Source organism: Nocardioides sp. GY 10113 (genome assembly GCF_004919105.1).
Classification (GTDB): Bacteria; Actinomycetota; Actinomycetes; order Propionibacteriales; family Nocardioidaceae; genus Nocardioides.
Genome location: NZ_STGK01000016.1, coordinates 56923 through 105784 on the forward strand (window position 1 = coordinate 56923; position 48862 = coordinate 105784).

Consider the following 48862-nt stretch of genomic DNA (forward strand, 5'->3'; position numbering starts at 1 on the left):
CATGCAGCGCATCGCCTACCAGGGAGAGCCCGGCGCCAACTCCCACCTCGTCTGCAAGCAGGCCTACCCGGACGCCGAGCCGGTCCCCTGCGCGTCGTTCGAGGCGGCGTTCGCAGCGGTGACCAACGGCGAGGCCGATCTGGCGATGATCCCGATCGACAACTCGATCGCCGGACGGGTGGCCGACATCCACCACTTCCTGCCCGACTCGGGCCTGCACATCATCGGCGAGCACTTCCTGCGCATCCAGTTCATGCTGATGGCCACCCCGGGCGCGACGACCGAGACCATCCGGACCGTGCACAGCCACGTGCACGCACTCGGCCAGTGCCGCAAGGTGATCAGCGACCTGGGCCTGACCCCGCAGATCTCCGGCGACACCGCGGGCGCCGCGCGGGAGGTGGCCGAGGCCAAGGACGTCACCCAGGCCGCGATCGCTCCCTCGCTGGCCGCGGAGATCTACGGCCTGGAGATCCTGCGCGAGGACGTCGAGGACGAGGACCACAACACCACCCGGTTCGTGGTGCTCTCCCGCGACTTCGTCGTGCCGCCGGCCGACGGAGGCCCCATCGTCACGACGTTCGTCTTCAACGTCCGCAACATCCCCGCAGCGCTCTACAAGGCGCTCGGCGGGTTCGCGACCAACGGCATCAACATGACCAAGCTGGAGAGCTACATGGTGGGCGGCCAGTTCGCCGCGACCCAGTTCCTGGCCGAGGTCGACGGCCACCCCGACGACCCGCCGCTGGCGCGGGCACTGGAGGAGCTCGCCTTCTTCACCGACGAGGTGAAGGTGCTCGGCGTCTACCCCGCCGACCCGTTCCGGGGCTGAGCGGGCCGATCGGGGGCACGCGGCGCACCCCTTCCGCCCGGCCGCCGCCCGGCCCGCATAGGGTCGACACATGGCGTACGACGTGGGAGTGGACAGCGAGGTCGGGCGACTGCGGACGGTGATGCTGCACCGGCCGGGCGCGGAGCTCAAGCGGCTCACCCCGCGCAACAACGACCGCCTGCTGTTCGACGGGATTCCGTGGGTGGCGCACGCGCAGGAGGAGCACGACGCCTTCGCGCAGGCGCTGCGCGACCGTGACGTCGAGGTGCTCTACCTGACCGACCTGCTCACCGAGACGCTCGCCGACCCCGAGGCGCGGCGGGTGGCGATCGAGGGCACCCTGACCGGCCGCGACGGGCTCGACCTGGGCGACGCGCTCCGCGGCCACCTGCGCGGATTCCTCGACGACGCCACCCCCGAGGAGCTGACCGGCCACCTGACCGCCGGGATCCGCAACGACGAGGTCCGGTCCACGGTGCCCGGGTCGCTGGTGACCACGATGATGCCGGCCGACTGGTTCGCGATCGACCCGCTGCCGAACCTGCTCTTCACCCGGGACTCCTCGATCTGGCTGGCCGACCGGGTCGCGGTGACCTCGCTGGCGATGCCGGCGCGCAAGCGCGAGACGCAGCTGACCGACCTGATCTACCGGTTCCACCCCCGGTTCGCCGGCGAGACGCGCGTCCACGGCCACGGCCTGGAGCACGTCGAGGGCGGCGACGTGCTGCTCCTGGCCCCCGGCGTGGTCGCGGTGGGGGTGGGCGAGCGGACCACGCCCGCCGGCGCGGAGCGGCTGGCCCGCCACCTGTTCGAGGACGGCCTGGCGCAGAGCGTGCTGGTGGTCCCGATCGCCCAGGAACGGGCCACGATGCACCTGGACACCGTGTGCACGATGGTCGACACCGACAAGATCCTGATGTACCCCAACGTGGCGGACACGCTGACGGCGTACACCCTGACGGCCGACGAGCCCGCCGACGACGGCACGGTGCGGCTGCGGATCTCCGAGGCCGAGCCGTTCCTGCGCGCCGCGGCGACGGCGATGCGGATCGACGCCCTGCACCACCTCGACACCGGTCTGGACCCGGTCACCGCGGAGCGCGAGCAGTGGGACGACGGCAACAACACCCTCGCCCTGGCCCCTCGCCTGGCGGTCGCCTACGAGCGCAACGACGGCACCAACGCACGCCTCGAGGCGGCGGGGATCGAGGTGGTCCGGATCGCCGGCTCCGAGCTCGGCTCCGGCCGCGGCGGCCCGCGCTGCATGAGCTGCCCGATCCTGCGGGACTCGCTGGCCTGATCCGGCTCGTCCCCCGGGCGTGACCCGGACCCCCGGACGTCCGTTGAACAGGGTGTCATCGTCGACGCGCGTCCGCGCCGACGGGCGGATCGGACCCCGGAGGGACCCATGACCACGTTCTTCGAGCACTTCACGCCGAAGGAGATCGCGCGGATCAGCGGCGCAGGTCGGCGGGTGAAGCTCCCGCAGGGCTGGTCGCCGATCTGGGAGGACACCCCGGCCGACAAGGCCTACATCATCCTCGACGGCACCGCCTCGGTGCGCCGCGACGGCGCCGAGATCGCCCAGCTCGGCCCCGGCGACATCGTCGGCGAGGCCGCGATCGTCGGCAACAAGCTGCGCAACGCCAGCGTGGTCGCGCTGACCCCGCTGGAGACGATCCACCTCACCGACGAGACGCTGCGCGAGCTCGACGCCGACTGGCCGTCGTTCCACGACGCGCTGGTCGCCGTGGCGCAGTCGCGCGCCTGATCCGCGACCGGGGCGCGGCGCGAGCGCAGCCGGTGGTTGAGGTGCGAGCGGAGCGAGCCTCGAAACCACCGCTCCCCTGACGGGGTGCGGTGCCCTGGCTTCGAGGCTCCTCGCTACGCTCGTCGCGCCTCGACCAGCCCCAGGTCAGCGGATGGTGACCTGGCGGTTCGCCAGGCCGCTGCGCGCGGAGCGCTCCTCCTGGGTCAGCTCGGCGTCGTCGGCGAGCGCCGCGTCCAGCTTCTCCTTGAACGCCACGGCGGCCTCCTCGAGCGGCTCCGGGCCGGTGCCGACGGGCAGGTCCCAGACGGGGGCCAGCAGTCCGTGGGCGCGGAACATGCCGACCAGGCGCGCGTCCGGGACGATCACGTCGTCGCCCTTCACGTGCAACCGCGCCAGGGCGGTGAGCAGGGCGTCCTCGGGCTCCGGCATCACCCAGCGCAGGTGCTCCTTGGCACCCATCCGGGTCCAGTACGCCGCCGTGACACCGGTCAGGCGAGCGGTCGGCGCGGCGGCGCCGTCGGCCTGCTCCAGGGCGGCGGCCAGCTCGCTGGACTCGTCCATGTCCTCGACCCAGAACTCGAAGCCCTCGCGCACCGAGACCTCCAACGGGCCGTCGACGACGACGTCCTGCAGGCGCGGGCCCGGCGCCGGCGCCTCGGTCAGGCCGATCACGCCCGGCTCGGCGTCCAGCGCCTTGAGCAGCACCGCGGCCAGGTCGCGGGCCGGGTCGCCGAAGCCGTGCTGGACCTGCAGGCCCAGCCAGATCTCGCCGCTGTCGCGGACCATCGCCGGCGCCGCCATCGGCAGCAGCGTGCAGAGCTTGACGGTGCGGCCGCCGTACTCCTCGGTCAGGGTGAGGGGCGCCGTCGCCGCCGGCACCAGCTCGCGCAGCGCGACGATGTCGCACTCCGACGCGAACCCCTCGAACGGTCGCTTGACGAAGACCTGGCCGCCGCCGGGGGCGCCATGACAGGCCTTGTACCGCTTGCCCGAGCCGCACGGGCACGGCTGGCGCGGCCCGACCTCACCCGGAGCGGTGGCGGTCGACCCGGAGGCGGACCGAGAGGACGATCCGGAGGACTTGGAGCGGGAACGCTTGGCCATGGACGCCAACCTACTTCCCGGCCCGGTCCCGCCGGTCGAGCAGGTCGAGCATGTGGCCCGGGCGGTCGGTGATCACGGCCTTCGCCCCGGCGTCCAGGCACAGCTGCAGGTCCGCCTCCGAGTTCACCACCCACACGTGCAGCTCGCGGCCGGTACGCCGCATGCTCGCCACCACCTTGGGGTGCTCCTGGAGCAGGTTGATCCCGGGGCCCAGCTGCCAGTCGGGGCCCACCAGCCGGCGCAGCATCGGCCAGTAGTTCGGCTTGTCGACCAGCTGCACGAGCTGCACCTCGGGCGCCAGCCGCTCCACGCGCTGCAGCGCGGTGAAGGAGAAGCTCATCACCCGCACCGGCGCCCCCGCCCGGGTCCAGCCGAAGTCGCTCAGCACCTCGACCAGGCGTCGCTCGACGAGTCCGCCGTACCGGGTCGGGTGCTTGGTCTCGATCGCCACCTCGACCGGCCGGTCGTAGTCGGCGACCGTCTCCAGCAGCCGGCGCAGCGTGAGCACGCTGTCCATCGAGTGGTCGCGCTCGGGCGCCTCGTCGTCGAGCTCGGCCCACGGGTTCTTCCACGCGGCGAAGTCGAGCTCGGAGAGGTCGGCCAGCTCCATCGTCGAGACGATCCCCCGACCGCCGCCGGTCCGGCGCAGCGTCCGGTCGTGCACGCAGACCAGGTGGCCGTCGGCGGTGAGCCGAACGTCGCACTCGAGTGCTTCGGCCCCGGCGTCCAGGGCGGCGACATAGGCCCCGAGGGTGTGCTCGGCCAACTCGTGACTGGCGCCCCGATGGGCGACGACCTGGGGCCGCATGGCCCGATTGTGTCAGCCCGGGACCCGGGCCACGGCATCGCGGTGGCGGTCCGGACACCCCGGCCCCCGGGGTCGGACCAGGGGTGACTCAGGGCGGGCCCGGATGGGCCGTGGGGGTGCGACCGGGCACGCTGGTGACATGAGCAACCCGTACTCCACCCCCGATCCCGACGACGCCCCGGCCGAGGCCCCCCACACCGAGGCCCCCCACGCCGAGGCCCCGACCAACCAGGCCCCGCCGACCCACCAGGCGCCCCCGCCGCCGTACACCCCGCCCTACACCCCGCCGAGCTACGGGGAGGCCCCTGCCGGCGGCGGGCCGAAGCGACTGACCCGCAGCAGCAGCGACAAGATGATCGCCGGCGTCTGCGGGGGCGCGGCCGCCTACCTCGACATCGATGCCACGCTGGTCCGGCTGCTGATGGTCGCCGCGGCGGTCTTCACCGGCGGCGCGGCGATCCTGGTCTACCTCGCCGGCTGGATCCTGATGCCGCAGGACTGAGCGGCCATCGTCCCGGGCCGCCTACCCTGGGCCCGTGACCGACCCGGCCGACGACCCGGCCGACGACCCGGCCGACGACCCGCGCACGGACGCCGTGGTCGCCGCCCTGCGCGCCGCCGGTTGTGTGTTCGCCGAGGAGGAGGCCGCGCACCTGCGCGAGGCCGCCGCCGGCGACCCCGACCGGCTCGCGACGCTGCTGGCCCGACGCGCCGCGGGCGAGCCCCTCGAGCACCTGGTCGGGTGGGTGGACTTCGACGGCCACCGACTGACGCTCGACCCGGGGGTCTTCATCCCCCGCAGCCGCTCGGTGTGGCTGGTCGAGCTGGCGGCGGCGGCGCTGCCGTCCTCGGGTGGGACGCTGGTCGACGTGGGCTGCGGGAGCGGCGCGTTGGCCGTGGCCGTGGCCGCACGCCGGCCGTCCACCCGCTTGTACGCCGTCGACAGCGACCCCATCGCCGTGGCCTGCGCCCGCCGGAACCTCTCCCGGCTGAGCACCCCCTCGGCCGTCCACCTGGGCGACCTCCTCACCCCGCTGCCAGCGACGCTGCGCGGCGCCGTGGACGTGGTGGTGGCCAACATGCCGTACGTGCCGACCACGGCGCGGTCGCTGATGCCTGCCGAGTCGCGCGACCACGAGCCGCGTGGCGCCACCGACGGGGGCGCCGACGGGCTCGACCTGATCCGGCGGGTGGCCGCAGCGGCCCCGGCCTGGCTACGGCCCGGTGGTGCGCTGCTGGTGGAGACCGGTGCGCCGCACACGGGACAGGCGGGGGCGGCGGCCGCGGCGCTCCGCGATGCGGGACTCACGGCCACCGTCCACCATCAGCCCGACCGGGGCGCGACGGCGGTGCGCGGCCTCCGCTGACCGGCACTCTGTCCCAGTGCCGGTCAGGGGCAACCTCCGAGGCCGACGGTCCATCCCCACAGCTGGACCCGAGCGACCTCCCCGGCCGGCGACCATCGTCCCACCCGGCACAGCGGTCCAGACGGTTGTTCCGGACCGGCCGCATGAGTGGAACAACCGTCGGGGGTCTGGGCGATGATGGCGGTGTGCCTCGCCCACCGTTGGAGATCGATGACCGGACCCCGCTCGACGGGGCCCAGATCGACCTCCCGGCCCGCATCGGCTGGCTGCTGCGCAGCTGGCGGACCCACCGCGGGATCAGCCTGCGCGAGCTCCAGACGCGGCTCGCGGACCTGGGCACGTCCACCTCGGTCACCGCCCTGTCGCGGGTCGAGGTCAGCGGCGAGCGCAACAGCACCCTGATCGAGGGGTACGAGCGCGGGCTCGGCCTGCCGCACGGCGCGCTGCGCGCACCGATCGACGTGCTGTGTCGGACCTACGACTACCGGCCCGCCGATGTCGCGCCACTGATCCCGTCGACCTCGCTGGAGACCTTCTCGACGATCTGCGGCGCCGTCGACGGTCCCGGCGCCCGGCCCACCGGTCGCGACTGGATGCGGTTCGCCGAGGCGCACACCGACGGCGTCTTCGGGCTGCCGCGCCGCGAGATGGAACCGGTCGTCGCCCGGCTGGCCCAGGAGCTGGGTCGGTCGGTCGGCACCGGCTACCAGCAGCGGTACGACGCCCTGGCGCGGCTCCGCTGCGGCCGCTACGGCGACGTGGTCTTCGACGTCGTCGCCGCCGCGATCGCCGTACCGGGTGCCCAGCGACTGCCGGACCTGATGAGCGCCGTGTGCGAGCGGCCCTCGACACAGGTGCTCGACTGGTGCGCCGGCCTCCTGGACGACCCCTGCCACCTGATCGCCCGTGCGGCGTGCCTGGGTCTGCAGAACCTGCGGTTCGTCGGCGGCCTCGACGCCGAGGAGTGGGCCGACGTGGCGCCCCGGGTCGCCGCCGCCGCCGACCTGATCGACACCGACCCCTCACGTGGCGTGACCCTCAGCAGCATGCTCGCGGCGTCCCACCCCGCGTTGCGGGCGGCGGTGCCGCCGACGGTCAGGGCCTCGCTGCCGGACCCGCCGCGGCCACCGCGGTGGACCAGGAACCGCCTGAACGTCCACTACAGCGCGGCCGCCGCCCTGGCCGCCGAGGTCGCGGACTCCCTGCCCGGCGAGACCATGCTGACCCGGCTGGTGTTCGAGGCGCTGTACGACTTCCGGGCGGCCCACGCGGTCACCTCGAGCTACCTGATCGCGGCATCGCCGTTCGCCCCGGCGTTCGTCGCGGCGCTCGGCCGGATGGCCGCCGCGGACCTCGACCCGCTCACCCGGAGCCGACTGCGGGACACCTTCGGCAACCTGATGTACCCCACCGACGACCTGGACAGCCAGCCCCTGCTCGCCTCGGAGGACCCGCACCTCGTCGACGTGGGCCTGCGCATCGACGCGCTGGCGGGTCGCGCCCCGGCCACGCCGGAGCTGCGCGCGCTGCTGGCCGAGCGGATCACCGAGGAGAACGCGCTGCTGGCCGCCGGGATGGCCGAGCACCCGCTGCTCGCCGAGCTGGCCGCGGACCCCGGGGCCGACCCCCGGATCCGCGAGGCGGCCGGGTGGTGGCGCGCGACCGGTGGGCGGATCGTGGATCCCGCCGCCTGAGCAGCGCGGCGCGAGGCCTCCGGCACACTCCCCCGACTCCCGATCAGGCCATCCGCGGGAACCTCCGCGGCGGGCCTGGGTCATCATGTGCGCATGCCTCGCCCCCCGCTGGAGATCGATGACCGGACCCCGCTCGACGGGTCCCGGATCGACCTCCCCGCCCGCATCGGCTGGCTGCTGCGCGTGTGGCGGATCCATCGTGGACTCAGCCTCCGCGAGCTCCAGGCCCGGATGGCCGACCTGGGCACCTCCACCTCGGTCACCGCGCTCTCGCGGGTCGAGGTCAGCGGCGAGCGCAACAGCACCCTGATCGAGGGCTACGAGCGCGGGCTGGGCCTGCCCTACGGCGCGCTGCGGGCGCCGATCGACATCCTGTGCCGGACCTACGAGTACCGGCCCGTCGACGTCGCGCCGCTGCCGGCGCCGACGTCGCTGGACGCCTTCTCGACGGTCTGTGCCGCCGTACTCGACCCCGACGCGCGCCCGACCGGGTCGGACTGGATGCGGTTCGCCGAGGCGCACACCGACGGCACGTTCGGGCTGCCCCACCAGCAGATGGCGCCCGTCGTCGAACGGCTCGCCTCCGAGCTGGCGCGCGCGGGTGGCGTCAGCTACCAGCAGCGGTACGACGCGCTGGCCAGGCTGCGCTGCGGTCGGTACGCCGACGTGGTGTTCGAGGTCGCCTCCGCCAGCGTCGACCGGCCCGGCGCGCAGCGACTCGCCGGCGTGGTCTGTGCCGTGTGCGAGCGCCCCTCGGTCGAGGTGCTGGACTGGGCCGCCGAGCGGCTCGACTCCCCCTGCTACCTGATCGCCCGCGCCGCCTGCCTCGGCCTGCAGAACCTGCGCTACGTCGGCGGGATCGACGAGCGGCAGTGGGCCGCGGTCGCGCCTCGGTTCGTGGCCGCCGCCGGCCTGGCGGCGGCGGACCCGCAGCGCGGCGCCGTGCTGAGCAGCACCCTCGCTGCGTCCCACCCGGCGCTGCGCGGCGCCGTACCGCCGGAGGTGCGACAGCTCCTGCCGCAGCCCAGCCGGCCGCCGCACTGGACCCGCACCCGCCTCAACGCCCACTACACCGCCGCCGGCGAGCTCGCTGCCGAGGTCGCCGCCGGCCGACCGGGCGAGACCCTGCTGACCAGGCTGCTCTTCGAGGCGCTCTACGACTTCCGGGCCGCCCACGCGGCCACCTCGAGCTTCCTCATCGCCGCCTCGCCGTTCGCGTCCGCGACGGTCGACGCGGCGGCACGGCTGGCGGGCACCGAGGTCGACGACCTCACCAGGTCACGCCTGCGCGACCTGTTCGGCAACCTGATGTCGTCGACCGACGGACCCGCGGTCCAGGCGCTGCTCGCCTCGACGGATCCGCACCGGGTCGGCTTCGGGCTGCGGGTCGTCGCCATGGCCGGCCAGGCACCGTCCGGGCCCCGCGTGCGGGAGCTCCTCGACTCCGACGTCACCCGCGAGGACGCGATGCTCGCGGCCGGGCTCGCCCAGCACCCGGTCCTCCGCGAGCTGGCCGAGGACCCCGACGTCGCCGCGGAGGTCCGCGAGGCGGCCGACTGGTGGCTCCGCACCGGCGGGCGGATCGTGGACCCGGCCGCCTGACCCGGGCCAGGTGAGACCGGACCCGGTCGACGGTGGTTGCGCTCCCCGAGCCGCGGCCGCGACGATGGGCGTCCGGTGACGAATCGCACGGTTCGGAGGTTGTGCTCCGCTGACCTCCTCGATGGAGGGCGGCGTGAGTGGCGAGGAGCTGACGGACCGGCGGCCCATGCTCGACGCCCCCCGGGCGGCGGGCGCGGTGGCCTGCGTGCTGGCGCTGGTCGCCTACGTACGGTGGTTCGGGATGCCGAAGCAGTCGGTCGAGGTGGTCGGCTGGCTCTGGATGGCCACCATCGCCTGGGACGTACGGCGGCCGCTGCGCGATCACCTGGCCTTCCTGCGTGACTGGTGGCCGCCGTTCGCGGTGCTGGTCGTCTACCTCTACAGCCGCGGGCTCTCGGACGACCTGGGGCTCTTCGACGTGCACGTCACCGAGCCGATCGACGCCGACCGCTGGCTCTTCGGCGGCGTCCTGCCGACCGAGTACCTCCAGGCCCACCTGTGCGGGGTGCCGTGCGAGCGGTCGTCACCCCCGGCCTGGTACGACGTGGCGCTGACCACCGTCTACAACACCCACTTCTTCGCCGCGCTCGTGGTCGCGGGGTACCTGTGGAAGCGCGACCGCCCCGAGTGGATCCGCTACATGCGCCGCTACCTCTCGGTGATCACGGTCGGTGTGACGATCTACGTGCTCTACCCGATGGCGCCGCCGTGGATGGCCTCCCGCGACGGCTACCTGACCGACGACATCGCCCGGATCACCGGGCGCGGCTGGTTCGACCTGAGCACCGGAGGCGGGGGCGCGCACCAGCGGGTGTCGGCGGTCGGCAACCAGGTGGCGGCGATGCCGTCCCTGCACGCCGCGCTGTCGATCCTCGTCGCCTGGTACGTCGTCACCCGCCTCACCGGCGGCTGGCGCTGGCTGCTGCTGCTCTACCCGGTCGCGATGTCCTTCATGCTGGTCTACTACGCCGAGCACTACGTGGTCGACGTGATCGCCGGAGCGCTGCTGGTGGCGCTGGTGATGGCGTTCTGGGCGGCGTGGGAGGCTCGACGCGGCGCGCCGGAAGCCGTGGGGTCGGGGTCACCGGTCCACCGGTGACCCGGTGTCACGCCTGGGACCGCAGGTAGCGGCCGAAGTGCGGCACCGTGAACGCGATCCGTCCCCGTTCGCCGGAGTAGATCAGGCCCTTCTTGAGCAGGTTGTCCCTGGCCGGGGAGAGCGACTGGGGCTTCTTGCCCAGCACCACCGCGACGTCGGAGGTGGCCACCGAGCCCACCGGGTCGTCGGCCTCCTCGCCGGCGGCATCGGCCATCGCCCGCAGGTAGTCCCGCTCGCCGGGGGTCGCGCGCTCGTACCGGGAGCCGAAGAAGCCGACCGCCAGCTCGCGCTCGGCCTCGGGCGCGGCGACCGCGACGTCGTCGGCGGTGATCGGCGAGCGCGGGGCCAGGTCCCACACCGTCTTGCCGTAGGCTTGGATGAAGTACGGGTAGCCGCCGGTCGCCTCGTACATCGCCGCCAGCGCGTCCTGGGTGAAGCAGGCGTCCTCGTCCTCGGCCGGTGCGCTCAGCGCGCGGTCGGCCGCCTCCCGGGAGAGCCGGTCGATCCGCTGGTAGGAGAAGAGGCGCTCGGAGTAGGACTTGCTGGCGCTCAGCACGGCCGGGAGGTGCGGCAGGCCGGCGCCGACCACGATCACCGGCAGCCCGTTCTGGCTCAGCTCGTGGCAGGCGGCGCAGAGCGCTGAGATGTCGTCGGGGCCGAGGTCCTGCATCTCGTCGATGAAGACCGCGACGCCCTTGCCGACGTCCGCGGCCAGGCCGCCGACGTCGGTGAGCAGCTCGACCAGGTCGATCTCGATGTCGCCGGAGTCGGCGCGGCCGCGTACCGCGGCGACGTCGATGCCGGGGCTCCACCGGTCCTTGAGCCTGGCGTCGGCCCCGGCCTCGCGGTGCACGAAGGAGCGGATCACGCCGAGCACGTGGTCGGCCTCGTCGGCCTCCGGGTGGCCGAGCTCGCGCACCGCCTGGTGCAGGGCCGAGGAGAGCGGACGACGCAGCGACTGGTCGGGGCGGGCCTCCAGCTTGCCCGTCCCCCAGCCCTTGCGGACCGCGGCCGAGCGCAGCGCGTTGAGCAGCACCGTCTTGCCGACGCCGCGCAGCCCGGTCAGCACCAGGCTCCGCTCGGGGCGGCCGCGGGCGACCCGCTCCAGCACCACGTCGAAGGCGGCGAGCTGCTCGTCACGGCCCGCCAGCTCGGGCGGCCGCTGGCCGGCGCCCGGCGCGTAAGGGTTCCGGATCGGGTCCACGATCGGACGGTATCGAGATGTCTAGGAGATTCCTTAGAGATCGATAGCGTGTCGCATCGACCGATCGAGAGGCGCGATCCCGCGCCCTGCGTCCCACCCGTTGCCTAGGCTGGCCGGGTGCCCGAGCTACCCGAGGTGGAGGCGCTGGCCCAGGACCTGTCCGGCCGGCTCTCCGGCCGTGCGATCACCAAGGTCCACGTCCCCCAGTTCAGCGCGCTGAAGACCTACGACCCGCCACTCTCGGCGCTCGAGGGCGCGCTCGTGGACGGCGTACGGCGGCACGGGAAGTTCCTCGACATCGAGGCCGGCGGCCTGCACCTCGTCCTCCACCTGGCGCGGGCGGGCTGGGTGCGATGGAAGGACGAGGTGCCGGCGCTGCCGCCGAAGCCGAGCACCAAGTCGACGCTCGCCGTGCGGGTGGTGCTCTCCCCGGGTCCGGACGACGCGGGCGACGCGACGCCGGGGCTCGACGTCACCGAGGCGGGCACCAAGAAGTCGTTGGCCTGCTACCTGGTCCGCGACCCGCACGACGTGCCGGGGATCGCCTCGCTCGGCCCCGACCCGCTGGCCGAGACGTTCACCCGCGAGGCGCTGGCCGAGATCCTCACCGCCGAGGGACGCAAGCAGCTCAAGGGCGTCCTGCGCCACCAGGGCACCATCGCCGGGATCGGCAACGCCTACTCCGACGAGATCCTGCACGCGGCGCGGATGAGCCCGTTCAAGCCGGCCGACGGGCTCTCCGACGACGAGCTGAGCACTCTCTACGAGGCGGTCCGGAGCACGCTGGGCGACGCCGTCGAGCGCTCCCGCGGGCTGGCCGCCAGCGAGCTGAAGGCCGAGAAGAAGTCGCACCTCGCGGTCCACGGGCGGACCGGGCAGCAGTGCCCGGTCTGCGGCGACGTGGTCCGCGAGGTGTCCTTCGCCGACTCCAGCCTGCAGTACTGCGCGACCTGTCAGACGGGCGGCAAGCCGCTCGCGGACCGGCGGATGAGCAGGCTGCTCAAGTAGCTCACCAGCCGGCGTGCTCGGCGAGCGAGACGACCAGGCCGCCGAGCATGAACGCGACGAGCACGGCGACCAGGGCGCCGGTGGAGAAGGCGGGGATCCAGCGCCGCCAGCCCTCGGACGCGGCGTCCGCGCCGTGGTAGCCGTGCGTCAGCGCATGCCCCTTGCCCCGGCCGAGCAGGTAGAGGTTGACCGGGTACGCCGCCACGAACGCCACCGCCAGCGCGAGCGCCATGCTCAGCCAGAAGACGGCGTTGACCAGGCCGGCGTCCATCGCGCCGGGGATCACCGCCATCACCGCGTTGTCGACCAGCTCCATCGTCGCGATGGACAGCGTGTCGGCAGCCAGCACCACGCTGAGCGCGGCCGCGACGCCCAGGCCGGCCTTGAGCAGCGGCAGGGTGGAGAGCGTGTAGCCGAACAGGAACGCGAGCCCCACCGAGAGCGCGATCGTCCAGCCGTTCGCGAGGCCGACCGCCGTGCCGATCGTCAGGCCCATGATCTCGCCGATGGCGCACCCGGTGAGGCAGTGCAGGGTGGCGGAGGCCGCCATCCGCGGCGTGGCCGCGTGCTCGTCGTGGCCCTGGTGAGCGTCGTGGCCCTGGTGACCTTCGTGGCCCTGGTGGCCCTGGTGGTGCGCGTGACCGGTGTGCTGCTGGTGCGTTGCTTCCATGATCGCCGCCCTGGTCGTCGGAGTGCTGGGGTACACCCCCCAACATATACCCCCCGGGGGTATATTCCCATTGGGTCGGGAATGTTCGACATCACCCAGTGTGGTGAATGCTGGGCGGCACGCCCACCGCTCAGAGAGGCCTGCCATGAACGTCCCCACCGTCGCCATCGACGGCGTCCCCGACCCGCTGCCCGCGGGCCTCGCGATCCTCGACGTGCGCGAGCACCACGAGTGGGCCGCCGGGCACATCGAGGGCGCGCTGCACATCCCGCTGATGGAGCTGCCCGCGCGGGTCGGCGAGGTCGCCGCGATCGAGGCGGTGCAGACGCTCGTGGTCTGCAAGGTCGGCGGGCGCAGCGCGCAGGCGACCGCCTACCTCGCCCAGCAGGGCTACGAGGTCGTCAACCTCGCCGGCGGGATGCTCGACTGGCAGGCGGCGGGGCGGCCGATGGTCGCCGACGGCGATGCGGCGCCGTACGTCGGCTGACGCCGGACCAGCCGGTCAGTCCGCGCAGGCCTCGGCCTGGTAGACGTTGTAGGCGTTGATCTTGTCCTGCTGCTCGGCGGTCAGGTCGATCCCGAACGGGTCGGCGCCGTCGAGGTCGGCCGAGTTGTCGACCTTCTCCAGGCCCTCGGCGGTGATCCGCGCGACCGCGTCGTTCAGGATCACGAAGCCCTCCCGCGCGTCGGCCGGGATGTCGGCCGGCGTGCCCAGCTCCTCCAGCTCCGCGACGTAGGCGTGCAGGGCGTCGGCCATGCCGGCGTAGTCACCGTCGGCCACCTCGGTCATCCACGACGAGTCGTTCGCCAGCTCGCAGAACCTCTCCAGCGGCGCGTCCGTGGGCGCGTCCTGGGCGGAGGTCCCCTCGCCCGCGCCTCCCGTCTCGCCGTCGCCGCCGCAGGCCGCCAACGGGCCGATCAGCCCGCCGAGCAGTACGACGGCAGCGGCGGTGCCGCGGAACGGGCGGGTGTGACGGGTCATGCATGGGGTCCTTTCGGGAGGGCGCGGCGAGCCTAGCCAGCGCCGGCACCGCTGGGCGCCTCCCACACCGGCTGGGGCACGTCGAGCAGCGCCGGCAACTGGGCGAGATAGGTCGCCCGGGTCCGCTCGATCACCCCCAGGGTGGCGAGGTGCTCGGTCGACCACTGCACGTCGATCAGCCGCCGTCCGGCCGCACCGGCCGCGTCCGCCCGGAGCACCTCGACCAGGCCGACCAGCGCCACCTTCGAGGCGTCCCGCTCGCGGTGGAACATCGACTCACCGGCGAACAGCCCGCCCACGGAGATCCCGTACAGCCCACCGACCAGGTGGCCGTCACGCCACACCTCCACCGAGTGCGCCCAGCCGAGGCGGTGCAGGTCGCCGTACGCCCTCTTGATCCGGCCGTCGATCCAGCCGTGCGGACGACGCGGGTCGGCGCAGCCCTCGACCACCGCGTCGAACGCGGTGTCGACGGTGATCTCGAAGTCGCGGCGGCTGCGCCGCAGCGACCGGGAGACGTGCAGCCGGTCCAGCGGCAGCACCCCGCGACGTGCCGGGCTCCACCACCCGATGGTGCGCCGGTCCTCGGGCATCGGGAACAGGCCGGACCGGTAGGCGGCAAGGATCGTCCCCGGCTCCAGGTCCGCGCCGACGGCGATCAGGTCGCCCTCGTCCTCGGGCAGCCCGGCCAGCTCCTCGGCCGTGGGCAGCACCCAACGACTCGGGGGCGGCTCGACCGGCGGGGTGGACACCCTCCGCACGCTAGTACGCCGGAGCCGGCGGGCCGCGCGAGCCCGTTGGCGTCGGCTGGTTGGATGGGCACATGGCCAACGCGTGGACGAGGGGAGCAGCCGCCGGTGCCGCGCGCCAGCTGGCGCCCCGGGCGCCGGCGCTGATGCCCGGGCTGACCGAGACGTTCGTCCGGGAGGCGCTCCACCGTGCGATCCACGGCATCGGGCCGCTCAAGCCCGCCGCCGAGGCCGCCGAGGAGCAGCTGCGCGAGCAGCGCGGGGACCGCGACAAGGCGATCCGCGAGGTCATCGAGAACAACGTGATGCACGCCAGCATCGAGGGCTTCGTGACCAACCTGGGCGGCCTGGTCGCCGCAGCGGTCACCGCTCCGGCCAACATCGCCGCGGTGACGGTGATCCAGTCCCGGATGGTCGCCGGCATCGCGCACCTGCGCGGCTACGACCTGGCCGACCCGCGCGTCGGCAACGCGATCACGGTGACGCTGCTCGGCGAGGACACCGTGGAGACCCTGCTGAGGGCGCGCCGGATCCCCGCGACGCCGATGGCGATCGCCACCGCCCCCGTCGTCGACCCGGAGATGGACCGGCTCGTCTCCGGCGTGCTCGCCGGCGAGCTGATCTCCCGGGTGGTCGGCAAGCGGGTCTTCACCACTGTCGGCCGCAAGATCCCGCTGCTCGGCGGCGGGGTCGGCATGGTCACCGACGGCGCGACCACCTGGAAGGTCGGGCGGTACGCCGCCAAGGAGCTGCGCGCCCGTCCGCCCCACGCCCGAGCCGGGGCTTAGGCACCCCCGAGCCGGGGATCAGGCACCCCCGAGCCGGGAGTTCGGTACCAGTGGGCGCGAGGACCGGCTCGAGGGGGCGCAAGGACCGGCTCGACGGTCAGGCGAGGGCGCGGACCACCGCGCTCGGGCTGGGTCGGCCGAGCTGGCCGGCCATCCACACGCTGGTCGCCGCCACGGCGTCCAGGTCGACGCCGTGCTCGATCCCCAGTCCGGTGAGGAACCAGAGCAGGTCCTCGGTGGCCAGGTTGCCGGTGGCGCTGTGCGCGTACGGGCAGCCGCCCAGGCCGCCGGCGCTGGCGTCGTACGTCGTGACGCCGGCCTGCAGGCCGGCGTGGACGTTGGTGAGCGCCTGGCCGTAGGTGTCGTGGAAGTGCAGGGCGAGCCGCTCGGGGCCGACCCCGGCGTCGCCGAAGGCCTCGACCAGGGCGCGGACGTGGCCGGGGGTGGCCACGCCGATGGTGTCGCCGAGGCTGAGCTGGTCCGCGCCGAGGGTGAGCAGGTGGGTGCCGACACCGACCACCTGGTCGACGTCGACGGCGCCCTCCCAGGGATCGCCGAAGCACATCGAGACGTAGCCGCGCACCGTCAGCCCGGCGTCGCGCGCTCGCACCATCGTCGGCTGGAACATCTCGAACTGGCTGGTCAGCGTGCGGTTGAGGTTCTTCTGCGCGAAGGTCTCGGTGGCGCTGGCGAAGACCGCGACGTGCCGCATCCCCAGCGCCAGCGCCCGGTCCAGGCCGCGCTCGTTGGGCACCAGCACCGGCAGCTCGCGAGCGGTGTCGCCGAGGTCGGCGACCAGCCCGGTCATCAGGTCGGCGGCATCGGCCAGCTGGGGCACCCACTTCGGGTGCACGAAGCTGGTCGCCTCCACGATCGGCAGGCCGGCGGCGAGCAGGCGGCGCACGAACTCCGCCTTGACCTCGGTCGGCACCGTCGTCGCCTCGTTCTGCAGGCCGTCGCGGGGGCCGACCTCGTAGATGGTGACCCGGTCGGGGAGGCCGGGCTCGGGGACCACCATCGGCAGCGGCCGCCCGGCCGGGCCGCTCACGACGCCTCCACCACGAACAGCGGCGCGCCGAGGGCGACCTGATCGGCGACCGCCGCGGTCACGGCGGTGACCGTGCCGTCGTACGGCGCCTTGAGCGCCAGCTCCATCTTCATCGCCTCGACCACGCCCAGCACCTGTCCCTCGACGACCCGGTCGCCGGCGGCGACGCGGACGTCCAGCACGGTACCGGGCATCGGCGAGGCGACCGTGCCGTCGCCGGCTCCGGCGCCGTGGTCGGTGGTCGCCTCGGCGCGGGTGAAGACGTGGCGCTGGCCGCGGTGCACCAGCTCGACGCGGTGCGGGCCGACCTTGGCGCGGACGCCGTTCGGCGCGGGCGCGACGGGTGCGGGCAGCGTGACCACGCCGTCGGTGAACTCCACGATCGCCGGCGCCGGCGCCCCGCCGAGGCGGAAGCCGTCCGAGGCGAACGGGCCGGCGGCGACCCGCTGGGCGTCGAACCAGAGCCGGGCGGCGACCTCGCGGGCCTCGCTCGGGTCCGGGGTCGGGACGTCGTGGCGGTCCAGCCAGGCGGTGTCGATCTCGCCGGCGGCGAACGGCTCGCCGGCGGCCAGCTCGCGCAGGAAGCCGGTGTTGGTGGTCAGCCCCAGGATCGCGGTGTCGTCGAGCGCGGCCACCAGGTTCCGGCGGGCGGCCTCGCGGTCGGCGCCGCGGACGATCACCTTGCCGAGCATCGGGTCGTAGGAGGTGGAGACCACCTGGCCCGACTCCAGCGCGTGGTCGACCCTCGGCCTCGAGGCTCGCTGCGCTCGCACCTCGACCAGCGGGTCCTCATCGGGCCAGTGCACCTCGGTCGCGGTGCCGGCCTGGGGCAGGAAGCCCGCGTACGCGTCCTCCGCGTAGACCCGCGCCTCCATCGCGTGCCCGACCGGGCCGCCGTTGCCGGCCTCGATCCCGAGCGGCTCGCCCTGCGCGACCCGCAGCTGGGCGGCGACCAGGTCCAGGTCGCCGCAGACGATCTCGGTGACCGGGTGCTCGACCTGGAGCCGGGTGTTCATCTCCAGGAAGTAGAACTCCCCCGTGTCGGCGTCGAGCAGGAACTCCACCGTCCCGGCACCCGTGTAGCCGACGGAGCTGCCGAGCGCGACCGCGGCGTCGTGGATCCGCTCCCGGACGTCGCTGGGCAGGTACGGCGCCGGCGCCTCCTCGATCACCTTCTGGTGCCGCCGCTGGACCGAGCACTCGCGGGTGAGCAGGTGGATGACGCTCCCGCGGGTGTCCCCGAGCAGCTGGACCTCGATGTGGCGACCGCGCTCGACGTACTTCTCGATGAGCAGGGTGTCGTCACCGAAGGCGGAGGCCGACTCGCGACCCGCGGCGGCCACCGCCTCGTCGAACTCCGCCGCGGACCGGACGACGCGCATCCCCTTGCCGCCGCCGCCCGCCGCGGCCTTGACCAGCACCGGGTAGGCGAAGGCGCTCGGATCCGCCTCCAGGTCGTACGACGGCACGACCGGTACGCCGGCGGCGACCGCGAGGTCGCGCGCGGCGTCCTTGCGACCCATCCGCTCGATCACCTCGGGCGTGGGGCCGACCCAGGTCAGCCCGGCCCCGGCGACCGCACGGGCGAAGCCGGCGTTCTCGCTGAGGAAGCCGTAGCCGGGGTGGATCGCGTCGGCGCCGGCCTGCTGGGCCGCGGCGATGACCGCGGCACCGTCGAGGTAGCTCGGCACGTGCACGCTCGTGTCGGCGGCCCGGGCGTGCGGGGCGTTCGCGTCGGCGTCGGTGACGACGGCGACCGTGCGCAGGCCCAGCTCACGGCAGGTGCGGAAGACGCGGAGCGCGATCTCGCCGCGGTTGGCGACGAGGACGCTCGTGATCGTGGGGGTGTTCGTCATCGGTGGCTCACATCCGGAAGATGCCGTAGGACGGCTCGGGCACGGGCGCGTGGCTGGTGGCCTCCAGGGCCATCCCGAGCACGCGACGGGTGTCGGCGGGGTCGATGATCCCGTCGTCCCAGAGCCGGGCGGAGGCGTAGTAGGCGGAGCCCTGCTCGTCGTACTGCTCCCGGATCGGGTCCTTGAACGACTCCTCGTCCTCGGCGCTCCACTCGCCACCGCGGGCCTCGATGCCGTCGCGTCGGACGGTGGCCAGCACGCTGGCGGCCTGCTCGCCGCCCATCACCGAGATCCGGGCGTTGGGCCACATCCACAGGAACCGCGGGTCGTAGGCGCGCCCGCACATGCCGTAGTTGCCGGCGCCGAACGAGCCGCCGATGACCACGGTGAACTTCGGGACGACCGAGCAGGCGACCGCGGTGACGAGCTTGGCGCCGTCGCGGGCGATGCCGCGGTTCTCGTAGTCGCGACCGACCATGAATCCGGAGATGTTCTGCAGGAAGACCAGCGGGATGCCGCGCTGGTTGCACAGCTCGACGAAGTGCGCACCCTTGAGCGCGGACTCGCTGAACAGGATGCCGTTGTTGGCGACGATGCCGACCTTGTGGCCGTGGATCTCGGCGAACGCGCAGACCAGGGTGTCGCCGTAGAGCTGCTTGAACTCCTGGAAGCGGGAGCCGTCGACGATCCGCTTGATCACCTCGCGCACGTCGTACGGGGTGCGGGTGGAGGTGGGCACCACGTCGTACAGGGTCTCGGGGGCCTCGAGCGGCTCCTCGACCTCCGCGCCACCGGTGGTGGAGGTGCGAGCGGAGCGAGCCTCGAAGCCTCCGGTGGCGGGGAGCGTGTCGACGATGCCGCGCAGGATCTGCAGGGCGTGGGCGTCGTCCTCGGCGAGGTGGTCGACGACCCCGGAGGTGCGGGCGTGCACCTCGCCGCCGCCGAGCTCCTCGGCGGTGACGACCTCGCCGGTCGCGGCCTTCACCAGCGGCGGGCCGCCGAGGAAGATCGTGCCCTGGTTCTTCACGATCACGGTCTCGTCGGCCATCGCCGGGACGTAGGCGCCGCCGGCGGTGCAGGAGCCCATCACCGCCGCGATCTGCGGGATGCCCTTGGCCGACATGTTGGCCTGGTTGAAGAAGATCCGGCCGAAGTGCTCGCGGTCGGGGAAGACCTCGTCCTGCATCGGCAGGAACGCGCCGCCGGAGTCGACCAGGTAGAGGCAGGGCAGCCGGTTCTCGGCGGCGATCGCCTGGGCGCGCAGGTGCTTCTTGACCGTGATCGGGTAGTAGGTGCCGCCCTTGACGGTGGCGTCGTTGGCGACGATCACGCAGGTGCGCCCCTGGACGCGGCCGATGCCGGCGACGGCGCCCGCGGCGGGGACGGCGTAGGGGTCCTCGCCGGAGGCGTCGTACATCCCGTACGCCGCCAGCGGCGCGATCTCCAGGAACGGGCTGCCGGGGTCGAGCAGGCGGTCCACGCGGTCGCGGGCGAGCAGCTTGCCGCGCTGCGTGTGCTTGTCGCGGGCGGACTCGCTGCCGCCCTGGCGGACCCGGGCGAGGCGGTCGCGGAGCTCGGCGGCGAGCTCGCGGAGTGTCGGTTCGGCCACGACGATGAGGTTAACGATCGCTAACCACCGCGGTCAATGGACCGCGGCCGGCGGTTCCGGCCGGGTGCGGCCGCTCGCAGTGAACGGCCGCTAACCTTCGGGCATGGCGGAGGGCACCCGGCGACAGCAGATCCTGGCCACGGCCGCCGACCTGTTCGCCGCACGCGGCTTCCACGGGGTCTCCGTCGCCGAGATCGGCGCCGCCGTGGGGATCAGCGGGCCGGCGCTCTACAAGCACTTCTCCTCCAAGCAGGCGATGCTCGCCGAGATGCTGGTCTCGATCAGCGAGGAGCTGCTCTCGGTGGGGCGGTCGCGCGTGGCCCGCGCGGACGGGGACCCGGCGGCGGCGCTGCGAGGACTGGTCGACTGGCACGTGGACTTCGCCCTGGGGAACCGCGCGCTGATCGTGGTCCAGGACCGCGACTGGGAGTCGCTGCCCTCGGCGGCCCGGACCCAGGTGCGCGACCTGCAACGGGCGTACGTCGACCTCTGGGCCTCGCAGCTGCGCCTGCTCCAGCCGTCGCTGGACGCCGGCGCGGCCCACGCGGCCGCCCAGGCGGTGTTCGGGCTGCTCAACTCCACGCCGCGCGCGGGCGGGTCGATCTCCGACGCGGCGCTGCGCGACGTGCTGGTGGCGATGGCGCTGCGCGCGCTCGGCGTGGGCTGACGCGAGCCGGGGGCAAGGCCCGCCGAGCCGGGGGTGAGGGCAGGCGCCGAGCGGGTCGTGTGCCTCAGGCTGCTCTTGGGTCACACCGTTCGGGGTTTCCTGCAGCAGCCCTCACACCCCCACCGGCACCCGCTCCAGCACGCGCCCCAGGTCCAACCCAGCCGGCAGCGTCCCGAACGCGCTCCCCCAGTCCCCCGCGAAGCGCGTCGCGCAGAACGCATCCGCGACCGGCGACCCGGCCTTCAGCAGCTGCGCACCGGCGAAGACCAGCGCCACCTGCTCCACGATCCGCCGCGCGCGCAGCTCGAGGTCGTCGAACGCGGTGAGCTCCTTCCTCAGCGCGGCCAGCGCGGCGTCGTACCGAGGATCGAGGCCGGCGGCGGAGTCCACCTCGGCGAAGAACGCGTCCACCGACTCCGGCTCCCGGCCCATCGCGCGCAGCACGTCGAGCGCGGCGACGTTGCCCGATCCCTCCCAGATGGAGAGCAGCGGCATCTCCCGGTAGATCCGCGCCAGGTCGAAGTCCTCGACGTACCCGTTGCCACCGAGGCACTCCAGGGCCTCGCCGACGACCATCGGGGCGCGCTTGCAGACGTGGTACTTGGTGGCCGCCAGCGCGAGCCGCCGCAACGCACCCTCCCCACGGTCGCCGCGGATCGCGCGGTCGTTGGCGCCGGCCAGGCGCAGCATCGCGGTCGTCGCGGCCTCGGACTCCACCTGCAGATCGGCCAGCACGTTGCGCATCAGGGGCTGGTCGATCAGCAGCTTGCCGAAGGCGGAGCGGTGCCGCGCGTGATGGGCGGCGTGGGTGAGCGCGTTGCGCATCCCGGACGCGGATCCGATGACGCAGTCCAGCCGGGTCATGTTGACCATCTCGACGATCGTCTTCACCCCGCGACCCTCCTCGCCGACGAGCCAGCCGGTCGCGCCGTCGTACTCGATCTCGGACGAGGCGTTGGACCTGTTGCCGAGCTTGTCCTTGAGGCGGAGGAAGCGGATCGCGTTGCGCTCGCCGCCGGGCAGCACGCGCGGCAGCAGGAAGCACGACAGGCCGCCGGGCGCCTGGGCGAGCGTGAGGAACAGGTCCGACATCGGGGCGGAGGTGAACCACTTGTGGCCGACGATCCGATAGGCGCCCGGCTCGCCGGCGATCGGCGTCGCGCTGGTCGTGTTGGCCCGTACGTCGGAGCCGCCCTGCTTCTCGGTCATCGACATCCCGGCGATCAGGCCCGCCTTGGTCTCCGGGTCGCGCAGCCCGACGTCGTACGCGCGGTTGGTCAGCAGCGGCTCGAACCGCGCTGCCAGCTCCGGGTTCTGCCGCAGCGCCGGCACCACGGCGTACGTCATCGAGATCGGGCAGCCGTGACCGGCGTCCACGTTCCAGGCGAAGAACTTGGCGGCGCGGGCCACGTGCGCGCCGGGGCGCTCGTCGGACCACGGGGCGGCGTGGATGCCGTGCCCGACCGCGGTCTCCATGAGCTGGTGGTACGCCGGCACGTACTCCACCTCGTCGACCCGGCGGCCGTAGCGGTCGTGGGTGTGCAGCCGCGGCGGCACCCGCTCGGCGAGACGACCCCAGTCCATCGCCTCCGCGGTGCCGGCGAGGCGCCCGACCTCGTCGATCTCGGACAGCGCCCAGCCGGCACCCTCGCGCTCGACGCCCTCGCGCAGGACGGGGTCGGCCGCCGTGTTGTGACCGATCAGCGGCGGGACCTGGTTGAAGACCTCGTGCGTCATGCGATCGATGTTACGTTTCTGTCCACAACTGTGTCCACAACTGTTAGTAAAGGGAGTCGTGGTGGAGGCGTCGCTGACCCCGTTGCCCGCACGCTCGGTCGTGCTCAGCCTGATGCTCGGCTCCCACCCCGACCGCTGGACCCCGGCCCGGCTCGCCGCCGCGGCGCCGGTCTTCGGGATCGCGCCCGCCACGCTGCGGGTGGCGCTCAGCCGAGCCGTCGCCGCCGGCGACCTGCGCCGCGACGGCGGCGACTACGTGCTCGGCGAACGGCTCGCGCGGCGCCAGCGCCACCAGGACGAGGCGGTCGAGGACGCCGAGTCGGGGTGGGGAGGAGGGTGGGACGGCGCCTGGGAGATGGCCGTCGTGACCGTCACCGGGCGTTCCGGCGCCGAGCGCGCGGCGTTGCGGGAGACCCTCGCCGAGCACCGCCTGGCCGAGCTCCGGGAGGGGGTCTGGACCCGGCCCGCCAACCTGCGCCGACCGGCCTCCTACGCGGGCGACCCGGTGCTCACGACGTTCCGGTCCACACCGACCGGCGATCCGGCGGCCCTGGCCGCCGACCTGTGGGACCTCGCCGGCTGGGCGGCGACCGGGCGGCGGCTCGTGGCGACACTGACCGACGCCGAGGAGCCGGCGCTCCGCCTGGCCGCGGCGGCCGCCCTGGTCCGCCACCTCGCCGAGGACCCGCTGCTCCCGGCATCCCTTCTTCCCGAGTCCTGGCCCGGGGCGGAGCTGCGCGCCGCCTACGCGGCGTACGTCGCCGAGCTGAACGCCCTGCTGGCCACCCTCTGACCCCGCCCATCCGCCGACTTGGGGTTTGTGGCGTCCCGAGTTGCGACCTGTGCACGCTGATTCGGCCATAACCCGCAACTCGGGGCGCCACAAACCCCAAGTCGGCTCAGAGGAGGGAGTCGGGGACCTCGGCGTCGGACTCGAGCAGCTCCAGCAGGTGCCGGGCGCGGAGCACCGCGTCGGCGGCGATCTCCAGGTCGTCCACCAGGTCCGCGACCCGGGCCGGGGGCTCCTCGAGGTCGGCGGTGCGGGCGTGCAGGGCCGAGAGCAGCGCCTCGCGGTCCAGGCCGCGGACCGCGAACAGCACCAACGGGTCGACGTCGACCAGCCAGCCGGTCTGCACCAGGACCGCGATCGCGTGCGGGCACGGCGCCAGGTAGTGGGGGCAGGTGCAGGTCGCCGCCAGCTCACCGCCGTAGGGCAGCAGCTCGACCCCGAGCTCCTCGGCGTGCTCCACCAGGTCGTGGGGCAGCTCGCCGGCCAGCAGCGCGGCGACCCGGCCCGACTCGGCGGCGACCACCTCCACCAGGGACCGGCGGCCGCTCGCGTCGAGGACCGGCACGTCGACCTGCACCGTCCAGGCGTCGTCGCCCTCCCGGACCGCCGCCAGCAGCGCGCCCGCGTCGACGCTGATCCCACCGACCTCGCCGCGCCGCGCCGCGGTGCGGCCGCCCTTCAGCTCGGCCTCGGAGTACGCCGCCTCCTCGACCGCCCGCTGCCAGGCCTTGCCCCACCAGCTGCGGACGCCGCCGCGGGGCGGGTCCTGCCGCGGGTAGGTCGCCCTCACGGGCCGCCCTCCTCGGCCCCGGGCGTGGCCGCCTCCCGCTCGCGCAGCTCCTCCACGATCGCCGCCCGGCGCTGGTCGGTGCGTAGGGTGACCAGGTCGCGCAGCTCCTCGTTGCTCAGCTCGGTCAGCGCGGCGTCGCCGCGGGCCAGCACGGCGTCGGCGATCGCGCGCTTGCGGGTCAGCAGCTGCGCGACGCGCTCCTCGATGGTCCCGGAGGTGACCATCTTGTGCACCTGGACCGGCTTGGTCTGCCCGATCCGGTAGACCCGGTCGGTGGCCTGCTCCTCGACCGCCGGGTTCCACCACCGGTCGACGTGGATCACGTGGTCGGCGCGGGTCAGGTTCAGCCCGGTGCCACCGGCCTTCAGCGAGAGCAGGAAGACCGGTGGCTGCTCACCCTCGGGCGTGGCCTGGAACCGCTTGACCATCGCCTCGCGCTCGGCGATCGGGGTGCCGCCGTGCAGGAACTGGTGCGGTACGCCGATCGAGGTCAGGTGCGCCTCGAGCAGCCGACCGAGGGCGACGTACTGGGTGAAGACCAGGACGCCGCCACCCTCGGCGAGCACCGTGGCGACCAGCTCCTCGAGCAGCTCGAACTTCTCCGAGCGGCCGCGCAGCCGGACCGCGCCGGACTGCTTGAGGAACTGCGCGGGGTGGTTGCAGATCTGCTTCAGCCCGGTCAGCAGCGCCAGCACCAGGCCCCGGCGGGCCTCCTCGTCGGCGCGCTCGATCCGCTCCATGGTGTCGCGGACGAACGCCTCGTAGAGGACGACCTGCTCGCGGGTCAGCCCGACGTACTGGTCGGTCTCGGTCTTCGGCGGCAGCTCCGGCGCGATCCCCGGGTCCGTCTTGCGCCGCCGGAGCAGGAACGGCCCGATCAGGTCGGCGAACTGGCGGGCCTTGGTCGGCTCGTGGCCGGACTCGATCGGCGCCGCCCAGACGCGCCGGAAGGCCTGCCTGCTGCCGAGCAGGCCCGGGATCGCCCAGTCCAGGATCGACCAGAGCTCGGTCAGGTCGTTCTCCACCGGGGTGCCGGTCAGCGCGACCCGGGCGGTGGAGCCGAGCCGGCGCAGCGCGCGGGCGGTGGCCGAGCGGGAGTTCTTCACGTGCTGGGCCTCGTCGGCGACCACCAGGTCCCAGCCGACCGCGGCCAGCGGCTCCGGGTCGCTGCGCAGCGTGCCGTAGGTGGTCAGCACGAACCCGGCGCCGAACATCCCCGCGCCGGCGCCGGCGTCGAGGTCCTCCAGCGACCGTGCGCTGCCGTGGAACCGACGGACCGGTACGCCGGGGGCGAACCGCGCGATCTCCGCCTCCCAGTTGCCCAGCAGGCTGGTCGGGCAGACCACCAGGGTCGGGCCACCGCCGGACAGCCCGGCCTCGAGCCGGTGCAGGTGGAGGCTGATCAGGGTGATCGTCTTGCCCAGGCCCATGTCGTCGGCCAGGCACGCGCCCAGCCCGAGGCCGGTGAGGTCGGCCAACCAGGTCAGGCCGTGGCGCTGGTAGTCGCGCAGCTCGGCGGCGAGGCCGGTCGGCACCGCCACCGGGTCCCGGGTCGCCGCGGCCAGCACCCGCTCGCGGACCGTGAGCAGGCTGGCGCCGACGATCACCTTCTCGGCGGCCGGGGTCTCGCCGTCGGGGCCGGCCCCGGCGCCGGGGACCTCCACCACGCCGGTCAGCGCCGCGCCCAGCGCCTCGGCTCCCGACGCGCGCCGGATCAGCCGCTTGCGCGCCCGCTGGGCGGTGCCGGGGTCGACCACCGTCCAGGCGCCCCGGAGCTTGAGGATGGGGCTGGCCGCGGTGGCGAGCTCCTGCATCTCCTCCTCGGTCAGGGGATCGCCGTGCAGCGCCACCTGCCACGAGAAGGCGAACAGGCCCTCCGCCGAGAACGGGCTGTCCTGGAACGGCAGCTCGTCGCCGCGGTTGGGCGCGTGCGGGTCCCGCACCTGCGGCGCCCGGTCCAGCACCGCGCGGGTGGTCAGGTCGGCGCCGAGCGACCGTGGCCAGTGCACGTCGACGTGGGCCTCGCGCAGCGCCCCCACGTGCTCCAGCAGGCCGGAGACCTCGGCTCCGTCGAGCTGGATCTGATCCGGTACGGCGAGCGCGAGCAGCCGGTCGAGCACCGGCCACGCCTCGGCGGCGGAGCGCAGCGCGATCGTGGCGTGCACCCGGGCCCGGTCGCCGAAGCCGTGGCGGGCAGGAGCGTCCGGGTCCTCGTCCCACAGCAGCGCCGCCTCGACCACGTGCAGCGGGTCGCGCTCGTCGTGGACCTGGAGCACGAGACGGACCGATCCGGCCAGGAGCTCCTCCTCCTCGGCCTCGACGCGCAGCGAGATCCGGACCAGGTCCGGCAGCCCGGTCTCGGCGTCACGGGCAGCGGCCTCGGCTCGGGCCCGCTCGGCCACACGCTGACGCACCCGGGCCGCGAAGTCACTCGCGGCGGCCGGCGGTGCCTGACCGCCCGCGGGCGCGGTCGGCTCCGCGGCGCCGGGGAGGCCCGCGAGGGCGGTCCGCGGGGCGGCCGGCGCCGCCCGCGGCAGGGTGTCCGCGACCGCGTCGACCACCTCGGCGACCAGCGCGGTCGCGGCCTCGGCGTCCAGGCCGTCGTACCGACGGGCGGCGGCGAGCAGCCGCACACTCTCCCGATCCCGCTCGTCGAGCCCCTCGACCCGCCAGTGCGGCCGCTCGTGGTCGACGACCGGCGCGATCTTGCCGGCCGCCACGAACCGGGTCGCCAGCAGCGCCGCACCCGCCAGCAGCGCCACGCTCGGGTGGGCGTCGGCGTCGGTGCGGGCGCGCGCCAGCACCGGCAGCGAGGCTCGCATCGGGAGCGCGATCCTGCGGCGGCCGTCGGTGAACTCGATCTCACCGTCGCGAGGCGGGTTGGCCGCGCGGAACGTGGCCGGTCCGGAGACGGGGACGAAGCCCACCGCTACCTCCTTGCACGCGACCTGGCACGCCGTCGGGTCGACCCGCCGCGGGTCGGCGGGCGATGCACGACGCTAACGTCCGGGCCCGACACCGGGTTCCCGGGCCCGGCCCGAGCCCGGATCGAGCGGGTCGGCAGAGGGTCTCTGCCGCCTCGCGCGGGGGTTCAGGCGCCGAGCCGCGTCAGGTGCGCGCGCCGCTTGACCAGCGGGGCCGCGAGCAGGACCACCACGCCGCCTCCGGCGCCCAGCGCCGCCACCCACAGGGTGGGGTGCTGGACGGCGAGCACCGCGGTGGCCAGCGGGATCGAGGTGGCGAGCATCGCGACCACCAGCAGCGAGAAGCCGGAGTGGGCGGTGACCACCGCGGCGAGCGCCCAGAGCAGCGCCAGCCCGGCCGCGAAGGCCAGCACGACCGCCACGTCGGTCTCGTAGTCCACCGGCGCACGCCGCACGGAGTCGGTGCCGAACGACACGCCGGCGTCGATCAGCCCGCCCCCGAAGAAGTCGGCGACGAGCCGCGACCACAGCATGCTGATCAGGCTGATGGCGATGCCGATCACCCCGACCACGCCGACGCTCACGGCGATGACGGAGCGCCCCGGCAGGAACCAGCCGACCGCGCTGACCACCACGACGAAGGCGGTGACCCCGATCGCGATCCAGACACCGGTCTCGCCGCGGTTGACGCTGTCGCCGAAGACGTCCTGGAAGCCCTGCGCGTAGGCCAGGCCCAGACCGAGGGTCGCGGTCACTGCGAACGCCGGTCGGCGGGCCATCAGGTAGCCGAGCAGGGCGAGCCCGAAGATCGAACCGCCGAGGATGTAGGCGAGGTGGTCGGCGGCCTGGGTGTCCTCCAGGCCGATCGCGAGCGTCAGCGCGCCGCCGAGGATCCCGACCACACCGGGCCAGGTGACCAGGTCGGAACGGGCAGCGGCGCCGTGGTCACGGCGCACGAGCGCGCCGCCGAAGACGGAGAGGCCGAGCAGGCCGAGCACGGCGACGATCCCCGCGCCGTAGACCGACCAGTCCAGCTCGCCGTCGGAGCGCGCGCGCAGCGCGGAGACGAGGACGGCCGCGCCGAGCAGACCGGACCCGATGGCGGCCAGGCCGCCCGTGAAGCCCGCCTTGGCCGGCAGCGTCGGCAGTCCGTCCCCGTCGGTCCCGTCACCGGAGCCCTCGGCCTCGGCGGTAGCGGCATCGGCCTCGGCATCCGAGGGCGCCGCGGGCGTCGCCATCACCTGGGTGTCCGGGCCCGGGTCTCCCACGGCGCCGGCAGCGTCGGCGTCCGCCGAGTCGCCCGAGTACTCCGGGCCGTCAGAGCCCTCAGCGCCGTCAGCGTCCTCAGGTCCCACAGAGCCCTCGGGCTCCTCCGGGCGCTCCGAGTCCTCGTCGGCCTCGTCCGCCGCGGCCTCCTCGGTCTGCCCCGGGAGCGGCGGCGGAGCGGCTCCGGCCACGGGGGGCTCTCCCCCGGACTCGACCGACGAGTCCACCGACGAGTCCACCGACGAGTCGACCTGGTGGTCGGCCTCGGCCGGGCCGGTCTCCTCGGTCCCTCCCGCGTCGACGGCGGGGTCGTCGGAGTTCGTGCCGCGGGAACCGGGGACATCGCTCATGCTCGGCAGCCTAGGGCGCACCGAGACCGATTCCGTGGACGTGGGACGGCAGGCCGCGCACCCGGTCCGCGGGCCGCGGGACCGGGCGCTCGGCGTACCGATCAGCCTGGCTCAGGCGAGCATCGCGACCCCGTGGGAGGTCGCCTCGCCGAGCAGTCCGTCGCGCAGCGCGACCAGGTCGGCGACCTCGGCGATGAACCGCCGGGTGCTGTCCCCGATCTGGTTGTCGTCGAAGTAGTGGTGCCGCATGGCGACCCGCGCCAGGTGGTGCTCGTCGTGCTCCAGGCGCGAGGCGAGCAGGGCGGTGAGGCCCTCGACGTCGAGCCGCTCGATGCCCGGGTGGGCCTCGATCACGTCGGCGCACCGGCTGACCGGCACTTCCTGACGCAGCCGCTCCGGATCCTGGTGGCGATCGGTGACGAAGATCGGCCGGTCCGTCTTGAGGTAGAGCCAGTCCAGGCCCACCGAGGAGACGTCGGTGACCATCGCGTCGCAGTCCGGCATCACCGCGAGGATGTCGCCGCTGACGACCGCCACGTGCCCGGCGCCCGGCTCGGCCTGGGCGGCGTCGCCGATCACCTCGAGGATGCGGCGGTGTCCCTCGCGGATCGCCGGGTTCTTGCTGACGGCGATCTTCGGGTGCGGCTTGTAGACGATCCGCACGTCCGGGACGGCCACGATCGCCTCGGCGATCTCCGGACCGATCGTGTCCACGGAGCTGTAGTCGTTGTACTCGGCGTCGCCCTCCCAGGTCGGCGCGTAGAGCACGGTGCGCCGCTCGGTCGGGCTGAGCACCGGCGCGGGGCTCAGGTCGAGCTGCGGGCGCCCGATCCGGACCAGCTTGGTGGTGTCGAACGCGAGCAGGCCAGCCTCGAGGCGCTGCACGGCCGCCTCGCCGGCGACGAAGACGCGGTCGTAGGCCTTCGCGTTGTTGCTGGCCATGCTCTGCTTGTCGCTCTCGCCGTGGTTGATGTGCACGTGGAGCTTGCGGGCGTCCAGCAGCGACTGGAAGTTGATCATCGAGTTGTTGCAGTAGAGCACGACCTTGGCGTCGAGCTCGTGGTAGCGCTCGGTGAGTGCCGCGAACTCCGGGTGCACCTCGATCGCCAGGTGGGTGCGCTGGCGGAGGATCTCCGCCGAGTCATGGTTGCGGAGCATGAGGCCGACGGGATGCTCACGATCCAGGAGCTCGAGAACGGGGAGCCACTGGATGAGCTGGTACGTACGGGAGGGGTCGTCCCCGAAGTAGGCAATGACGTCGGCGTGTTCCACGACCGGATATTAGGGCCGAGAACCCCCACTCCCCATATCCACGCAACCAATTTTTTACACGGCCGTACACGGTCGGATCGCGGGCGCGCACAACCGCCTCGGAACGGCTACCCCTGGGTGCCCAGGACCAGCGGCAGGACAGCGCTCGCGCCGGCCTCGTGGAGGGCGGATCCGGCCAGGGTCAGCGTCCATCCGGTGGCCCACAGGTCGTCGACGAGGAGCACCCTTGCCCCGCTGACCGCGCCCGGGTCCGAGAGCCGCAGGCCGGCCCGTCGCGAGACCGCGGAGACCCGCTGCGCGGAGTTGGTCGCGCCCTTCTCGGGGGGCACCGACGGGTCGAGGATCGCCCAGGAGCCGACGACCGGGACGCGCAGGAAGCGGGACAGGCCCGAGGCGAGGTCGCGCACCAGCTCGGGACGGCGGGCCGAGTCCACGGCGACGATGGCGTCCACCCGCGGCCGCCAGTCCTGCAGCATCGCCACCATCGCGCGGGCGAGGCTGTCCGGGACCGGTCCGTCGGCGGCGGCGCCGTCGGGCCCGAGGGCGAACAGGCCGCGCAGCGCGGCGCCGTGGCCGAGGTCGGTCAGCCGCGCGATCGCCCGGCCCTCCTCCAGCGCCGGGCTGATCCGGCCCTTGAGCTCGACGCCGACCGTCGGCAGGCCCGTGGGCCAGAGCTTGCGGGGCTCCACCGGCACGCCGGGACGGGCCAGCCGCTCGGCCGCGGCGTTGATCGCCTCCTCCGCGATCGCGGTGTCCAGCGCGAGTCCGCCGCAGTTGTCGCAGCGGCCGCAGGTCCAGCCCGGGTCGGCGAGCACGGCCGGGTCGTCGAGCTGGCGGCGCAGGTAGGCCATCCGGCACTCGGCGCTGCCCAGGTAGTCCAGCATGGCGCGCTGCTCGGCAGCCCGCGCCTCGGAGACCCGGCGGTAGCGCGCCGCGTCGTAGGTCCACTCCTGGCCGGTCGACTCCCAGCCGCCCTTGACCCGACGGACGGCGCCGTCGACGTCGAGGACCTTGAGCATGGTCTCCAGCCGGTTGCGCGAGAGGTCGACGCGCGGCTCGAGGGCCGCGGTGCTCATCGGACGTCCCTCCGCGGCGAGCACCGCGAGCGTCTCCCGGACCAGCTCCTCCCGCGGGAACGCGAGGGACGCGAAGTAGTTCCAGATGTCCCTGTCCTCGATCGCCGGCAGGAGCACCACCGACGCCTCCTCGATCGCGCCGCGACCGGCACGGCCGACCTGCTGGTAGTAGGCGACCGGGCTGTCCGGGGCGCCGAGGTTGACCACGAAGCCGAGGCTGGCGTCGAAGCCCATGCCCAGCGCGCTGGTGGCGACCAGCGCCTTCACCTCGCCGTCGATGAGCGCCTGCTCCAGCGCCAGCCGCTCGGTCTGCTCGGTCTGCCCCGAGTACGCCGCCACCCGGTGGCCGCGGGAGCGCAGGTAGTCCGCGACCTCCTGGGTGGCCGCGACGGTCAGGCAGTAGACGATGCCGCTGCCGGGCTGCTCGGCGAGGTGGTCGGCCAGCCAGGCCAGCCGCTGCTCGGGGGTGGTCAGCCGGACCACGCCGAGCCGCAGCGAGGAACGGTCGAGGCTGCCGCGGAGCACGAGGACGGCAGGCGAGGTGGTTTCGAGGCTCGGCGCCGGGGCGCCTCGCACCTCAACCCACCGGGTGTCGAGGCTCGGCGCCGGGGCGCCTCGCACCTCAGCCACCGGTTCGAGCTGCTCGGCGACGTCGTCGGTCACCCGCTGGTTGGCCGTCGCGGTGGTGGCCAGGACCGGGATGCCGGTCGGGAGCTCGGCCAGGAGCGTGCGGATCCGGCGGTAGTCGGGCCGGAAGTCGTGGCCCCAGTCGGAGATGCAGTGCGCCTCGTCGACGACCAGCAGGCCGCAGGTCGCCGCCAGCCGGGGCAGCACCTCGTCACGGAACCCCGGGTTGTTGAGGCGCTCGGGGCTGACCAGCAGCACGTCGACCTCGCCGGCGTTGATCGCCGCGTGGACCTCGTCCCACTGCTCGATGTTGGTGGAGTTGACGGTGACCGCCCGGATGCCGGCGCGCTCGGCGGCCGCGATCTGGTTGCGCATCAGCGCCAGCAGCGGGGAGATGATCACCGTCGGCCCCGCACCCTGCTCGCGCAGCAGCAGGGTGGCGATGAAGTAGACCGCCGACTTGCCCCAGCCGGTGCGCTGCACGACCAGCGCCCGGCGCCGGTCCACCACCAGCGCCGAGATCGCTGCCCACTGGTCCTCGTGGAGCGCGACGTCGTCGCGGCCGACCAGGGCGCGCAGGTGCTCCTCGGCGCGGGCACGGGTGTCGGCGGCGGTGGGAGCGGTGGTCATGCCCCGTGTCTACCAGCGACCCCCGACCTTCTACGATCTCGGCACCCCGGTGCGAGAGGAGCACCCGCATGCACGTCTTCCTGCGACCGACCCAGCGGTTCCTGGCCTGCCTGGTCTGCGGCGGCAGCTCGTTCTCGCAGCGCCCGATCAAGCTCAACACGGCCGGGATGTCGTTCTTCGACCTCGACTGGCTGAACAAGTCGGCCGACGGCGCGATCTGCGAGCGCTGCGGCTACGTGCACATGTTCTTCCCGCCGGCCGGCGTCGCGGCTCACCAGTGGCTGATGCCGGAGCAGGTCCGGCCGGAGGACCTGCCCGACGGCGGAGCCGCCGACAAGGCCGAGTAGCCCGGGTACGCCGAGCCCCGCTCGGGCGTCGGTGCCGTCAGCCGACGGCGCCGCCCTGGTCCATGTCCATGGCCATGTCCATGCTCATGTCCATGCTCATGTCGGCGCCCATCTCCATCCCCATGGCCATGCCGGAGAACATGCCGGAGAACATGCCGCTGAAGAGCTCGTCCGCGGAGACCGCGTCGTCCGGCTCGGCGACGGGCTCGGCGTCGGCGTCGAAGTCGAGGACGATCGCCGCGTCGTTGTCGGTCAGCTTCATCGCGGTGCGCTGGGCGGCCGACATGAACTGACCCAGGTCGAGCCGGACGGTGTCGACGACGCCGTCGTCGACCGTCACGGTCACCGAGGTCTCGTGGTCGGCCGGCACGTTCTCGTCGATGTCCCGGTCCGTCTCCGCGCGGCCCGGCAGCTCCGCGAGCATGGGCTCCAGGAGCGCGACGTCCGCGCCGCGGAGGTCCTCCACGAGCGCCTTGAGCAGCGCGTTCGACTGCACCGAGACGACGTACTCCCGATCCGCCTCGGTCTCGGAGACGTCGAGGGCGTCGAGGACGGTCTCCTGGACCACCTCCACGAGGTCCATCACCTGCTTCTCGAGCTCCTGGGCGTCGGCCTCGGCGTCGGCACCGCCGAGCGGTCCGGCCTGGAGCTCCTCGCCGAGGTCCTCGAGCGTCGCGCCGTCGAGCGAGATGAACTGGCCGTCCATCAGCGCGTCGATCGCGGGGTCCTCGGGCGCGCCCGGCCCCATCAGCGCCTCCGGGCTCTCCCCGGCGAGCTCGGCGACGGTGTCGACGTCGACGGCCAGGTAGAAGGCCTGGTCCACGGTACGCAGGTCGATGAGGCGGTCCTCGCCCGTCGAGACCGCCATCATCAGGTCGACGTCCGCCTGGTCGCCCGCTTCCCACTGCGCGCCCACGGAACCGTCGGCGGCGGAGACCAGGAGCTCGATCCGGCCGTCAGCGATCGCCTGCGCCTGCTCGAGGGTCGGGCCGTCCTCCGACTCCACGAACTCCTGGACGACGGCGTCGGAGAGGTCGAGCGCGAGCGCGACCCCGAGCGTCGAGCCGTCGTCGAGCGCGGCCAAGGCGGCCCGGAGCTCGTCGACCGGCGGCAGCTGGGACGTGCCGTCGTCGGTGCCGCAGGCGGTCAGGGCGAGGGAGGACAGGGCAAGCGCCGCGGTCGAGGCGGCGAGGGTACGGCGGCGCATGGCGAGGGGAGCTCTCCTGTGTCGAGGAACGGTTGCCGGGGAGCCGGTGGGGCGCCTGCCGAGCGCGATCGCCGAATCCGCCGTCGGCGGAACGGTACAGCGCGGCGGTGCCGGTGTGCGCCGATCTTGTCGACACCGGACACCGCCGCGCGGGAGCTCACCAGATCCGCACCCGGTCGGCGGGGTCGAGCCACAGCCCGTCGCCCTCCTGGGTGCCGAACACCTCGTGGAACTCGTCGAGGTTGCGCACGATGTTGGCCCGGAACTCCGGCGGCGAGTGCGGGTCGATCGTCAGGTACTGGCGCTCCTGCTCGGCGCGGCGCTTGGTGCGCCACACGTAGGCCCAGTTCAGGAAGACCTTCCGGCGACCCTCGTCGGTCGCCTCCTCGCCCTCGGCCTCCCGGGAGATCACGTACGCCTTGTGACCGATGGTCAGGCCGCCGAGGTCGCCGATGTTCTCGCCGACGGTGAGCGCGCCGTTGACCTTCTCGCCGGGCAGGTTGCGCGGCTCGAAGTCGTCGTACTGCTCGATCAGCGTCTTCGACTTCACCTCGAAGGCGGACTTGTCGTCCGGGGTCCACCAGTCGTTGAGGTTGCCGGCGCCGTCGTACTGCGCGCCCTGGTCGTCGAAGCCGTGGCCGATCTCGTGGCCGATCACGGCGCCGATGCCGCCGTAGTTCTCGGCCGGGTCCGCGTCCGGCGAGAAGAACGGCTTCTGCAGGATGCCCGCGGGGAAGCAGATCTCGTTGGTGCCGGGGTTGTAGTAGGCGTTGACCGTCTGCGGCAGCATGAACCACTCGTCGCGATCGACCGGGGAGCCGATCTTGGCGAGCTGACGGTCGGTCTCGAACGCCGAGGCCGCGGCCGCGTTGCCGATCAGGTCGTCAGCGGTGACCGTGAGCGCGGAGTAGTCGCGGAACTTCTCCGGGTAGCCGATCTTGGGCCGGAACGTCGCCAGCTTCTCGTAGGCGCGCTCCTTGGTCGCCTCGGTCATCCAGTCCAGCGACTCGATGGAGACCCGGTAGGCCGCCAGCAGGTTGGCGACCAGGTCGTCCATCATCGCCTTCGAGGTCGGCGGGAAGTGGCGGGCGACGTACTCCTTGCCGACCGCCTCGCCGATCGCACCCTCCACGAACGCCACCGCGCGCTTCCAGCGCGCCCGCAGCTCGGGGGTGCCGTTGAGCGTGCGGCCGTAGAAGTCGAAGTTGGTCTCGACGAACTCGTCGGTCAGGTACGGCGCGGCGGAGCGCACCACGTGGCTGAAGAGCCAGTCCTTCCAGACCTCCAGCGGGGTGGACTCCAGCACGCCCGAGAGGTGCTCGAAGTACGACGGCTGGCGGACCACGACCTCGTGCAGGATCGTGTGCTCCTTGTCGGGGTGGCCGCCGAGGTTGGTGATGTAGGCGTCCCAGTCGAAGGCCGGGCAGAGCGCCTTCAGCTCGTCCTCGGTGGTCAGGTTGTAGGTCTTCTGGACGTCGCGGGTCTCCGCGCGCTCCCAGTGGCCCTTCGCCAGCTCGGTGTCGAGATCGAGGATCCGCCGGGCCGCGCCCGCCGGGTCCTCGTGGCCGCCCAGGGCGAGCAGCCGCTCCAGGTAGGCGACGTACTTCTCGCGGATCTCGGCGAACTTCTCGTCCCGGTAGTACGACTCGTCGGGCAGCCCGAGGCCGCCCTGGACCAGGTGGAAGAGGTACCGGTCGGAGTCGCGGTCGTCGGTGTCGACGTAGGAGCCGAACAGCCCGTAGCCACCGATCCGCTCGAACTCGCCGAGGAACGCGGCCAGGTCGCGCACGTCCCGCAGGCCGCGGACCGCCGCGATCATCGGCTCCAGCGGCGCGGTGCCGACCGCCTCGATCCGCTCGGTGTCCATGAAGGAGTTGAACAGGTCGCCGATCTTGCGGGCGTCCTCACCGTCCTCCGCTGCGGCGTCGGCGCCGGCCGCGAGGTCGGTGATGATCTCGCGCACCTGCTCCTCGGCCTGGTCGGCCAACTGCACGAACGGCCCCCAGCTGGAGCGGTCCGAGGGGATCTCGCACTCGGTCAGCCAGGTCCCGTTGACGTGGCCGAAGAGGTCGTCCTGCGGGCGGATGGTCAGGTCCATGCCCTCGCGGGCGTCGTCCAGGATCGTCACGGGACCGAGAGTAGCCGGGCCACCCGACGATGGTCAGGGACCTGCGGACACGTGGGTGCGCGAGCGCTGTCGGGGGTCGTGTGCCCGAGAACCCGCTCTTCCGATGCCTGGGGCACACGAGCCAACCCCGGACCGGACCCGACGGCGGTCGTGTGCCCGAGGACCCTCTCCACCGGTGCCTCAGGCACACGACCCGAACCGTCGCGGCCCTCAGTCGCGGACGGTCACCACGAGCTTGCCGAGCGCGGCGCGGTTGTCCATGTCGTGCAGCGCCGTGGCGAAGTCGTCCATGGGGTAGGTGCGGCCGATCGGGGGCTTGACCACACCGGCGGTGATCATCGGCACCAGGCGGTCCCACTGCGCCTTGAGGTAGTCGGGCTTGCCGAAGACGAAGGCGCCCCAGCCGACGCCGCGCACGTCGATGTTGTTGAGCAGCAGCCGGTTGACCTTGACCTCCGGGATGCCCTGACCGGCGGCGAACCCGACGACCAGCAGGCGGCCCTGGGGGGCCAGCGAGCGCAGCGAGTCGGTGAACACGTCGCCGCCGACCACGTCGAGCACCACGTCGACGCCGCGGCCCCCGGTCAGCTGCTTGACCGCATCCTTGAAGCCGTCGACCAGGATCGCCTCGTCGGCGCCGGCCGCCTTGGCGAAGGCGACCTTCTCCTCCGAGCTGCACACCGCGATCGTGCGGGCGCCCAGCGCCTTGGCGACCTGGATGGTGGCGGTGCCGACGCCACCGGCGGCGCCGTGGATCAGCACGGTCTCACCCTCGCGCAGACCGGCCCTCTCCTCGAGGGCGAAGAGCGCGGTCAGGTAGTTCATCGGCAGCGCCGAGCCCTCGTCGTACGAGAGCTCGTCGGGCAGCGGGTAGACCATCTCGGCCGGTGCGACGGCCAGCTCGGCGGCGCCGCCGTGGGAACCGAAGCCGACCACCCGCTGGCCGACCTCGAGGCCCTCGACGCCCTCGCCGAGGCCGGCCACGACACCGGCGAAGTCGACGCCGAGGGTGAACGGCGGCTCGGGCTTGAGCTGGTACTGCCCGCGGCTCAGCAGCAGGTCGGGGAACGAGACGCCCACGCTGTGCACCTCGACCAGCACCTGGCCGGCGCCGGCCGTCACGTCGGGCACCTCGGTGACCTGGATGTCGTCGGGACCGGTGAGCGTGTGGACCTGTACTGCGCGCATGGTGGCGACCCTAGCGACCGCGTGGGGCGGGTCACGTGGGCGTCCGTGACAGAGGTCGCTGTGCGGACCGTCCCGAGCGGTGCAACTCGTTGCACTTGCAATTCGTTGCATAGATGTCGCAGACTCCTCCCATGGCCCTGGAACACGCACTCCTCGTCGCGCTCGGCGAGCAGCCCGCGTCCGGGCTGGAACTGACCAAGCGGTTCGGCCGCTCGATCGGCTTCTTCTGGTCCGCGACCCATCAGCAGATCTACAAGGTGCTGGGCCGGATGGAGGCCGACGGCTGGGTGCGGGTCACCGTGGTGGAGCAGGCCGACCGGCCCACCAAGAAGGTGTACGACGTGACGCCGCTCGGGGCCAGCGCCCTGGCCGACTGGCTGGCCATGCCGGCCAAGCAGAGCCCCATGCGCTCGGACCTCGCGGTGAAGATGCGCGGCGCCTCGTTCGGCGACCGCTCCGCGGTGCGCGACTCGGTGCGCGCCCACCTGGCCGACCACGCGACCCGGCTGGAGCACTACCGGTCGCTGATGAAGCGCGACTACCCCGAACCGGCGGCGCTGACCGGCGCCGACCTCGACCACTACCTCGTCCTGCGCGGCGGCATCCTGCTCGAGGAGAGCCAGGTCGCGTGGCTGACCGAATACCTGGAGGCACAGGCATGAACCCGACCGACCCGACCCTTCCCGGCCTCGCCTTCGACGGCGGCCAGGCGGCGTACCCGCACCTGCTCGAGCCGATCACGCTCGGCTCGATGACCCTGCGCAACCGGGTCGTGATGGGCAGCATGCACGTCGGCCTCGACGACCGGGTGCGGGACCTGCCGCAGCTGGCCGCGTTCTACGCCGAGCGGGCCCGCGGCGGCGTCGGCCTGATCGTCACCGGCGGCTACTCCCCGAACGTGCGCGGCTGGCTGACCCCGTTCGGATCGCAGATGTCGACCCGGCTGCACGCCGCCCGGCACCGCCAGGTGACCGACGCGGTCCACGCCGAGGGCGGCGCCATCGCGCTGCAGATCCTGCACGCCGGCCGCTACGGCTACTCCCCGCTCAACGTCGGCGCCTCCGACAAGAAGTCGCCGATCACCCCGTTCAAGCCCTCGCGGCTCTCCACCCGGGCGGTCGACCGCACCGCCTCCGACTTCGCCCGCTCGGTCGTCCTGGCCCGCAAGGCCGGCTACGACGCGGTCGAGATCATGGGCTCGGAGGGCTACCTGATCAACCAGTTCCTCGCCGAGCGCACCAACGACCGCACGGACAAGTGGGGCGGCACCGCGGACAAGCGGATGCGGTTCCCGGTCGAGGTCGTGCGTCGCGCCCGGGCGCTGGTCGGGCCCGACTTCCCGATCATCTACCGGATCTCGCTGGTCGACCTGGTCGAGGGCGGCCAGACCTGGGAGGAGGTCGTCGAGCTCGCGCACCGCCTCGAGGAGGCCGGCGTGACCTCCTTCAACACCGGCATCGGCTGGCACGAGGCGCGGATCCCCACGATCATCACCCAGGTGCCGCGCGGCGCCTGGCGCGAGCACACCGCGCGCCTCAAGGCGGCGGTCTCGGTGCCGGTCTCGGCGTCGAACCGGATCAACACCCCGGAGCTGGCCGAGTCCATCCTCGCCGCCGGCGAGGCCGACCTGGTCTCGATGGCCCGCCCGCTGCTGGCCGACCCCGAGTTCGTGAACAAGGCCGCCACGGGGCGCGCCGACGAGATCAACACCTGCATCGCCTGCAACCAGGCCTGCCTGGACCACACGTTCTCCAACAAGAAGGCGTCCTGCCTGGTCAACCCGCGCGCCGGCCGGGAGACCACGCTGGTCCTCGCCCCGACCCGGGTGGCGAGGTCCGTCGCGGTGGTCGGAGCCGGCCCGGCCGGCCTCTCCGCCGCAGTGTCGGCGGCCGAGCGCGGCCTGAAGGTGACGCTGTTCGAGCGCTCCGGCTCCCTCGGCGGCCAGTTCCGGCTGGCCATGGCCGTGCCCGGCAAGGAGGACTTCACCGAGACGCTGCGCTACTACACGCGCCGGCTGGAGGTGCTCGGCGTCGACGTGCGCCTGAACACCGAGGCCGACGACGCGGCGCTGGCCGAGTTCGACGACGTCATCCTGGCGACGGGCGTGAAGCCGCGGGTCCCGGCGATCCCGGGCGTCGAGCACCCGCGCGTGCTCCGGTACGACGAGGTGCTGTCGGGCGCGGTGGTGCCCGGCGCGACCGTCGCCGTCATCGGCGCCGGCGGCATCGGCGTCGACATGTGCCACTGGCTCACCCACAACGAGGGCGACCAGGAGCTGGAGACCTGGAAGTCCTACTGGGGCGTCGGCGACCCGACCCTGCACCCCGGCGGGCTGACCGAGCCCAAGCCGCGTCCCGCGGCCCGCCAGGTGACGCTGCTGCAGCGCAAGACCACCCCGATCGGCATCGGCCTGGGCAAGACGTCGGGCTGGGCACACCGGGCCGTGCTCAAGCAGTCGGGCGTGACGCAGGTCAGCGGGGCGTCGTACGACCGGATCTCGTCGGTGCCGGGCCGCGACGACCTGGTCCGCCTGGAGGTCACCGTCGACGGCGAGTCGCGGGTGCTCGACGTCGACCACGTCGTGCTGTGCGCCGGCCAGGACTCCGTGCGCGACCTGGTCGCCGAGGGCCGGACCGTGATCGGCGGCGCCGACGTGGCCGCCGAGCTGGACGCGAAGCGGGCGATCCGGCAGGGGACCGAGGTGGCTGCGGGGCTCTGAGGCCGCTGCCGGTGGTTGAGGTGCGAGGCGCCCCGGCGCCGAGCCTCGAAACCACCGGCATCCCCGGTTTCGAGGCTCGCTCCGCTCGCACCTCAACCAGCGGCCGCCACTAGGCTCGAGGGCGTGATCCGCGACCTGACCGACGCCGAGGCCCGCCGCGCGATGCCCTGCAAGTGGGGCCAGGTCGACGCCGACGTGATCCCGGCCTGGGTCGCTGAGATGGACTACGCGCTGGCCCCGCCGATCGCCGAGGCGCTGGCGGACGCGGTCGCGCACAACGTGGTCGGCTATCCCGACTTCTCCCCGGGCGGCGGCCTCCTCGGCGAGGCGTACGCCGGGTTCGCGCAGCGCCACTTCGGCCAGCACGTCGACCCCACCTGGGTGGTGCCGACGGTCGACGTCACCGCCGGGGTCCGGGTCGCGATCAACGCGCTCTCGGCCGACGCCCCGGTGGTGATGACGCTCCCGGGGTACCCGCCGGTGATGAACATCGTCGAGGCGTGCGGGCGCAAGCGCCTCGACCTGGTGCTCGACGCCGACGCCGAGCGCGCCGAGATCGACCTCGACCAGCTCGACCACCTCCTCGACCCGGCCCGGGGCGGCGCGCGGACGCTGATCCTGACCAACCCGCACAACCCCTGGGGCCGGGTGTTCACCCGTGCCGAGCTCGAGGGGATCCGCGACGTCGTGACCCGCCACGGGGCGCGGGTGGTCGCCGACGAGATCCACGCGCCGCTGGTGCTGCCCGGCACCGACCCGGCCACGGCACCGGTCCACACGCCGTACCTCACGCTGGACGGCGCCGCCGACCACGCCGTCGCGGTCGTCTCGGCGTCCAAGGCGTTCAACACCCCCGGTCTGCGCTGCGCGCAGATCGTCGCGGGCGACGACGCCACCCGGGACCGGCTCCGGTCCCTCGCGGCCGGCGTCAACGAGTCCTGGTCGGTCCTCGGGTCGATCGCGGCGACGGCCGCCTACACCGACGGCGACGAGTGGCTGGCCGCGCTGCGGACGCGTCTCGGCGAGCAGCGCGACCTGCTCGCGGACCTCCTCGCGCGGCACCTGCCCGAGGCCCGGATGCGGCCGCTGGAGGCGACGTACCTGGCGTGGCTCGACCTCCGCGCGTACGGCGAGGACGACCCCGCCGCCGCCGTGCTCGAGCGGGGGCGGGTCCGGCTCGCGTCCGGCGAGATGTACCAGCCCGGCCTGACCGGACACGTCCGGCTGAACATCGCGACCAGCCCGCAGCGGCTCACCGCGATCGTGGAGCGGATGGCCGCGGCACTGGCGTCCTGACCGCCGCTCGCACCGCCACTCCACCGTGCCCACGGTGGGTTCCGCGGCCGAATTCACCACGCTTGGTTAAATGACCGCCCCGGGCCGTTACCTGTGGCGCAGGTCACCCGTTGAGGCTGCGTGGACGCGTCGACCCCCATCGAGAACCACCTGACCCCTGCCCCGCTGGTCTCCCGCCGGCGGGTGATCGCCGGCGCCACCGTCGCCGGCGCCGTCGTCGCCACGGGAGCGCTGGCCGCCGGTTCGGCGGGCGCCGAGGGCGCGACCTTCGCCCACGGCGTGGCCTCCGGCGACCCGCTGCCCGACGCGGTCGTGCTGTGGACCCGGGTCACCCCCACCGCGGCCAGCAAGCCCGGCTCGGGCGTCGGGCCCGCGGTCGCGGTGACCTGGGAGGTCGCCCGCGACCCCGGCTTCGGGTCGGTCGTGGCCAGCGGGAGCATCCGGACCACGGCGGCCCGCGACCACACCGTCAAGATCGACGCCGTCGGCCTGGAGCCCTCGACCTGGTACTACTACCGCTTCCGCGTCGACGGGGCGACCAGCCCGGTCGGCCGCACCCGCACGGCGCCGCCGTACGAGTCCAGCCCCGACCGGCTGCGCTTCGGCGTGGTCTCCTGCGCCAACCTGCAGGCCGGCTACTTCCACGCCTACCGCGCGCTGGCGCAGCGCGACGACCTGGACGCGATCATCCACCTCGGCGACTACATCTACGAGTACGGCCCCGGTGAGTACGGCTACGGCAAGGACGACGTCGACGTCCGCAGCCACGTGCCCGCCCGCGAGATGGTCTCCCTGGCCGACTACCGCAAGCGGCACGCGCAGTACAAGCAGGACGCCGACCTGGCCGCCCTGCACGTCCGGCTGCCGTTCATCGCGACCTGGGACGACCACGAGTTCGCCGACAACACCTGGCAGGACGGCGCCGAGAACCACGACCCGGCGACCGAGGGCTCGTGGCAGGCGCGGCGCGCGGCCGCCTTCCAGGCGTACGACGAGTGGATGCCGGTGCGGCTGAGCGGCACCGCCGCGGTCGGCGACGGGACGCAGATCTACCGCCGCCTGCGCTTCGGCCGGCTCCTGGAGCTCTCGATGCTGGACCTGAGCAGCTACCGCACCGAGGAGATCTCGGTGGCCACCATGACCGGCGGCCAGCAGAAGATCGCCGGCGCGGCGCAGATGGAGTGGCTGGCCAGCGGCCTGCGGGACAGCCCGGCGCAGTGGAAGCTGGTCGGCAACCCGGTGATGATCGCCCCCGTCGACTTCGGCACCCTGCCGCGGCGCAGCGCCGACGCGCTGGCCGAGATGGTCGGCGAGGTCTTCGGCCCGGAGGGGCTGCCCTACAACCTCGACCAGTGGGACGGCTACGTCCGCGACCGCCGCAGCCTGTACCAGTTCCTGCGGGACAACCGGGTCTCCGACGTCGTCTTCCTGACCGGCGACATCCACTCCGCGTGGGCCAGCGACCTGCCGATCGACCCGGGCGCCTACCCGTGGAACTGGTCGACCGTCGGCGTGGAGATGGTGTGCACCTCGGTCACGTCCAACAACTTCAAGGACATGGTCGGCACCACCGCCCTCTCACCGGTGGCCGCGACCGCGATCCGGATCGCGAACCCGCACATCAAGTTCTGCGACCTGGACAACCACGGCTACTCGGTGCTCGACGTGACGGCCCGGCGGACCCAGATGGACTGGTACGTCACCGCGGACCGGGCGACCCGGGACTCCTCGTCCACCTGGGTGCGCTCCTTCCAGACCATCGCGGGCACCCGGCGGCTGATGCCGGCGTTCCGTCCCGTGCGCTGACCGACTGGCTGCCCGACTGGCTGCCCGACTGGCTGACCGACTGGCTGCCCGACGCGCTGACCGAGTGCGGTCCCGGTGCCGGGACCCGCGCCGCGCCCGCGCGCCTCAGTCGGCGTGCGCCCGCCGGTGCGCCGCGATCAGGTCGGCGTACCAGCTGAAGGAGCGCTTCGGCGTGCGGACCTGGGTCTCGTAGTCGACGTGGACCAGCCCGAACCGGGGCACGTAGCCGTCGGCCCACTCGAAGTTGTCCATCAGCGACCAGGTGTAGTACCCGAGGATGTCCACACCCCGCTCGATCGCCTCCGCGACCGCGGTCAGGTGGCCCTGGAGGTAGTCGATCCGCTCGTGGTCGTCGACCACGCCGTTCTCGTCCGGCCCGACGTTGTAGGCGCACCCGGACTCGGTGATCATCAGGGCGGGTACGGCGGCCCGGAACCGCGCGCGGAACAGGATCAGCCACTCCCGCAGCGCGTCCGGGACCACGGGCCAGCCGAGGTCCGTCGTCGGGTAGCCGACCACCTCGCGGAAGTCGAACGGCACCTCGGACTCCTCGTCGGAGGCGGCGATGCGCATCGGGTTGTAGTAGTTGACCCCGTAGAAGTCGAGCGGCTGGCGGATGGTGGCCAGGTCGCCGTCGCGCACCACGTCCTCCAGCAGCGGCGCCAGGTCGACGGGGTAGCGGCCGAGCAGCATCGGCTCGGCGAACATGCCGTTCCACATCGCGTCGAACAGCTTGGAGGCGCCGACGTCGGCCGGGTCGTCGGAGGCCGGCCAGATCGGAGCGTGGTTGTTGGCGCAGCCCACGCTGGTGGCGCCGGCCGCCCGGAGCGCGATGGCGGCGCGCCCGTGCGCCAGCAGCAGGTGATGCGCGACCAGCAGCGAGTCGAAGACCAGCGCCTTGCCGGGCGCGTGGAGGCCGGTCCCGTAGCCGAGCAGCGCGGCGACGTTGGGCTCGTTCACCGGCACCCAGTGCTCCACCCGGTCGCCCAGCCGCTCGCCGACGATCGCGGCGTACTCGGCGAAGTGGTCGACGGTGTCCCGGTTGAGCCAGCCGCCGTCGTCCTCGAGCGCCTGGGGCAGGTCCCAGTGGTAGAGCGTCGCCATCGGCTGCTGGCCGGCGGCGAGCAGGTCGTCGACGAGACGGTCGTAGAAGTCCAGGCCGGCGGCGTTGACCGGCCCGCGGCCGGTGGGCTGGATCCGCGGCCAGGCGATGGAGAACCGGTAGCCGCCGGTGCCCAGCCGGGCCATCAGCGCGACGTCCTCGGCCGAGCGGTGGTAGTGGTCGCACGCCACCGCGCCGCTCGAGCCGTCCGCGATCCGGCCGGGCTCGGCGCAGAAGGTGTCCCAGATGCTGGGGCCGCGACCGTCCTCGTCGACGGCCCCCTCGATCTGGTACGCCGCCGTGCTGGTGCCGAAGCGGAATCCGGCCGGCAGCCGCTCCGCCAGATCGCGTGGTGTCACCGGACCACCCTGGCACGACGACGCGGGCCGCGGGAGCGATTCGCCGGCCCATCCCCGCGCCCGCCTTCCACCCGCCAGCCACCCGCCAGCCACCCACCAGCCCCCCGCTGGGCGCCGCCGCCTCGCGCCCCGGGAGCGCCCCCGGGCAGAATCGGTCGGGTGAGTGTGGAGATCAGCCGTGGTTCGCGCAGGTTCACCGACCGGGTACCGGGGCGGCTGACCCGCCACGCCTTCTCGTTCGGCCCCCACTACGACCCGGACCGGGTCGCGTTCGGGCCGCTGGTCTGCCACGACGACCACCTGCTCGGCTCCGGGCAGGGGTTCGAGGAGCACCCGCACGCGGCGCTCGAGATCGTCACCTGGGTGGTCTCCGGGCGGCTGCTGCACCGCGACTCCCTGGGCAACGAGGCCACCCTCGGCGCCGGCGAGTGCGGGGTGCTGCGGGCCGGTGCCGGCGTGCGCCACTCCGAGACCGCCAGCGCCGACGGGCCGGTCCGCTTCGTGCAGACCTGGCTGGCCGCCGACCCGGACGCCGAGCCCGCCTACGCCCGTACGGCGGTCGGCGACGCGGCTGCGCACGGTGACGCCGCGGGGACCCTCCGGTTGGTCGGCGACGGCGGCCCGCTCGAGGTCGGGGTCGCCGGGGCGGCGTACGACCTGGTCCGGCTGGGCGCCGGTGGGTCCGCCACCCTGCCGACGGCGCCGCGGGTGCACGCGTTCGTGGTCTCCGGCGCGCTGCTGCGCTCCTCGCTGGCCGAGCCGCTCCAGGCCGGTGACGCGTTCCTGATCGCCGACGAGCCGGCGCACGTGGTGAGCGCGGGGGTGCCGACGGAGCTGCTGGTCTGGTCGTTCGCCTGATCCCGGCGATGAGTTTGCCCGTCGCCACCGGTCCTCCCCTGAGGCAGACTGAATCTCTCCGGCAGGGGCCGAGGAACGGGGCGCGTGGTGACCGAGCAGACGACCGAGCAGACGGGCGAGCAGACGGGCGAGCAGACCGAGCAGACGGGCGCCGGTGAGCTCGCCGACTTCGACGCGCTCACCGGCCGCTACCAGCGCGAGCTGATGGCGCACTGCTACCGGATGAGCGGGTCGGTGCACGAGGCCGAGGACCTGGTCCAGGAGACGTTCCTGCGGGCCTGGAAGGCCTCGGCCGGCTTCCAGGGCCGATCGTCGGTGCGGACCTGGCTCTACCGGATCGCCACCAACGTCTGCCTGACGAGCCTGGAGGGGCGGCCGCGCCGCCCGCTGCCCGCCGGGCTGGGCACCGCCGACTCCACCGTCAGCGAGGCGCTCGCCGAGGACCACGAGGTGCCCTGGCTGGAGCCGGTGCCCGACGCGGCCGTCGAGGTGGCCGAGCGGGACACCATCCGGCTCGCCTTCGTGGCCGCGCTGCAGCACCTGCCGGCGCGGCAGCGGGCGGTGCTGATCCTGCGCGACGTGCTGCGCTGGTCGGCCGCGGAGACGGCGACGACGCTGGACACCACCACGGCCGCGGTCAACTCCGCCCTGCAACGCGCCCACGCCCAGCTCGCCGACCGGCACCTGACCCCGGAGACCGTGGAGACCGACCTGGACGCCGACCAGCAGCGGATGCTGGAGGCCTACCTGCGGGCCTTCTGGGCCAAGGACATCGACACCATCGTCGGGCTGCTCACCTACGACGCGACCTGGGACATGCCGCCGTTCCTCAACTGGTACCGCGGCGCGGACGCGATCGGCGACCTGATCGGCACCAAGTGCCCCGGCGGGGTCCACGACATGCCGATGCTTCCCGCCCCGGCCAACGGGCAGCCGGCGTTCGGGCTCTACATGCGCCAGCCGGACGGCACCTTCACGCCGTTCCAGTTCCAGGTGCTGCAGCTGGTCGGCGACAAGGTGCGCCACGTGACGGCGTTCTTCGACCACCGGCTCTTCGAGCGGTTCGGCCTGCCGGCCAGCCTGCCCGCCGACTACCGGCCGGAGGGAACCACCGAGCCGGCCGCCACCGCCCCCACGCGTACGACGGGATGACCGCGTCGCCGGCGGCGGCCGGTGTGCCGCCGCGCACGTCGGTGGAGCTGCTCGAGCGGGCGATCGGCTACACCTGCGGCACCCTCGCCACCGTCACCCCCGGCGCGCTGGACCTGACCACCCCGTGCGAGCGGTGGCGGTTGGCGGACCTGCTCGCGCACATGGAGGACTCGCTGGACGCGTTCGCGGAGGGCGCGGGAGGCGCGATCGGTCTGCGCAGCGCCGCTCCCACCCCGCCCGACGAGCGCCTGGCCGCGCTGCGCGCCAAGGCCACCGGCCTGCTCGGCGCCTGGACCCGCCGCTTGGAGGCCGAGGAGGCCGGGCTGGCCGGGCGCGACGTCGGCGTCTCCGGCGTACCGGCACCGGTGGCGGTGGTCGCCGGGCTGGCCGCCGTCGAGGTCGCCGTGCACGGCTGGGACGTCGGCCGAGCCACCGGCGCGGGCGGACCGCTCCCCGGGGCCCTCGCCGCCGACCTGCTGCCGTGGGCCGACCTGCTGCGAGCGGCCACGGACTCCGGGCCGGGCGCGTCCGGGTTCGCCGGCCCGCTGCCGACCGCCGTCGGGCCGGACCCGGCCCGGGCGCTGCTGGGACGGCTCGGGCGCGCCGCCTGACCTGCCGCGGGCGTGGGGGTCAGGGCGCCGGGATCGCCAGGTACGTCGTCTCCAGGTACTCCTCGATGCCCTCGAAGCCGCCCTCACGGCCGAACCCGGAGGCCTTCATGCCGCCGAAGGGCGCGGCGGGGTTGGAGACCAGGCCGGTGTTGATGCCGAGCATCCCGTACTCCAGCTGCTCCCCGAGGCGCAGCGTCCGGGCCAGGTCACGGGTGTAGGCGTAGGCGGCCAGCCCGTACTCGGTGTCGTTGGCGTAGGCGATCGCCTCGGACTCGCTGGTGAACGTGGTGATCGGCGCGACCGGGCCGAAGATCTCGTTGGTGACCACGTCGGCGTCCACCGGTACGTCGACCAGGACCGTCGGCGGGTAGTAGAAGCCCGGGCCGTCCGGCGTGGTGCCGCCGACCAGGGCCCGGGCGCCGCGTCCCACCGCGTCGTCGACGAGCTCGCTCACCGAGGCGACCGCCTTGGCGTCGATCAGCGGGCCGACGTCGATGCCGTCGTCCTGGCCGCGGCCCACCCGCAGGGCGCCCATCCGCTCGGCGAGCTTGGCGCCGAACTCCTCCGCCACCGACTCCTCGACCAGGAACCGGTTGGCCGAGGTGCACGCCTCGCCCATGTTGCGCATCTTGGCGAGCATCGCGCCGTCGACCGCCGCGTCGAGGTCGGCGTCGGCGAAGACGATGAAGGGGGCGTTGCCGCCCAGCTCCATGCTGACCCGCTGCAGCTGGTCGGCGGACTGGCGGACCAGCACCTTCCCGATCCCGGTGGAGCCCGTGAAGCTGACCTTCCGCAGCCGCGGGTCGGCCTGCAGGGTCTCGCTGAACGCCCCCGACCCGGAGGTGGTGACCACGTTCAGCACGCCGTCGGGCAGGCCGGCCTCGGCCAGCACCTCGGCCAGCGCCAGCATGGTCAGCGGCGTCTGGGAGGCCGGCTTGACCACCATGGTGCAGCCGGCGGCGACCGCGGGACCGATCTTGCGGGTGCCCATCGCCAGCGGGAAGTTCCACGGCGTGATGAACAGGCACGGACCGACCGGCTTGCGCACCGTCAGCAGCCGGCTGGTGCCGGCCGGCGCGTTCATCCAGCGGCCGTGCACGCGGACCGCCTCCTCGGCGAACCAGCGGAAGAACTCGGCACCGTAGGTGACCTCCCCGCGGGCCTCGGCCACCGGCTTGCCCATCTCCAGGCTCATCAGGCGCGCGAAGTGGTCGGCGCGCGCGGTGAGCGCCTCGAAGGCGCGGCGCAGGATCTCCCCCCTGTCCCGGGGGGCGGTCGCGGCCCAGTCGGCCTGGGCGGCCACCGCGGCGTCGAGCGCCGCGCGGGCATCGTCCAGGGTTCCGTCGGCGACGTCGGTGAGCACACCACCGTCGGCCGGGTCGATCACGTCCAGGCGGGCCCCCGAGGAGGACTCCCGCCAGGTCCCGCCGATGAAGAGCCGGCGGCGTTCCTCGGGCAGCAGGTCGAAGTCGCTCATGCCCTCCACTCTGGCACTCGGACGGTCAACGCGGGAGGACCCGAGGCATCCCTGTGCAGGTCACCCACCGGACCTGTGCAGGTCATCCGATGCAACTTTCTCAGCAATCCCTCTAGCAATATCGGCCGAGATCGCTAAAGTTTGGTTTGTCGTTGATCGGAGGGAGCACCGAAAGGCGACAGAGCCCCTCGTTGACCCCATGCGACGAGGGGCTCGCTCCGTTTTGGGTGGCGCGAGCGCGTCTCCGCTCCGCTTCGCCGCGCTGCCGCGCACGCAGTTGAGGTCCACTCGG

Annotated in this window: 41 protein-coding genes; 21 read left to right on the plus strand and 20 right to left on the minus strand. The window is 73.4% G+C overall.

Annotated features, from left to right (window positions below; translation table 11 throughout):
- Position 1: 1 nt before the first annotated feature.
- From E8D34_RS17245 to E8D34_RS17255, 3 genes are all read left to right on the plus strand, one after another.
- Positions 2-832, plus strand: a complete 831-nt coding sequence (locus tag E8D34_RS17245) for a prephenate dehydratase (protein ID WP_136595900.1) — start codon at positions 2-4, stop codon at positions 830-832.
- Positions 833-902: 70 nt separating this feature from the next.
- Entirely contained in the window at positions 903-2132 is a 1230-nt protein-coding gene (locus E8D34_RS17250) for an arginine deiminase (protein ID WP_136595901.1), read from the plus strand.
- A 108-nt stretch (positions 2133-2240) separates the two neighbouring features.
- On the plus strand, positions 2241-2603 hold the full coding sequence (locus E8D34_RS17255) for a cyclic nucleotide-binding domain-containing protein (protein ID WP_136595902.1): 363 nt from the start codon (positions 2241-2243) through the stop codon (positions 2601-2603).
- Positions 2604-2747: 144 nt separating this feature from the next.
- Here E8D34_RS17255 and E8D34_RS17260 read toward each other — a convergent pair whose 3' ends face one another.
- Together E8D34_RS17260 and E8D34_RS17265 are read right to left on the minus strand one after the other, a co-directional pair.
- The gene (locus E8D34_RS17260; protein ID WP_136595903.1) at positions 2748-3707 is read right to left on the minus strand and encodes a DUF5926 family protein; all 960 of its coding nucleotides are present in this window, start codon (positions 3705-3707) and stop codon (positions 2748-2750) included.
- Positions 3708-3717: 10 nt separating this feature from the next.
- The gene (locus tag E8D34_RS17265) at positions 3718-4515 is read right to left on the minus strand and encodes a glycerophosphodiester phosphodiesterase family protein (RefSeq protein WP_136595904.1); all 798 of its coding nucleotides are present in this window, start codon (positions 4513-4515) and stop codon (positions 3718-3720) included.
- Positions 4516-4654: 139 nt separating this feature from the next.
- Here E8D34_RS17265 and E8D34_RS21115 point away from each other — a divergent pair, with 139 nt between their 5' ends.
- From E8D34_RS21115 to E8D34_RS17290, 5 genes are all read left to right on the plus strand, one after another.
- Positions 4655-5017, plus strand: coding sequence for a PspC domain-containing protein (locus tag E8D34_RS21115; RefSeq protein WP_206056776.1), 363 nt, complete (start codon positions 4655-4657; stop codon positions 5015-5017).
- 34 nt (positions 5018-5051) lie between these two features.
- On the plus strand, positions 5052-5882 hold the full coding sequence (locus E8D34_RS17275) for a putative protein N(5)-glutamine methyltransferase (RefSeq protein WP_136595905.1): 831 nt from the start codon (positions 5052-5054) through the stop codon (positions 5880-5882).
- 185 nt (positions 5883-6067) lie between these two features.
- Positions 6068-7576 (plus strand): hypothetical protein, encoded by a 1509-nt coding sequence (locus tag E8D34_RS17280; protein WP_136595906.1) that lies wholly within the window; start codon positions 6068-6070, stop codon positions 7574-7576.
- Positions 7577-7669: 93 nt separating this feature from the next.
- Positions 7670-9178, plus strand: a complete 1509-nt coding sequence (locus tag E8D34_RS17285) for a hypothetical protein (RefSeq protein ID WP_136595907.1) — start codon at positions 7670-7672, stop codon at positions 9176-9178.
- A 133-nt stretch (positions 9179-9311) separates the two neighbouring features.
- Positions 9312-10277 carry a phosphatase PAP2 family protein gene (locus E8D34_RS17290; protein ID WP_168929496.1) on the plus strand — a complete coding sequence of 322 codons (966 nt, stop codon included), beginning with the start codon at positions 9312-9314 and terminating at the stop codon, positions 10275-10277.
- Positions 10278-10284: 7 nt separating this feature from the next.
- Here E8D34_RS17290 and E8D34_RS17295 read toward each other — a convergent pair whose 3' ends face one another.
- Positions 10285-11481 carry an ATP-binding protein gene (locus E8D34_RS17295; RefSeq protein WP_136595909.1) on the minus strand — a complete coding sequence of 399 codons (1197 nt, stop codon included), beginning with the start codon at positions 11479-11481 and terminating at the stop codon, positions 10285-10287.
- 117 nt (positions 11482-11598) lie between these two features.
- On the opposite strand from E8D34_RS17295, the gene E8D34_RS17300 reads away from it, so the two are divergent.
- Positions 11599-12489, plus strand: coding sequence for a DNA-formamidopyrimidine glycosylase family protein (locus tag E8D34_RS17300; RefSeq protein ID WP_136595910.1), 891 nt, complete (start codon positions 11599-11601; stop codon positions 12487-12489).
- A gap of 1 nt (position 12490) precedes the next feature.
- Here the strand turns inward: E8D34_RS17300 and E8D34_RS17305 are convergent, their stop codons facing one another.
- Positions 12491-13159 carry a DUF4396 domain-containing protein gene (locus E8D34_RS17305; protein WP_240771426.1) on the minus strand — a complete coding sequence of 223 codons (669 nt, stop codon included), beginning with the start codon at positions 13157-13159 and terminating at the stop codon, positions 12491-12493.
- 145 nt (positions 13160-13304) lie between these two features.
- On the opposite strand from E8D34_RS17305, the gene E8D34_RS17310 reads away from it, so the two are divergent.
- The gene (locus E8D34_RS17310) at positions 13305-13646 is read left to right on the plus strand and encodes a rhodanese-like domain-containing protein (protein WP_136595911.1); all 342 of its coding nucleotides are present in this window, start codon (positions 13305-13307) and stop codon (positions 13644-13646) included.
- 15 nt (positions 13647-13661) lie between these two features.
- On the opposite strand, the gene E8D34_RS17315 is transcribed toward E8D34_RS17310, so the two are convergent.
- Both E8D34_RS17315 and aat read right to left on the minus strand, forming a co-directional pair.
- Positions 13662-14141 carry a hypothetical protein gene (locus tag E8D34_RS17315; protein ID WP_136595912.1) on the minus strand — a complete coding sequence of 160 codons (480 nt, stop codon included), beginning with the start codon at positions 14139-14141 and terminating at the stop codon, positions 13662-13664.
- 32 nt (positions 14142-14173) lie between these two features.
- Positions 14174-14854: a leucyl/phenylalanyl-tRNA--protein transferase gene (aat, locus tag E8D34_RS17320; RefSeq protein ID WP_168929499.1), complete on the minus strand. Its 681-nt coding sequence runs from the start codon at positions 14852-14854 to the stop codon at positions 14174-14176.
- A gap of 110 nt (positions 14855-14964) precedes the next feature.
- On the opposite strand from aat, the gene E8D34_RS17325 reads away from it, so the two are divergent.
- Complete coding sequence (locus tag E8D34_RS17325) at positions 14965-15678, plus strand: hypothetical protein (RefSeq protein WP_136595914.1); 714 nt, start codon at positions 14965-14967, stop codon at positions 15676-15678.
- Positions 15679-15775: 97 nt separating this feature from the next.
- Here the strand turns inward: E8D34_RS17325 and E8D34_RS17330 are convergent, their stop codons facing one another.
- The 3 genes from E8D34_RS17330 to E8D34_RS17340 are packed head-to-tail and all read right to left on the minus strand — an operon-like array spanning position 15776 to position 20191.
- Positions 15776-16696 carry a hydroxymethylglutaryl-CoA lyase gene (locus E8D34_RS17330; protein WP_136595943.1) on the minus strand — a complete coding sequence of 307 codons (921 nt, stop codon included), beginning with the start codon at positions 16694-16696 and terminating at the stop codon, positions 15776-15778.
- Positions 16697-16722: 26 nt separating this feature from the next.
- Positions 16723-18582, minus strand: coding sequence for a biotin carboxylase N-terminal domain-containing protein (locus E8D34_RS17335; RefSeq protein WP_136595915.1), 1860 nt, complete (start codon positions 18580-18582; stop codon positions 16723-16725).
- A 7-nt stretch (positions 18583-18589) separates the two neighbouring features.
- Positions 18590-20191 carry a carboxyl transferase domain-containing protein gene (locus E8D34_RS17340; RefSeq protein ID WP_240771429.1) on the minus strand — a complete coding sequence of 534 codons (1602 nt, stop codon included), beginning with the start codon at positions 20189-20191 and terminating at the stop codon, positions 18590-18592.
- Between the two features lie 103 nt (positions 20192-20294).
- On the opposite strand from E8D34_RS17340, the gene E8D34_RS17345 reads away from it, so the two are divergent.
- Positions 20295-20858: a TetR/AcrR family transcriptional regulator gene (locus tag E8D34_RS17345; protein WP_136595917.1), complete on the plus strand. Its 564-nt coding sequence runs from the start codon at positions 20295-20297 to the stop codon at positions 20856-20858.
- A gap of 111 nt (positions 20859-20969) precedes the next feature.
- Here E8D34_RS17345 and E8D34_RS17350 read toward each other — a convergent pair whose 3' ends face one another.
- Positions 20970-22595 carry an acyl-CoA dehydrogenase family protein gene (locus E8D34_RS17350; RefSeq protein WP_136595918.1) on the minus strand — a complete coding sequence of 542 codons (1626 nt, stop codon included), beginning with the start codon at positions 22593-22595 and terminating at the stop codon, positions 20970-20972.
- A 61-nt stretch (positions 22596-22656) separates the two neighbouring features.
- On the opposite strand from E8D34_RS17350, the gene E8D34_RS17355 reads away from it, so the two are divergent.
- A complete protein-coding gene (locus E8D34_RS17355; RefSeq protein ID WP_240771430.1) occupies positions 22657-23388 on the plus strand; it encodes a PaaX family transcriptional regulator C-terminal domain-containing protein in 732 nt (243 codons plus the stop codon).
- A 106-nt stretch (positions 23389-23494) separates the two neighbouring features.
- On the opposite strand, the gene E8D34_RS17360 is transcribed toward E8D34_RS17355, so the two are convergent.
- From E8D34_RS17360 to E8D34_RS17380, 5 genes are all read right to left on the minus strand, one after another.
- Positions 23495-24175, minus strand: coding sequence for an SWIM zinc finger family protein (locus tag E8D34_RS17360; protein WP_136595920.1), 681 nt, complete (start codon positions 24173-24175; stop codon positions 23495-23497).
- Positions 24172-27102, minus strand: coding sequence for a DEAD/DEAH box helicase (locus E8D34_RS17365; RefSeq protein WP_136595921.1), 2931 nt, complete (start codon positions 27100-27102; stop codon positions 24172-24174). Before E8D34_RS17365 ends, E8D34_RS17360 begins: the two co-directional genes overlap by 4 nt.
- 164 nt (positions 27103-27266) lie before the next feature.
- On the minus strand, positions 27267-28715 hold the full coding sequence (locus tag E8D34_RS17370; RefSeq protein ID WP_136595922.1) for a hypothetical protein: 1449 nt from the start codon (positions 28713-28715) through the stop codon (positions 27267-27269).
- Between the two features lie 111 nt (positions 28716-28826).
- Positions 28827-29987: a CDP-glycerol glycerophosphotransferase family protein gene (locus E8D34_RS17375; protein ID WP_136595923.1), complete on the minus strand. Its 1161-nt coding sequence runs from the start codon at positions 29985-29987 to the stop codon at positions 28827-28829.
- Between the two features lie 107 nt (positions 29988-30094).
- Positions 30095-32320 carry a DEAD/DEAH box helicase gene (locus E8D34_RS17380; RefSeq protein ID WP_136595924.1) on the minus strand — a complete coding sequence of 742 codons (2226 nt, stop codon included), beginning with the start codon at positions 32318-32320 and terminating at the stop codon, positions 30095-30097.
- 68 nt (positions 32321-32388) lie between these two features.
- On the opposite strand from E8D34_RS17380, the gene E8D34_RS21120 reads away from it, so the two are divergent.
- Positions 32389-32667 carry a hypothetical protein gene (locus E8D34_RS21120; RefSeq protein WP_206056777.1) on the plus strand — a complete coding sequence of 93 codons (279 nt, stop codon included), beginning with the start codon at positions 32389-32391 and terminating at the stop codon, positions 32665-32667.
- 37 nt (positions 32668-32704) lie between these two features.
- Here the strand turns inward: E8D34_RS21120 and E8D34_RS17390 are convergent, their stop codons facing one another.
- The 3 genes from E8D34_RS17390 to E8D34_RS17400 all read right to left on the minus strand — a co-directional run bounded on the left by E8D34_RS17390 (position 32705) and on the right by E8D34_RS17400 (position 37190).
- Positions 32705-33874 (minus strand): hypothetical protein, encoded by a 1170-nt coding sequence (locus tag E8D34_RS17390; protein WP_136595925.1) that lies wholly within the window; start codon positions 33872-33874, stop codon positions 32705-32707.
- 157 nt (positions 33875-34031) lie between these two features.
- On the minus strand, positions 34032-36002 hold the full coding sequence (locus tag E8D34_RS17395; RefSeq protein WP_136595926.1) for a M13-type metalloendopeptidase: 1971 nt from the start codon (positions 36000-36002) through the stop codon (positions 34032-34034).
- A 210-nt stretch (positions 36003-36212) separates the two neighbouring features.
- Positions 36213-37190 carry an NADPH:quinone oxidoreductase family protein gene (locus tag E8D34_RS17400; RefSeq protein WP_136595927.1) on the minus strand — a complete coding sequence of 326 codons (978 nt, stop codon included), beginning with the start codon at positions 37188-37190 and terminating at the stop codon, positions 36213-36215.
- A 131-nt stretch (positions 37191-37321) separates the two neighbouring features.
- Here E8D34_RS17400 and E8D34_RS17405 point away from each other — a divergent pair, with 131 nt between their 5' ends.
- The 4 genes from E8D34_RS17405 to E8D34_RS17420 all read left to right on the plus strand — a co-directional run bounded on the left by E8D34_RS17405 (position 37322) and on the right by E8D34_RS17420 (position 43011).
- Positions 37322-37852, plus strand: a complete 531-nt coding sequence (locus E8D34_RS17405; protein ID WP_136595928.1) for a PadR family transcriptional regulator — start codon at positions 37322-37324, stop codon at positions 37850-37852.
- A complete protein-coding gene (locus E8D34_RS17410) occupies positions 37849-39909 on the plus strand; it encodes an NADPH-dependent 2,4-dienoyl-CoA reductase (protein WP_136595929.1) in 2061 nt (686 codons plus the stop codon). Before E8D34_RS17405 ends, E8D34_RS17410 begins: the two co-directional genes overlap by 4 nt.
- A 123-nt stretch (positions 39910-40032) precedes the next feature.
- Positions 40033-41205: an aminotransferase class I/II-fold pyridoxal phosphate-dependent enzyme gene (locus E8D34_RS17415; RefSeq protein ID WP_136595930.1), complete on the plus strand. Its 1173-nt coding sequence runs from the start codon at positions 40033-40035 to the stop codon at positions 41203-41205.
- A gap of 120 nt (positions 41206-41325) precedes the next feature.
- A complete protein-coding gene (locus E8D34_RS17420) occupies positions 41326-43011 on the plus strand; it encodes an alkaline phosphatase D family protein (RefSeq protein ID WP_136595931.1) in 1686 nt (561 codons plus the stop codon).
- A gap of 105 nt (positions 43012-43116) precedes the next feature.
- Here the strand turns inward: E8D34_RS17420 and E8D34_RS17425 are convergent, their stop codons facing one another.
- Positions 43117-44472 carry a GH1 family beta-glucosidase gene (locus tag E8D34_RS17425; RefSeq protein WP_168929497.1) on the minus strand — a complete coding sequence of 452 codons (1356 nt, stop codon included), beginning with the start codon at positions 44470-44472 and terminating at the stop codon, positions 43117-43119.
- A 159-nt stretch (positions 44473-44631) separates the two neighbouring features.
- On the opposite strand from E8D34_RS17425, the gene E8D34_RS17430 reads away from it, so the two are divergent.
- The 3 genes from E8D34_RS17430 to E8D34_RS17440 all read left to right on the plus strand — a co-directional run bounded on the left by E8D34_RS17430 (position 44632) and on the right by E8D34_RS17440 (position 47093).
- Positions 44632-45330 carry a pirin family protein gene (locus E8D34_RS17430; RefSeq protein ID WP_168929498.1) on the plus strand — a complete coding sequence of 233 codons (699 nt, stop codon included), beginning with the start codon at positions 44632-44634 and terminating at the stop codon, positions 45328-45330.
- 87 nt (positions 45331-45417) lie between these two features.
- Entirely contained in the window at positions 45418-46482 is a 1065-nt protein-coding gene (locus E8D34_RS17435) for a sigma-70 family RNA polymerase sigma factor (protein WP_136595933.1), read from the plus strand.
- Entirely contained in the window at positions 46479-47093 is a 615-nt protein-coding gene (locus E8D34_RS17440; RefSeq protein ID WP_136595934.1) for a maleylpyruvate isomerase family mycothiol-dependent enzyme, read from the plus strand. The genes E8D34_RS17435 and E8D34_RS17440 overlap by 4 nt, the downstream gene beginning before the upstream one ends.
- A gap of 19 nt (positions 47094-47112) precedes the next feature.
- On the opposite strand, the gene E8D34_RS17445 is transcribed toward E8D34_RS17440, so the two are convergent.
- The gene (locus E8D34_RS17445) at positions 47113-48570 is read right to left on the minus strand and encodes an NAD-dependent succinate-semialdehyde dehydrogenase (protein ID WP_136595935.1); all 1458 of its coding nucleotides are present in this window, start codon (positions 48568-48570) and stop codon (positions 47113-47115) included.
- Positions 48571-48862: the final 292 nt, after the last annotated feature.

Coding starts and splice junctions, on each gene's coding strand:
- E8D34_RS17255 (WP_136595902.1), top strand. CDS start 2,241: ATGACCACGTTCTTCGAGCACTTCACGCCGAAGGAGATCGCGCGGATC.
- E8D34_RS17405 (WP_136595928.1), top strand. CDS start 37,322: ATGGCCCTGGAACACGCACTCCTCGTCGCGCTCGGCGAGCAGCCCGCG.
- E8D34_RS17315 (WP_136595912.1), bottom strand. CDS start 14,141: ATGACCCGTCACACCCGCCCGTTCCGCGGCACCGCCGCTGCCGTCGTA.
- E8D34_RS17380 (WP_136595924.1), bottom strand. CDS start 32,320: ATGACCACCGCTCCCACCGCCGCCGACACCCGTGCCCGCGCCGAGGAG.
- E8D34_RS17335 (WP_136595915.1), bottom strand. CDS start 18,582: ATGACGAACACCCCCACGATCACGAGCGTCCTCGTCGCCAACCGCGGC.
- E8D34_RS17345 (WP_136595917.1), top strand. CDS start 20,295: ATGGCGGAGGGCACCCGGCGACAGCAGATCCTGGCCACGGCCGCCGAC.
- E8D34_RS21115 (WP_206056776.1), top strand. CDS start 4,655: ATGAGCAACCCGTACTCCACCCCCGATCCCGACGACGCCCCGGCCGAG.
- E8D34_RS17330 (WP_136595943.1), bottom strand. CDS start 16,696: ATGGTGGTCCCCGAGCCCGGCCTCCCCGACCGGGTCACCATCTACGAG.
- E8D34_RS17305 (WP_240771426.1), bottom strand. CDS start 13,159: ATGGAAGCAACGCACCAGCAGCACACCGGTCACGCGCACCACCAGGGC.
- E8D34_RS17400 (WP_136595927.1), bottom strand. CDS start 37,190: ATGCGCGCAGTACAGGTCCACACGCTCACCGGTCCCGACGACATCCAG.
- E8D34_RS17265 (WP_136595904.1), bottom strand. CDS start 4,515: ATGCGGCCCCAGGTCGTCGCCCATCGGGGCGCCAGTCACGAGTTGGCC.
- E8D34_RS17350 (WP_136595918.1), bottom strand. CDS start 22,595: ATGACGCACGAGGTCTTCAACCAGGTCCCGCCGCTGATCGGTCACAAC.
- E8D34_RS17445 (WP_136595935.1), bottom strand. CDS start 48,570: ATGAGCGACTTCGACCTGCTGCCCGAGGAACGCCGCCGGCTCTTCATC.
- E8D34_RS17310 (WP_136595911.1), top strand. CDS start 13,305: ATGAACGTCCCCACCGTCGCCATCGACGGCGTCCCCGACCCGCTGCCC.
- E8D34_RS17410 (WP_136595929.1), top strand. CDS start 37,849: ATGAACCCGACCGACCCGACCCTTCCCGGCCTCGCCTTCGACGGCGGC.
- E8D34_RS17285 (WP_136595907.1), top strand. CDS start 7,670: ATGCCTCGCCCCCCGCTGGAGATCGATGACCGGACCCCGCTCGACGGG.
- E8D34_RS17260 (WP_136595903.1), bottom strand. CDS start 3,707: ATGGCCAAGCGTTCCCGCTCCAAGTCCTCCGGATCGTCCTCTCGGTCC.
- E8D34_RS17250 (WP_136595901.1), top strand. CDS start 903: ATGGCGTACGACGTGGGAGTGGACAGCGAGGTCGGGCGACTGCGGACG.
- E8D34_RS17370 (WP_136595922.1), bottom strand. CDS start 28,715: ATGAGCGATGTCCCCGGTTCCCGCGGCACGAACTCCGACGACCCCGCC.
- E8D34_RS17245 (WP_136595900.1), top strand. CDS start 2: ATGCAGCGCATCGCCTACCAGGGAGAGCCCGGCGCCAACTCCCACCTC.
- E8D34_RS17325 (WP_136595914.1), top strand. CDS start 14,965: ATGGCCAACGCGTGGACGAGGGGAGCAGCCGCCGGTGCCGCGCGCCAG.
- E8D34_RS17440 (WP_136595934.1), top strand. CDS start 46,479: ATGACCGCGTCGCCGGCGGCGGCCGGTGTGCCGCCGCGCACGTCGGTG.
- E8D34_RS21120 (WP_206056777.1), top strand. CDS start 32,389: ATGCACGTCTTCCTGCGACCGACCCAGCGGTTCCTGGCCTGCCTGGTC.
- E8D34_RS17390 (WP_136595925.1), bottom strand. CDS start 33,874: ATGCGCCGCCGTACCCTCGCCGCCTCGACCGCGGCGCTTGCCCTGTCC.